Origin of the sequence: Duganella callida, assembly GCF_004614165.1 — a bacterium.
GTDB classification, from domain to species: domain Bacteria; phylum Pseudomonadota; class Gammaproteobacteria; order Burkholderiales; family Burkholderiaceae_D; genus Rugamonas; species Rugamonas callida.
This window is the reverse complement of record NZ_SPVG01000189.1, coordinates 1-42452: the sequence shown is the minus strand read 5'-3', so window position 1 is coordinate 42452 and position 42452 is coordinate 1. Positions and strand designations below refer to the sequence as shown.

At 65.2% G+C, this 42452-nt stretch carries 48 protein-coding genes; 28 read left to right on the top strand and 20 right to left on the bottom strand.

Features of this window, described 5'->3' with window-relative positions:
* Window positions 1-53: 53 nt before the first annotated feature.
* Complete coding sequence (locus E4L98_RS19120) at window positions 54-827, bottom strand: DeoR/GlpR family DNA-binding transcription regulator (RefSeq protein ID WP_135203135.1); 774 nt, start codon at window positions 825-827, stop codon at window positions 54-56.
* Window positions 828-1081: 254 nt separating this feature from the next.
* Between E4L98_RS19120 and E4L98_RS19115 the strand changes: the two genes are divergently transcribed.
* Window positions 1082-1687 (top strand): PEP-CTERM sorting domain-containing protein, encoded by a 606-nt coding sequence (locus E4L98_RS19115; protein ID WP_229257466.1) that lies wholly within the window; start codon window positions 1082-1084, stop codon window positions 1685-1687.
* 1 nt (window position 1688) lies between these two features.
* On the opposite strand, the gene E4L98_RS19110 is transcribed toward E4L98_RS19115, so the two are convergent.
* The 4 genes from E4L98_RS19110 to E4L98_RS19095 all read right to left on the bottom strand — a co-directional run bounded on the left by E4L98_RS19110 (window position 1689) and on the right by E4L98_RS19095 (window position 3804).
* Window positions 1689-2198 (bottom strand): M48 family metallopeptidase, encoded by a 510-nt coding sequence (locus E4L98_RS19110; RefSeq protein ID WP_135203134.1) that lies wholly within the window; start codon window positions 2196-2198, stop codon window positions 1689-1691.
* A 160-nt stretch (window positions 2199-2358) separates the two neighbouring features.
* Window positions 2359-2733, bottom strand: coding sequence for a heme-copper oxidase family protein (locus tag E4L98_RS19105; protein ID WP_135203133.1), 375 nt, complete (start codon window positions 2731-2733; stop codon window positions 2359-2361).
* Window positions 2730-3212, bottom strand: a complete 483-nt coding sequence (locus tag E4L98_RS19100; RefSeq protein WP_135203132.1) for a hypothetical protein — start codon at window positions 3210-3212, stop codon at window positions 2730-2732. The genes E4L98_RS19105 and E4L98_RS19100 overlap by 4 nt, the downstream gene beginning before the upstream one ends.
* 55 nt (window positions 3213-3267) lie before the next feature.
* On the bottom strand, window positions 3268-3804 hold the full coding sequence (locus E4L98_RS19095; protein ID WP_167761381.1) for a TetR/AcrR family transcriptional regulator: 537 nt from the start codon (window positions 3802-3804) through the stop codon (window positions 3268-3270).
* A 198-nt stretch (window positions 3805-4002) separates the two neighbouring features.
* Between E4L98_RS19095 and modA the strand changes: the two genes are divergently transcribed.
* The 4 genes from modA to E4L98_RS19075 are packed head-to-tail and all read left to right on the top strand — an operon-like array spanning window position 4003 to window position 6922.
* Complete coding sequence (gene modA / locus E4L98_RS19090) at window positions 4003-4752, top strand: molybdate ABC transporter substrate-binding protein (protein ID WP_135203130.1); 750 nt, start codon at window positions 4003-4005, stop codon at window positions 4750-4752.
* A gap of 3 nt (window positions 4753-4755) precedes the next feature.
* Window positions 4756-5442 (top strand): molybdate ABC transporter permease subunit, encoded by a 687-nt coding sequence (modB, locus tag E4L98_RS19085; protein ID WP_135203129.1) that lies wholly within the window; start codon window positions 4756-4758, stop codon window positions 5440-5442.
* Window positions 5443-5444: 2 nt separating this feature from the next.
* Window positions 5445-6128 carry an ABC transporter ATP-binding protein gene (locus E4L98_RS19080; RefSeq protein WP_135203128.1) on the top strand — a complete coding sequence of 228 codons (684 nt, stop codon included), beginning with the start codon at window positions 5445-5447 and terminating at the stop codon, window positions 6126-6128.
* A 2-nt stretch (window positions 6129-6130) separates the two neighbouring features.
* Window positions 6131-6922: a TOBE domain-containing protein gene (locus E4L98_RS19075; RefSeq protein ID WP_135203140.1), complete on the top strand. Its 792-nt coding sequence runs from the start codon at window positions 6131-6133 to the stop codon at window positions 6920-6922.
* On the opposite strand, the gene E4L98_RS19070 is transcribed toward E4L98_RS19075, so the two are convergent.
* Complete coding sequence (locus tag E4L98_RS19070; protein WP_135203127.1) at window positions 6919-7758, bottom strand: oxidoreductase; 840 nt, start codon at window positions 7756-7758, stop codon at window positions 6919-6921. The two genes, E4L98_RS19075 and E4L98_RS19070, sit on opposite strands and share 4 nt — an antisense overlap.
* A 133-nt stretch (window positions 7759-7891) precedes the next feature.
* On the opposite strand from E4L98_RS19070, the gene E4L98_RS19065 reads away from it, so the two are divergent.
* On the top strand, window positions 7892-8809 hold the full coding sequence (locus E4L98_RS19065) for an AraC family transcriptional regulator (RefSeq protein ID WP_307722134.1): 918 nt from the start codon (window positions 7892-7894) through the stop codon (window positions 8807-8809).
* Here the strand turns inward: E4L98_RS19065 and E4L98_RS19060 are convergent.
* Window positions 8806-9600 (bottom strand): AraC family transcriptional regulator, encoded by a 795-nt coding sequence (locus tag E4L98_RS19060; protein ID WP_135203125.1) that lies wholly within the window; start codon window positions 9598-9600, stop codon window positions 8806-8808. The two genes, E4L98_RS19065 and E4L98_RS19060, sit on opposite strands and share 4 nt — an antisense overlap.
* Window positions 9601-9697: 97 nt before the next feature.
* On the opposite strand from E4L98_RS19060, the gene E4L98_RS19055 reads away from it, so the two are divergent.
* Complete coding sequence (locus E4L98_RS19055; RefSeq protein ID WP_135203124.1) at window positions 9698-10498, top strand: inositol monophosphatase family protein; 801 nt, start codon at window positions 9698-9700, stop codon at window positions 10496-10498.
* Here E4L98_RS19055 and E4L98_RS19050 read toward each other — a convergent pair whose 3' ends face one another.
* From E4L98_RS19050 to E4L98_RS19040, 3 genes are all read right to left on the bottom strand, one after another.
* Complete coding sequence (locus tag E4L98_RS19050; RefSeq protein ID WP_135203123.1) at window positions 10499-10822, bottom strand: KGG domain-containing protein; 324 nt, start codon at window positions 10820-10822, stop codon at window positions 10499-10501.
* 99 nt (window positions 10823-10921) lie between these two features.
* A complete protein-coding gene (locus E4L98_RS19045) occupies window positions 10922-11137 on the bottom strand; it encodes a hypothetical protein (protein ID WP_135203122.1) in 216 nt (71 codons plus the stop codon).
* Window positions 11138-11212: 75 nt separating this feature from the next.
* Complete coding sequence (locus E4L98_RS19040; protein ID WP_135203121.1) at window positions 11213-12232, bottom strand: NADP-dependent oxidoreductase; 1020 nt, start codon at window positions 12230-12232, stop codon at window positions 11213-11215.
* Between the two features lie 183 nt (window positions 12233-12415).
* On the opposite strand from E4L98_RS19040, the gene E4L98_RS19035 reads away from it, so the two are divergent.
* The 12 genes from E4L98_RS19035 (at window position 12416) to E4L98_RS18980 (ending at window position 24080) form a co-directional block, all read left to right on the top strand.
* Window positions 12416-13234: an AraC family transcriptional regulator gene (locus tag E4L98_RS19035; protein WP_167761379.1), complete on the top strand. Its 819-nt coding sequence runs from the start codon at window positions 12416-12418 to the stop codon at window positions 13232-13234.
* Between the two features lie 23 nt (window positions 13235-13257).
* Window positions 13258-13821 (top strand): gluconate 2-dehydrogenase subunit 3 family protein, encoded by a 564-nt coding sequence (locus tag E4L98_RS19030; RefSeq protein ID WP_135203119.1) that lies wholly within the window; start codon window positions 13258-13260, stop codon window positions 13819-13821.
* A 1-nt stretch (window position 13822) separates the two neighbouring features.
* The gene (locus E4L98_RS19025) at window positions 13823-15562 is read left to right on the top strand and encodes a GMC oxidoreductase (protein WP_135203118.1); all 1740 of its coding nucleotides are present in this window, start codon (window positions 13823-13825) and stop codon (window positions 15560-15562) included.
* 9 nt (window positions 15563-15571) lie between these two features.
* The gene (locus tag E4L98_RS19020; protein WP_205746778.1) at window positions 15572-16420 is read left to right on the top strand and encodes a sugar phosphate isomerase/epimerase family protein; all 849 of its coding nucleotides are present in this window, start codon (window positions 15572-15574) and stop codon (window positions 16418-16420) included.
* A gap of 8 nt (window positions 16421-16428) precedes the next feature.
* Window positions 16429-17919 (top strand): sugar ABC transporter ATP-binding protein, encoded by a 1491-nt coding sequence (locus E4L98_RS19015; RefSeq protein ID WP_135203116.1) that lies wholly within the window; start codon window positions 16429-16431, stop codon window positions 17917-17919.
* Entirely contained in the window at window positions 17897-18898 is a 1002-nt protein-coding gene (locus E4L98_RS19010; RefSeq protein WP_135203115.1) for an ABC transporter permease, read from the top strand. Before E4L98_RS19015 ends, E4L98_RS19010 begins: the two co-directional genes overlap by 23 nt.
* A gap of 33 nt (window positions 18899-18931) precedes the next feature.
* A complete protein-coding gene (locus tag E4L98_RS19005; RefSeq protein ID WP_371857256.1) occupies window positions 18932-19873 on the top strand; it encodes a substrate-binding domain-containing protein in 942 nt (313 codons plus the stop codon).
* Window positions 19874-19885: 12 nt separating this feature from the next.
* Complete coding sequence (locus E4L98_RS19000) at window positions 19886-20941, top strand: sugar phosphate isomerase/epimerase family protein (protein ID WP_135203113.1); 1056 nt, start codon at window positions 19886-19888, stop codon at window positions 20939-20941.
* Between the two features lies 1 nt (window position 20942).
* Window positions 20943-22097, top strand: a complete 1155-nt coding sequence (locus tag E4L98_RS18995) for a Gfo/Idh/MocA family protein (protein ID WP_229257465.1) — start codon at window positions 20943-20945, stop codon at window positions 22095-22097.
* Between the two features lie 81 nt (window positions 22098-22178).
* On the top strand, window positions 22179-23048 hold the full coding sequence (gene purU / locus E4L98_RS18990) for a formyltetrahydrofolate deformylase (RefSeq protein ID WP_135203112.1): 870 nt from the start codon (window positions 22179-22181) through the stop codon (window positions 23046-23048).
* 9 nt (window positions 23049-23057) lie between these two features.
* Window positions 23058-23600, top strand: coding sequence for a YaeQ family protein (locus tag E4L98_RS18985; protein WP_135203111.1), 543 nt, complete (start codon window positions 23058-23060; stop codon window positions 23598-23600).
* A gap of 18 nt (window positions 23601-23618) precedes the next feature.
* A complete protein-coding gene (locus tag E4L98_RS18980) occupies window positions 23619-24080 on the top strand; it encodes a YcnI family copper-binding membrane protein (protein ID WP_135203110.1) in 462 nt (153 codons plus the stop codon).
* Between the two features lie 20 nt (window positions 24081-24100).
* Here the strand turns inward: E4L98_RS18980 and E4L98_RS18975 are convergent, their stop codons facing one another.
* Window positions 24101-25366 carry a Xaa-Pro dipeptidase gene (locus E4L98_RS18975; protein ID WP_229257463.1) on the bottom strand — a complete coding sequence of 422 codons (1266 nt, stop codon included), beginning with the start codon at window positions 25364-25366 and terminating at the stop codon, window positions 24101-24103.
* 96 nt (window positions 25367-25462) lie between these two features.
* On the opposite strand from E4L98_RS18975, the gene E4L98_RS30815 reads away from it, so the two are divergent.
* The 3 genes from E4L98_RS30815 to E4L98_RS30805 are packed head-to-tail and all read left to right on the top strand — an operon-like array spanning window position 25463 to window position 26445.
* Window positions 25463-25603, top strand: coding sequence for a hypothetical protein (locus tag E4L98_RS30815; RefSeq protein WP_229257462.1), 141 nt, complete (start codon window positions 25463-25465; stop codon window positions 25601-25603).
* Window positions 25604-25636: 33 nt separating this feature from the next.
* Window positions 25637-25867, top strand: a complete 231-nt coding sequence (locus E4L98_RS30810) for an Rpn family recombination-promoting nuclease/putative transposase (protein WP_307722133.1) — start codon at window positions 25637-25639, stop codon at window positions 25865-25867.
* Between the two features lie 8 nt (window positions 25868-25875).
* Window positions 25876-26445 (top strand): hypothetical protein, encoded by a 570-nt coding sequence (locus tag E4L98_RS30805; protein WP_229257460.1) that lies wholly within the window; start codon window positions 25876-25878, stop codon window positions 26443-26445.
* Between the two features lie 3 nt (window positions 26446-26448).
* On the opposite strand, the gene E4L98_RS18965 is transcribed toward E4L98_RS30805, so the two are convergent.
* The gene (locus tag E4L98_RS18965; RefSeq protein ID WP_135203109.1) at window positions 26449-27894 is read right to left on the bottom strand and encodes an NAD-dependent succinate-semialdehyde dehydrogenase; all 1446 of its coding nucleotides are present in this window, start codon (window positions 27892-27894) and stop codon (window positions 26449-26451) included.
* Window positions 27895-27994: 100 nt separating this feature from the next.
* Window positions 27995-28768, bottom strand: a complete 774-nt coding sequence (locus E4L98_RS18960; protein WP_135203108.1) for a head GIN domain-containing protein — start codon at window positions 28766-28768, stop codon at window positions 27995-27997.
* 142 nt (window positions 28769-28910) lie between these two features.
* Here E4L98_RS18960 and E4L98_RS18955 point away from each other — a divergent pair, with 142 nt between their 5' ends.
* Both E4L98_RS18955 and E4L98_RS18950 read left to right on the top strand, forming a co-directional pair.
* Entirely contained in the window at window positions 28911-29555 is a 645-nt protein-coding gene (locus tag E4L98_RS18955) for a class I SAM-dependent rRNA methyltransferase (protein ID WP_135203107.1), read from the top strand.
* Window positions 29556-29621: 66 nt separating this feature from the next.
* Window positions 29622-30740, top strand: coding sequence for a type IV pilus twitching motility protein PilT (locus tag E4L98_RS18950; RefSeq protein ID WP_135203106.1), 1119 nt, complete (start codon window positions 29622-29624; stop codon window positions 30738-30740).
* Window positions 30741-30801: 61 nt separating this feature from the next.
* Here E4L98_RS18950 and E4L98_RS18945 read toward each other — a convergent pair whose 3' ends face one another.
* Genes E4L98_RS18945 through E4L98_RS18930 form a run of 5 tightly spaced genes read right to left on the bottom strand, consistent with a single transcriptional unit; the run spans window position 30802 to window position 33979 of the window.
* Window positions 30802-31839 carry a c-type cytochrome gene (locus tag E4L98_RS18945; protein ID WP_371857255.1) on the bottom strand — a complete coding sequence of 346 codons (1038 nt, stop codon included), beginning with the start codon at window positions 31837-31839 and terminating at the stop codon, window positions 30802-30804.
* Window positions 31836-32075 carry a hypothetical protein gene (locus E4L98_RS30800; protein ID WP_229257459.1) on the bottom strand — a complete coding sequence of 80 codons (240 nt, stop codon included), beginning with the start codon at window positions 32073-32075 and terminating at the stop codon, window positions 31836-31838. The genes E4L98_RS18945 and E4L98_RS30800 overlap by 4 nt, the downstream gene beginning before the upstream one ends.
* Window positions 32072-32788 (bottom strand): c-type cytochrome, encoded by a 717-nt coding sequence (locus E4L98_RS18940; protein ID WP_135203104.1) that lies wholly within the window; start codon window positions 32786-32788, stop codon window positions 32072-32074. Before E4L98_RS18940 ends, E4L98_RS30800 begins: the two co-directional genes overlap by 4 nt.
* A gap of 38 nt (window positions 32789-32826) precedes the next feature.
* Complete coding sequence (locus E4L98_RS18935) at window positions 32827-33489, bottom strand: 3'-5' exonuclease (RefSeq protein WP_229257458.1); 663 nt, start codon at window positions 33487-33489, stop codon at window positions 32827-32829.
* 13 nt (window positions 33490-33502) lie between these two features.
* A complete protein-coding gene (locus E4L98_RS18930) occupies window positions 33503-33979 on the bottom strand; it encodes a ProQ/FINO family protein (protein ID WP_135203103.1) in 477 nt (158 codons plus the stop codon).
* Window positions 33980-34367: 388 nt separating this feature from the next.
* Between E4L98_RS18930 and rpoD the strand changes: the two genes are divergently transcribed.
* Window positions 34368-36908 carry an RNA polymerase sigma factor RpoD gene (gene rpoD / locus E4L98_RS18925; RefSeq protein WP_135203102.1) on the top strand — a complete coding sequence of 847 codons (2541 nt, stop codon included), beginning with the start codon at window positions 34368-34370 and terminating at the stop codon, window positions 36906-36908.
* Window positions 36909-36952: 44 nt separating this feature from the next.
* Here the strand turns inward: rpoD and E4L98_RS18920 are convergent, their stop codons facing one another.
* Window positions 36953-37648: a DUF899 family protein gene (locus E4L98_RS18920; RefSeq protein WP_135203101.1), complete on the bottom strand. Its 696-nt coding sequence runs from the start codon at window positions 37646-37648 to the stop codon at window positions 36953-36955.
* Window positions 37649-37741: 93 nt separating this feature from the next.
* Here E4L98_RS18920 and E4L98_RS18915 point away from each other — a divergent pair, with 93 nt between their 5' ends.
* Both E4L98_RS18915 and E4L98_RS31085 read left to right on the top strand, forming a co-directional pair.
* Window positions 37742-38116, top strand: a complete 375-nt coding sequence (locus tag E4L98_RS18915; RefSeq protein WP_135203100.1) for a GFA family protein — start codon at window positions 37742-37744, stop codon at window positions 38114-38116.
* A 291-nt stretch (window positions 38117-38407) separates the two neighbouring features.
* On the top strand, window positions 38408-38536 hold the full coding sequence (locus E4L98_RS31085; RefSeq protein ID WP_267874921.1) for a hypothetical protein: 129 nt from the start codon (window positions 38408-38410) through the stop codon (window positions 38534-38536).
* 14 nt (window positions 38537-38550) lie between these two features.
* On the opposite strand, the gene ppc is transcribed toward E4L98_RS31085, so the two are convergent.
* Window positions 38551-41379 (bottom strand): phosphoenolpyruvate carboxylase, encoded by a 2829-nt coding sequence (gene ppc, locus E4L98_RS18910; protein ID WP_135203099.1) that lies wholly within the window; start codon window positions 41377-41379, stop codon window positions 38551-38553.
* A gap of 231 nt (window positions 41380-41610) precedes the next feature.
* Between ppc and hemC the strand changes: the two genes are divergently transcribed.
* A partial coding sequence (hemC, locus tag E4L98_RS18905) for a hydroxymethylbilane synthase (protein ID WP_229257457.1) occupies window positions 41611-42452 on the top strand: 842 nt, incomplete at its 3' end.

Genomic DNA, 42452 nt, shown 5'->3' with positions numbered 1-42452 from the left:
CGTAAGCGCGCTTACGGCAGAGCTCGTGTGCGATTGGCAGAACTGACCCCGGATTATTCGGCGATGAGCAGGGGGATGCCGCGCTCGGACAGCGCGCTGCGCATGGGCGCGGGCAGGCTGGCGTCGCTGATGATGGTGGCTATGCGTTCCAGCCCGCAGATGCGGTGCAGACAGGTGCGGCCGAACTTGGAGCCGTCGGCCAGTACGATCACCTGCCGCGCCTGCGCGCACATGCGGGCATTGAGGCGCGCTTCCGCTTCGTCGTGGGTGGAGAGGCCGAAGGCGGCGTCGATGCCGTCGGCGCCAAGAAACAGCTTGTCGAAAATATAGCTGCCCAGGCTGGCCTCGGCGTGCGCTCCCTGCAACGATTGCGAGGCCTGGCGCAGCGTGCCGCCGGCCAGTATCAATTCCAGTTCCGCCACCGCCGCCAGTTCGCCGGCGATCGGCAGGCTGTTGGTGTAGACGCTCAGCGGCGCCAGCCCGCTGGCGGCCAGGCGCCGTGCCAGTTGCAGCGTGGTGCTGCCGGCGTCCAGTATCAGTTTGTCGCCCGGTTGTATCAGCGTCACGGCGATGGCGGCGATGTCGTGCTTGCGTTCGCGGTGCACCGCGTGGCGCGCCGCCAGCGGCGCTTCGGCCGGCATCTCGGCGGAGGGACGGGCGCCGCCGTGATGGCGCTGCAGCAGCCCCGCATCCGCCAGCGTGCGCAAATCGCCGCGTATCGTCACCGCCGAGACGCCGAAGCGCCGCGCCAGGCGGCTGACATGCACCTTGTCCTGCAATTGCAGCGTGTGCAGGATTTGTTCGCGGCGGCCTTCTGCATTCAGCACGGGAGACTCCTTTTTGATCGCTGAAGTAATGGTAACGTTAACTCACTCTGAATGCCAGTGCCGTGGCGGGCACTGCTGTAGCGCCGGCGCGACGTTGTCATGGAGCATGATGTATCGCGGCCTCTCTGCGCGCATGCGGACAGCGCACCGATAGAAATAATAAATTGAAAAGACTTGTGTCAGTTCGACATGATTCATGGTTTAATTGCAATACGGGCTGGGGAGCCCGATGACAAAACCAGAAGGAGAATGCCTTGAAAACCTCGAACCTGTTGCAAGCCTCCGTCGCCGCCGCATTGCTGTCCGCCGCTTCCGTCCAGGCGGCCACGATCGACTTCGACGCCGCCTCGGTCAGCAGCCAGATGACGCACGTGAACCTGCTGGCCAGCTATGCCGCCGGTTTTTATACGGAAGACGGCTTCGTGCTGCAAAGCTCGGCATCGGTTCCCAATTCGCTGCTGGCGGCCGACGTCACCTACAACGCCGGTTCGTACGCGATGGCGGCCTCGCCGCTGGCAACCACCACGCTGATGACCAGCAACGCCAGCGCCTTCAGCATCAGCTCGATCGATCTGCTGCGCCGCCCGGCCATTCTCAACTGGACCGTGACCTTTACCGGTGTGAAAAGCGATGCCTCGGTGGTGACGCAGTCGTTCACCATCACCAACAACCACTGGAATACCTTCAACTTCAATGCCGGCTTCACCAACCTGGCGTCGCTGTCGTGGGATGAGGGCCTGACCCGCCTGTACGCCTTCGACAACATCAACGTCAGCGCGGTGCCGGAGCCGGCCAGCTATGCCATGCTGATCGGCGGCCTGGGGCTGCTCGGCCTGGCGCGGCGCCGTCAGCGCTCCTGATTCAGGACCACAGCCTGCGGCCTTCGGTGTCCAGTTGCGTCAGGTAGAGCCGAAGGTCGAATTCGTACTGGTGGTAATTGGGTTCCATGTAGGTGCACAGCTTGTAGAACGCCTTGTCGTGCTGCTTTTCCTTGACGTGGGCCAGCTCGTGCACCGCGATCATGCGCAGGAATTCCAGCGGCACTTCCTTGAAGATGGTGGCCACGCGGATTTCGTGCTTGGCCTTCAGCTTGCCGCCTTGCACGCGCGATATCGCGGTATGCAGCCCCAGCGCGTGGTTGATCACGTGGATCTTGCTGTCGTACGCGACCTTGTTGATCGGTTCGGCGTTGCGCAGGTATTCATTTTTCAATTCCTGCACGTAGTCGTACAGCGCGCGGTCGGTGCGCAGGTCGTGCGGCTTGCCGTAGCGCTTGAGCAGCACCTCGCCCAGGCGGTTCTGGGCGATCAGTTGTGCCACTTGCTGCTGGGTTTGTTCGGAATAGGCGCTCAGGTATTTCAGGTCGGACATGGGGGAAGGGCGGTGAAAGCGAGGCGTGAATGTACCACATCCGCCGCCCGGACTGCCGATGTGGCCATCTCGCCATGATCGCCGCCAGCCGGGCCGTGAGCGGACGCGCGCGCAAGCTGACGCAGGATATTGAAACACATGGGTGTTGCCTGTCGATGTATTATTTTTGACTACTGCCGGCGTAGCGCCAGACGTTGACCACGAAGCACAGGACGCCGAGCACGACGATCACCGACGAAATGCCCAGCAGCGGCGCCACGGCCGCATGGCCGGTAACGAACAGGGCCAGCGCGAGCATCTGCACCGGCAGGGCGATGTTGTAGCCCCAGAACTGCACGCGCGCCAGCTTGTTGGCCGCGGCGTGGGGATAAACGGTATAAAACAATCCGAACAGCGCCAGGCTGACCCAGCCCAGCAGGTTGACGTGCGCGTGTACCGGGCGCAGCGCGAAATTCTCGCTGGCGGCCATCACCATACCCATGCCGACGCCGAGCAGCAGATACAGCGAGGCGATACGGAAGTACGATTTATTCATGCCGGCACCTGCTGTGCCGAAGCGGCGAAGGCGCGGAAGTTGGCCGGGGTGGCGAAGGCCAGGTACTGGGCCTGCATATCGTCGGTCAGCACTTCGATCATGGTGGTGTTTTCGATCCATAGTTCGATCACGTCGAAGAAGTTGTCGCCGCGTGTGCAGCGCAGCGCGCGCCAGCCTTCGCGCTCGCCCAGCGCCAATACCTGGTCCGCGCGCATGGCGGTGGCCACGGCCAGGTGGAAGGCGCTGTAGTGGCCGGCGTCATTGGCGTCGCCCGGCTGGAAGCTGGCGCTGCCGGTCCCCGGCGCGATCACGCGGTCATACGGATAGGTTTCGATGATGGTGCCGCGCGCGTCGCCGGCGATGGCCATCCAGGAATCCGGGAAGGACGGGAAAGGCGCGGCGAAACCGCCCCATATTTCCGCGATGACGCGGGCGACGTGTTCGGGATGCCGGCTCGGCATCGATGCGTGGAAGATCATGGTTACCTCTGGAGTAGTTCGCAGGAAAACGTCCTGCACGTTGGACGCGATCGTCCTAATCCCGCGGACCGCGCTGCTTGCGGCGCGCGTTGTCCAGCAATGCGGCGATGGCTTCGGCAGCGGCCTGGCCGGCCTCCGCGCCATCCAGATTCCAGTAATCCTTGAAGGTGGCCCAGGCGGTGGCCGAATACAGCAGCTGGATCGCCGCGCCCAGGCGGTCGCGCTCGGCGTCGGGCAGCGGTCCGACTTCGTGGTCGATCAGGGCGCGGAACGCCGCCTGGCGCTCGGCCGCGGTCTGCATGCGCGCGCTGCGTCCCTGCGGCGAGGCCAGCATGCCGCGGATCAGCGGCTCCCGCTGGTCGAAGCGCGGAAAATCGGTGGCCAGCCGCGCCCGCAGTTCCTCCAGGTTGGCGGGGAAGCTGTCGCGCTGGATGGCCTTGGGTGCCCACGCCCAGAACGCTTCCAGCAAGGCGTCCTTGTTCGGGTAATAGCGGTAGACCGTGCTTTCGCCGACGTCGGCCTCGCGCGCGATTTCGGTAAAGCTCAGCTGGGCCAGGCCGTCATTTTCGAGCCGGCGCGCAACGGCCGCCATGATGGCTTCCCGCGTTTTGGCTTTATTGCGGTCCCGCAGCGGCACCGGATTTGATGTTTTCATGTCCATGACAGCAATACTCTCAGATGGTGGTTTGGCTGTCAAGTGAATGTGGCACCTCCACTTTTGCTGCCCTTAGCTGAAACGCCGCCAGCGCTATATAATCTGGTTTATTGCGACTGGTTAAAAGGAAGATACATGCGTACGTTGAAAGCGTGTCTGGCCGTGGTACTGGCCGCCGTGGGCGGAGCGGCTTCGGCCACCGATATCACGGTGTCGGCGGCGGCCAGCCTGACCAATGCCTTCAAGGAGATCGGCGCGGCGTTTGAAAAAGAACACGCCGGCGACAAGGTACTGTTCAACTTCGCCGCTTCCGATCCGCTGGTGCAGCAGATCAGCAGGGGCGCTCCGGTGGACGTGTTCGCCTCAGCCGACCAGGAGGCGATGGACAAGGCCGACGGCCTGAAACTGCTGGCGCCCGGCTCGCGCAGGAATTTCGCCAGCAACAGCCTGGTGCTGATCGCGCCGCAGAACGGCAAGGTGGCGCTCAAGGCCGTGGGCGACGTGGCCAATGCCGACGTGGCGCGCATCACCATCGGCAATCCGGCCAGCGTGCCGGTCGGCCGCTACACCAGGGCCGCGCTGGAGCGCGCCAGACTGTGGACCGCGGTGGCACCGAAACTGATCCTGGGCACCTCGGTGCGCCAGTGCCTGGACTACGTGGCGCGCGGCGAAGTCGACGCCGGCTTCGTCTACGCCACCGATGCGGCCATTGTGAAAGACAAGGTGACGCTGGTGGCCACGGTACCGACCGAAGCGCCGGTGACCTACCCGATCGCGGTGATTGCCCACGGCCCGCAGGCGGCGCAGGGCAAGAAGTTCGCCGATTACGTGCAGTCGCCGGCCGGCCAGGCCATCCTGGCGAAGTACGGCTTCGGCCGTCCGTAAGCGATGGAGGCGTTTTCTGCCGAACCTGGCTGGGTGGCGTTGCGCTTGTCGTTGAAGGTGGCCGTCTGGGCCACCGCGCTGGATCTGGTGTGCGGTGTGGCACTGGGCTATCTGCTGGCGCGCAAGCGCTTCTGGGGCCGCGAATTGCTCGACGCGGTGCTGACCCTGCCGATGGTGATGCCGCCCACCGTGCTGGGCTATTATCTGCTGGTGATCATCGGCCGCAATGGTGTGATCGGCGCCTGGCTGCAGCGGCATTTCGGCCTGAACCTGATCTTCACCTGGCAGGCGGCGGTGATCGCGGCGGCGGTGGTGGCATTTCCGCTGGTGCTCAAGGGCGCGCGCGCGGCGTTTGAAAGCGTCGATACGCAACTGGAGCAGGCGGCGCGGGTGCTGGGCGTGTCGTCGTTCGGCGTGTTCCTGCGCGTGACCCTGCCGCTGGCCTGGCGCGGCGTGCTGGGCGGCACCTTGCTGGCGTTCGCGCGCTCGATGGGGGAATTCGGCGCCACGCTGATGGTGGCCGGCAGCATCCCCGGCAAGACCCAGACGCTGTCGATCGCCGTGTACGAGGCGGTGCAGGCCGGCCAGGACGATCACGCCAATCTGCTGGTGATCATCACTTCCGTGGTGTGCATCGTCGTGCTGGTGGCGGCGAACAAGCTGACGCCCAACCGCAATCCACAGGCATGAGCATGCAATTCAAACTAGACATCGGCAAGACCCTGCGCTCCGGCGAGCGCGTGTTCCAGCTGCGGGCGCGCTTCGAATCGGCCAGCCACCGCGTGGTGGTGTTCGGTGCGTCCGGCGCCGGCAAGAGCCAGATGATGAAGGCGGTGGCTGGCCTGATGACGCCCGACCAGGGCCGCATCGAGCTGGCCGGCCGCGTGCTGTTCGACAGCGGCGCCGGCATCGATCTGCCGCCGCAGCAGCGGCAGGTGGCCTATCTGTTCCAGGATTACGCCCTGTTTCCGCATCTGAACGTGCGCCAGAACATCGGCTTCGGTCTGCAGCGCGGCTGGTTCAATCCGGCCGCGCGCGTAGACGGCGAGCAGATCCGCTACTGGATGGAAGCGTTCGAGCTCGATCATGTGGCGCACCAGTATCCGCACCAGTTGTCGGGCGGCCAGCGGCAGCGCGTGGCGCTGGCGCGCGCACTGGCGCCGCAGCCGGCGGCCTTGCTGCTGGATGAACCGTTCGCGGCGCTCGACGCCGGCTTGCGCGGCCGCATGCGCGCCGAGCTGGACGCGCTGCAGCGCCGCCTCGACATCCCGATGCTGATGATCACCCACGATCCCGAAGACGCGCGCGCTTTCGGCGACCACGTGCTGCGCATGGAAAATGGTAGCATCGCGCGGATAGAGGAGAGCGTGGCATGAGCATGGAATTGCAGGGCAATGTATGGCTGACCATCGATGGCCGGAAGCTGGGCGGTCAGGACCGCGTGGCGCTGCTGGCGGCGGTGGGCAGCGAGGGCTCGATCACGGCCGCCGCCAAGGCGGTCGGCATGAGTTACAAGGGCGCCTGGGACGCCATCGAGGCCATGAACAATCTGGCCGGCGAGCCGCTGGTCGAGCGCGCGGCGGGCGGCAAGGGCGGCGGCGGCACGCGCCTGACCCGACGCGGCAGCCAGCTGGTCGAAAATTTCCGCAAGATCGATGAGGAGCACCAGCGCTTTGTGGCGCACCTGAGCAGCCAGTCGCATGCGCTGGCCGACGACTTTTTACTGATACAAAGAATGAAGATGAAAACCAGCGCGCGCAATCAGCTCAGCGGCAAGATCGTGGCGGTGAAGCAGGGCGTGGTGAATGACGAGGTGGTGCTGGAAATCGTCGGCGGCCAGCAGATCGTCGCCACCATCACCCGCGACAGCAACGCCAGCCTGGGACTGGCCGCGGGCGTGAAGGCGTTCGCGCTGATCAAGGCATCGTCGGTGATTGTGGCGACCGAGCTGGGCGACGTCAAGCTGTCGGCGCGCAACCGCCTGAACGGCACCGTCACCCGCGTGGTGCCGGGCGCGGTGAACACCGAAGTCAGCATCGAGTTGCCCGGCGGCGGCGTGATTGCCGCCATCGTCACCAGGGACAGCGGCGACGCGCTGGCGCTGGCGGAAGGCAAGCAGGCTTGCGCCATCTTCAAGGCGTCCAGCGTGATCGTCGGTACGCCGGCTTAATTTTCCGGCGATACATCAGTTGAGCGTGTCAGCGCCTCCAGCGCGCTGATTTCCTCGCCGAATTCCGCCAGCCGGCCGCGCACCAGTTGCAGCGCGTCGCTGCCAAGCAGCAGATGCGCCGGCGGATTGTCCATGCCCACCAGTGTCAGTATCGCTTGCGCGGCCTTGACCGGGTCGCCGGGCTGCTTGCCGCTGCGCGCCGCGCGGGTGGCGCGGATGGGATTGAACAGTGCATCGTAATCGGCGATGCTGCGTTCCGACCGCACCATCGAACGGCCAGCCCAGTCCGTGCGGAACGAACCGGGCGCCACGGCGGTGACGTGTACGCCGAACTGACCGATTTCCTTGCCCAGCGCTCCCGAGATGCCTTCCAGCGCGAACTTGCTGCCGGCGTAATAGGTGATGCCGGGCAGGGTAATGTGGCCGCCCATCGAGGTGATGTTGACGATGTGGCCGCGCCGGCGCGCGCGGAAGGCCGGCAGAAACGCCTTCATCACGGCCACCGCGCCGAACACGTTGACGTCGAACTGGCGGCGCAGTTCTGCCAGCGGCGATTCTTCCATGATGCCTTCGTGGCCGTAGCCGGCGTTGTTGACCAGCACGTCAACCGGGCCGACGCTGGTTTCCGCCTGCGCCACCACGCCGGGAATGGCGTCGAAATCGGTCACGTCCAGCACGAAGGCGTGGGCGCGTTCGGGATGCAGGGAAACAAAGGCGGCGCGCGCCTCCTCGTTGCGCACGGTGCCGATGACGGTGTGGCCGGCGGCCAGTGCCGCTTCCGACAGGGCGCGGCCGAAACCGCTGCTGACGCCGGTAATGAAAAATGTTTTATTCATGACAGTTCCTTTCTCTGATGCCACCATGGTAGTGGCCGCGGGCGCACGCGGCCATGCCGGAAGCTCTGCATCATTTGCCTGATTCTCTGAGCGGCCGCCATGACGGACTGGACAGGATTACAATCCGTACATGATGAAACGCATGATTCAATTGATGGAGCGCCTGGCGCCGGTCGAGGGCTATAACTTCGTTGCCCTGCCGGATGTGCGGTTTTTGCGCTCCAACCGTCCGCTGAGCCGCACGGCGGTGCTGTACGAGCCCGGTATCGTGATCGTCTGCCAGGGCCGCAAGCGCGGTTTCCTGGGCGAACGCGAGTTCGTCTACGACGCTCGGCATTGTCTGGCCGTCTCGGTGCCGGTGCCGTTTTCAATGGAGACCGAGGCCAGCGCGGAAGAACCCCTATTGGCGATGTACCTGCGCCTGGATTTCCAGTTGACCGCCGATCTGCTGCTGGAGCTGGAAGCGCAGGGCCAGACCGTGCGGGCCGAGCCGCGCGGCCTGCTGTCCACGCCCATGGATGCGCGGCTGACCGCCTCGGTGCTGCGGCTGCTGGAAGCGCTGGCCGATCCGCTCGATGGCGCGCTGCTGGGGCCGGCGCTGATCCGCGAAGTGTATTACCGCGTGCTGACCAGCGAGCAGGGCGCCTCCATGCGCGCGGCCCTGATGCAGCAAGGCCGCTTCGCCACCATTTCGCGCGCGCTGCGCAAGATCCACGCCGCGTACAGCGAAGACCTCGATGTCGGTCTGCTGGCCAGCGAGGCGAACATGAGCGTGGCCACCTTCCACCATCATTTCAAGGCGGTGACGGCCACCTCGCCGATCCAGTACCTGAAATCGACGCGCTTGCACCAGGCGCGGCTGTTGATGCTGCGCCACGATATCTCGGTGGCGGCGGCCAGCGCGCAGGTCGGCTACGAAAGCGCCTCGCAATTCAGCCGCGAGTTCAAGCGCCTGTTCGGGCGCAGCCCGGTGGAAGAGATCGAGCGCATGCGCAAGACCTTCGTCAAACCGGATCCGCGGCCGTCGGCCGTATACGTCTCGGCGCACTAGCCGCCGAATTCGGCAAAACGCGCCGGCGTGGTGCCGAGGATGCGGCGGAACAGCGCGATGAAGCTGCTGACGCTGTCGTAGCCGAGGCTGATCGCCACCGTGGTGACCGAGGCGCCGCCGTTCAGCAGCGCCATGCCCTTCTGCAGCCGCGCCACCTGGCGCCAGGCCACCACCGACATGCCGGTCTCGTTGCGGAAATGGCGCGTCAGGCTGCGGCGCGACCAGCCCAGCTGCACGGCCCAGGCGTCGAGATCGGTGTCGTCGGCCGGGTCTTCGGCGATGGCGGCGGCCATGGCGGCCAGGCGCGGATGGCGCGGCATGGTCAGGTGCAGCGGATCGGCGTCGGCCGCGCGCATTTCGTCGAGGAACACATTCATCAGGCGGCGACCGGCGGCGTCGGTCGGGGTGCCTTCCGGCCAGCGGCACATGCGTTCCAGCAGGCTGCGCGCCAGGTCCGACACCGTGAGCACTTGCGCCCGTTCGGGGAAGCCGACGCACAGCGCCGGCGCGATGTGGATGGTGAAGCCGGCCAGTCCCGGCTTCAGGCTGCTGCCGTGGGCGGCGGCCAGATGCACCACATCCGGCGGTATCCAGGCCATCCGGCCGGGCGGCAGCACTTGCCGGTTGCCGTCGGCCTCGACCGTGATGACGCCCTGCACCGGGATGTACATCTGGCCCTCGGGATGGAAATGCGGATGCTTGTTGATGCCGACGCCGCCATCCGTGTGCTGTGCCGCGACGTAAATCGGCGTGGCGTCGTCGAGGCGCTTGTCGCTGTGATGGTTGCCCATGTTGTGGCCCGATTGCGTTATCAGTTGTCCCTTGCCAGTTAGCCGGCCGGTGGCCGCTCTGGCAATCTACGGTTTTCAGTTATAGCAAGGAATGACCATGACTGCAATCGATACCGAGGAGGTGCTGGCCCTGCTGCGCGATGTCGGCGCCGGTCTGTGCGTCACCTACTGGCGCGGCGAGCCGGTGGTGGAAGCGGACGACATGATGGCCGCGTTTCAGCGCATCAGCGGCGCTGCCAATGCAGAGTTGCGGAACGAATTGTCGGTAATGTATCCCTCCATTGCGTGGGATGATGACGAATTGGACGAGACAATATTGCAAGGCGGCGAATATTGGGTGTGCGACGCCATCGATGGCGCCGTGCAGTTCTTGCGCGCCATCCCGAACTGGGCCATGTCGCTGACGCTGATGCGCGAAGGCGTGCCGGTGTTCAGCGCCGTCTTCGACGCCATGCATGACGAGATGTTCCATGCCGTCTGGGGCCGCGGCGCCTACCACAACGGTGCGCGCATGCGGGTCAATGCGCGCGCCGATCACTACCATGCCATCGTCGCCAGCGGCCAGCCGCCGTTCGCCAGTCGCAACCGGCTGGCGACGCAACTGGCCGGCGCCTCGCTGAGCGCCATGCTGCGCGACGTGGCCGCCGCACGCAACCTGGGGCCGACCTCGCTGCAACTGGCCTACGTCGCGTGCGGCCGGCTCGATGCCTTCTGGCAGTACGGCGAGGATGGCCGCAACTGCATCGGCGGCGCGCTGCTGATACGCGAGGCGGGCGGCGTGGTCACCCAGGCCGACGGCACGCCGTACCGGCTGCATTCCGGCAGCATCGCCGCCGCGCCGCCGGCCGTGCATGCATCCATGCTGCGCCGGCTGTGCGACGTGGCGGAAGTCTGGTAGCTAGCCTTGTTGGTTGCCGCCCTTGGAAGCCTGCTCGGACCGCGTGGCCGCATTCTTCTCGGCGGCGGCGCGCGCGGCCGACTGGCGGCTTTCTCCTCCCTTGCGGCCGATGGCGGCCATGTGCTCGCGGTCGCGACTGACGACTTCGCCGCCTTTCTGGCCGGCGCGGCGCGCTTCCTCGGAATCGAATTCATGCGCCGTACCTTTCTGGTGGGCGGCCTGTCCGCCCTTGCTGGCGATGGCGCGCTGGGTGGCTTCGTCCATGGCGGCGAAGCCGCGCTTGGCAGTGCCCTTGGTCTTGCTGTGTTCGTTATTACTGGCCATAGTGCCTCCTGTTCAGTGGATCGTCGGGATTGCGGCAGCGGGCTGGCTGCTCTGTATGGTTAGAGGCACAAGGTTGACGAAAGTTCCACGGATGGCGGCTTATGCGGACAGGCTGGGCATCATCTTGAGCGGGCGGCCGCCGCTCATCATTTGCTGGCTCAGCGTGCCGGTTTCGGCGATCAGGCCGCGCGCCAGCTGCAGGTTGAGCGCGCACAGGCTGCGCATGGCGTCCAGCGTGTGGGCGCCCAGCAGGATGTAAAGGTCGAGCAGATTTTCCGTGTAGGCACGGATGGAGGGGAAAAGTAGGGGGTACATGGTGGCCTCGGCGTGGTGGCGGTATAGCATAGACCGCCGAGGCCCGCGGGAAGTTCCCGCGCGATGGCGCGCAATTTACGGCGCCGCCACCTGCAGCACCAGCTTGCCGAAGTTTTTGCCTTCAAACAGCATGTTGAGCGCGGTGGGGAAGTTTTCCAGGCCATGCACCACGTCTTCCTTGCTCTTGATTTTGCCTTCGGCCATCCAGCGGCCCAGCTGGGCGATGCCCAGGTGATAGCGGTCGGCATAATCGAACACCACGATGCCCTCCATGCGCGCGCGGTTGACCAGCAGCGACAGGTAATTCGACGGCCCCTGCACCGGCGTGGTGTTGTTGTACTGCGAGATGGCGCCGCAGATGACGATGCGCGCCTTCAGGTTGATGCGGGTCAGTACGGTGTCGAGAATGTCGCCGCCGACGTTGTCGAAGTACACGTCCACGCCCTGCGGGCAGTGCTGCCGGAGGCCGTCCCTGACCGATTCATTCTTGTAATCGATACAGGCGTCGAAGCCCAGCTCCCTGACGACGAAATCGCATTTCTCCTTGCCGCCGGCGATGCCGACCACGCGGCAGCCCAGCTGCTTCGCCACCTGGCCCACGGTCTGGCCCACCGCGCCGGCCGCGCCCGACACCACCACCGTTTCGCCGGCCTTGGGCTGGCCCGATTCGGTCAGGCCGAAGTAGGCGGTCATGCCCGGCATGCCCAGTGTGTTCAGGTAAGTGGTCAGCGGCGCCAGCTTCGGGTCGATCTTGTGGAAGCTGGCGCTCTTGTCGTCGGCCGGGCCGGTCCAGTAGCGCTGCACGCCGGTGCCGCCGGAGACGTAATCGCCCGCCGCGAACTTCGGCGACCTCGATTCCGCCACCACGCCGACGCCGCCGGCGCGCATCACCTCGCCGATGGCCACCGGGCGGATGTAGGATTTGCCTTCGTTCATCCAGCCGCGCATGGCCGGATCGAGCGACAGGTACAGCACCTGGACGCGGATTTCACCATCGGCCAGCGGGCGCAGCGGCTCTTCGGTCTGTTGCCAGTCGCTGTCCTTGACCATGCCCACCGGCCGCGCGGCCAGACGGAATTGCAGATTGGTTTCCATAGTCTCCTCCTTGTAATCCTCATCATACCTAAAAAAGTACGTCCGTGCGCTTTATTCACGCTTGCCGATTTTGTTATAAATTTTTCCGATTTTTTAATACTTAGGCATTGTTGCTGGTGCTACCATCATCGCCTGACTAGCGAATGGCGGAATGCGATGAGCACCAGGGTGATCGGGATGGGGATGGCAGTGGCATGCGCCGACCCGGAAGCGGAAAATGGCCAAAATTCGAAGGGGCAGGCCGCCTCCGCCGCCGATTGCGCCGAGTTTTTCCAGCGCCACGGCATTTCCACCCCCAGCGTGCTGTTCGACGATCTGCAGGATACCTATTATTTCGCCAAGAACCGCGCCGGCCAGTTTGTCTGGGGCAACCGGCTGCTGCAGCAGCAGCACGGCGTCGCCAGCGTGATCGGCCGCTCCGACCATGACTTTTTCCGCCACGATATCGCCGACCGCATCCGCGCCGACGACCTGGAGGTGATGGACAGCGGCGTGGCCGTCAAGAACAAGCTGGAAGTCATCGACGGCAACAACGGCGCGCTGACCTGGCTGTTCACCACCAAGGCGCCACTGCGCGACCGCCATGGCGAGATCGTCGGCGTGGAAGGCTTCAGCCGCGACGCCGAGCGCTCGCAGGAGGCGATGGCGCCGTTCCACGTGTTCAAGAGCTGCATCGAATACCTGCAGGCGCATCTGACCGAGGACATCAGCATCGAACACCTGGCCAGCCTGTCGTGCATGTCGCTGTCCACCTTCGAGCGCAAGTTCAAGCAGCATTTTTCGCTGACGCCCAAGCAGTACATCCTGCGCATGAAGATCCACGAAGCCTGCCGTCTGCTGCCAAGCTCGCAGAGCATCGCGCGCGTGGCGCTGGCCACCGGGTTCGGCGGACAGAGCTATTTCACCAAAATTTTCCGCAGCGTGGTCGGCATCACGCCCAAACAGTATCAGCTGTCCCTGATCGCCTCCGGGCGGGTGGGGACGGTCCGAAGGAGCAGTTGAACGCATCGATTCCTGGAGGAGACATGTTGCATACCGAACGAGAGGCACACGGCCGCAGAGCCGCTCTCATCAAACTGGCCGCGCTGACTGGCGTGGCAATCTCCGGCGACGCCCTGGCGGCGCTGGCGCAGGCCAGCGACCCGTCGATGGCGCCCGGCCTGCTGAATGGCGACGCGCTGGCGCTGACCGGCGTGCTGGTCGATCACATCATTCCGGCCACCGACACGCCCGGCGCGCTGGCGGTCGGCGCGCACCGCACCATCAGCCATCTGCTGCTGGCCTGCGGCACCGAAGCGCAGCAGCGTGACTTCCTCGCCGGGCTGGCGCGTCTCGATGCGCAGGCGGGCCAGCGCTTCGCCGCCCTGCCGGCCAGCCGGCAGGTGGCGCTGCTGCATGCGCTGGACGACGGCAAGGCGCCGTTCGGCGCGCAGGATCAGCGGTTTTTCCGCCAGCTCAAGTCCTACACCCTGTTCGCGTATTACACCTCGGAAGCCGGCGCCACGCGCGAACTGGCCTATCTGCCGGTGCCCGGCGGGTTCAAGGGCAATGTCCCGGTCCGTGACACCACCCGCACCTGGGCCATCTGACATGAGCCAGATTTCGTCCTTCTACATCAAGCAGAGCGCCGAGGTGTTCGACGCCATCGTGGTCGGCTCCGGCATCACCGGCGGCTGGGCCGCCAAGGAATTGTGCGAGCGCGGCCTGCGCACGCTGATGGTCGAACGCGGCCGCCCGGTCGAGCACCGCAGCGACTACATCGGCGAAGGCGTCGACGACTGGACCTTGCCGAACCGCGGCCTGGTCGATGAAAAGCTGCAGCGGGAGCAGTTCTTCGAGCAGCGCAAGTGCTATGCCTTCGACGACCACACCAAGCACTTCTTCAACAATGACCGCGACATGCCGTACAGCACGCCGGACGGCCGCCCGTTCAGCTGGATACGCGGCAACCAGCTGGGCGGCAAGTCGCTGATGTGGGCGCGCCAGTCCTACCGCTGGAGCGACCTCGATTTCGGCGCCAACGCCAGGGATGGCCACGGCGTCGACTGGCCGATCCGCTACACCGACCTGGCGCCGTGGTACAGCCACGTCGAAAAGCATGTCGGCATCAGCGGCGCGCGCGAGAACCTGGCGGTGCTGCCGGACAGCGAATTCCTGCCGCCGTTCGAATTCAACACGGTCGAAGCGGCCATGAAGAAGAAATTCGACGCCGCCTTCGCGCCGGCGCGCATGATCATGGGCCGCTGCGCCCACCTGACCCAGCCGACGGCGGCGCAACTGGAGCTGGGCCGTGGCAGTTGCCAGGCGCGCAGCATGTGCCAGCGCGGCTGTTCCTTCGGAGCATATTTCTCGACCCAGAGTTCGACCCTGCCGGCAGCGGCGGCCACCGGAAGGCTGAGCATCGCCACCAATGCCATCGTGCACAGCGTGCTGTACGACCCGAAGACCAACCGCGCCACCGGCGTGCGCGTGATCGATGCGGAGACCATGGAAACGCGCGAGTTCCATGCGAAAGTGGTGTTCCTGTGCGCTTCGACCCTGGGCAGCACGCAGGTGTTGCTGAACTCGACTTCCGAAGCGTTCCCGACCGGGCTGGGCAACTCGTCCGGCGTGCTGGGCCACTACCTGATGGACCACCTGTTCGCCGCCGGCGCCTACGGCCGGGTCGAAGGCTACGAGAACGATTATTACTCGGGCCGCCGGCCGACCGCGCCGTACATTCCGCGTTTCCGCAACGTGGTGGACCAGCATCCCAAGTTCCTGCGCGGCTATGCGCTGTCGGGCGGCGCCTCGCGCGAGGGCTGGCACGAGCGGGGTTCCAGGCCCGGCTTCGGCAAGGACTACAAGGCCATGATACGCAAGCCAGGGCCGTGGCACTTCGGCCTGTCCGGCCAGGGCGAGATGCTGCCGCGCTACGAAAACATGGTCAGCCTGCATCCGACCAAAAAGGACAAATGGGGCATGCCGCAGTTGCACATCGACTGTACCTATTCGGACAACGATCACAGGATGCGCGAAGACATGGCCGATACCGCCGCCAACATCCTGGAATCGCTGGGCGTCAAGGACGTCAGGAAATCCATCAAGCCGCTGGACGAATGGGCGCCGGGCCTGTCCATCCATGAAATGGGCACGGCGCGCATGGGACGCGACCCGCGCACCTCCATGCTGAACGGCCACAACCAGTCGCACGACGTGCCCAATCTGTTCGTGACCGATGGCGCCAGCATGTGCTCCGGCGCCTGGCAAAACCCGTCGCTGACTTTCATGGCGATCACCGCCCGCGCCTGCGCCTACGCAGTCGATCAACTCAAGCTTGGCACTATTTAAGGAATGACGATGAACGCAACCAAACGCAATGCCCTGGCACTGGCCCTGATGCTGGCCGCGACGGCCTCCCAGGCGGCCACCAGCCCGCGCCTGGCGGTGCAGCTGTGGTCGGTAAAGGATGAAATCAAGCAGGACTTCGAGGGCACGCTGACCAAGCTGGCGGGGCTGGGCTTTCAGGGCGTGGAGTTTGCCGGCGAGTTCGGCAAATACCAGTCGGACCCGGTCGGTCTGGCCGTTTTCATGAAGAAAACCGGCCTGCAGTGCGCGGGCGCGCACATGCACGTGGATAAGCTGGATGCCGCCAATTTCAAGGCCACCACCGATTTCTACCGCACGCTGGGCTGCAATCGCCTGATCATCTCCATGGACAAGCGCGGCGCCAGCAAGGAAGGATCGGCCGATCTGGCGAAGGAGCTGAGCGCCGTCTCGGCCAAACTGGCCGGGCAGGGAATGCAGCTCGGCTATCACAACCACGAGCAGGAAATGCTGGGCCAGAAAGACCAGACCAACTGGGACCTGCTGGCGAAGAATACGCCGAACAACTTCATCCTGCAGCAGGACGTGGGCTGGACCACCTACGCTGGCCAGGATCCGGTGTATTACGTCGATAAATATCCTGGCCGCACCGTGACCACGCACTTCAAGGCCAAGTTCGCCAAGGGCGCGAGCGGCACGCCCATCATCGGCCAGGACCGCACCGACTGGGTCGGCCTGACCAAGGCGGTACGCAAGGTCGGCGGCACAGAGTGGATCATCATCGAGCAGGAGGAATATCCGAACGGCATGGGGCAGCTGGAAACGGTGGCGGCATCGATGCGCGGCTTGCAGGCGGTGCTGGCCAAGACGCCGGCGCAATAAGGACGTTCATGAGTTTGTCCGTACGTTTTCAACACATCGTCAAGGAATTCGGCCCGGTGCGCGTGCTGCACGGGGTCGACTTCGCGCTGGAGGCGGGCCGCGTGTATGGCCTGCTGGGCGAGAACGGCGCCGGCAAGTCGACCCTGATGAAAATCCTGGCCGGCTACGAGGCGCCCAGCGGCGGCCAGTTGCTGGTCGATGGCGTCGAACGGCATTTTGCCGACGCGCGCCAGGCCGAGGCGCTGGGCATCGCGCTGATCCACCAGGAATTCAATCTGGCCGAGCATCTGACGATCGCGCAGAATATTTTCCTCGGCCATGAGATCAGCCGCGGCGGGCTGCTGGACGCCAAGGCCATGCGCGCCGCCGCCGCGGCCTGTTTGCAGCAGGTGGGGCTGGACATCAGCCCCGACACCCGCGTGGCCGACCTGATCGTGGCCGAAAAGCAGCTGGTGGAAATCGCCAAGGCGCTGAGCCGCAAGGCCCGGCTGTTGATCATGGACGAGCCGACCGCCAGCCTGTCGGCCGGCGAAACGCGCAAGCTGTTCGCGCTGATGGCGCGGCTACAGGCGGAAGGCGTGACCATCATCTACATTTCGCACAAGCTGGATGAAATGGAGGCGCATACCGATGAAGTGGTGGTGATGCGCGACGGCCGCTTCGTCAGCCGCGCCGTGACGGCCGATATCGACCGCCACCAGATGGCCAACCTGATGGTGGGGCGCGAAGTGTCCGACATGTTCCAGCCCAAGCAGCTGCCGGCACCTGATGCGCCGGTGCTGCTGAAGGTGGACGGGCTGAGCGCGCCGGGCTGGGTGCGGGATCTGAGCTTCGCGGTGCGCGCCGGCGAAATCCTCGGCTTCGGCGGCCTGGTCGGCGCCGGCCGCACCGAGGCGTTCGAGGCGCTGCTCGGCTTGCGCGCGCGTTCCTCGGCGCGGATCGAGATCGGCGGTATGCCGGTGGACATCCGCAACCCGCGCCAGGCCATGCGGCATGGCCTGACCTATCTGAGCGAGGACCGCAAGGGCAAGGGTCTGCATGTCAACCTGGGGCTGCGCGAGAACCTCACCATGATGACGCTGGAACGCGATGCCCGCCCCTGGCTGGACCTGAAGGGCGGCCGTGTCGCGCTCGAACAGGCGATCGCCAGATTCGGCATCCGCCTGCGCGACATCGACTGCAAAGCCGGCTCGCTGTCGGGCGGCAATCAGCAAAAGCTGGCGCTGGCCAAATACCTGCACAGCGACCCGCGCGTGGTGGTGCTGGACGAGCCGACGCGCGGTGTCGACGTCGGCGCCAAGCGCGATATCTACCATTTGATCCACCGCCTGGCGGCCGAGGGCAGGGCGGTGATCGTCATCTCCTCCGAACTGATCGAACTGATCGGCCTGTGCCATCGCGTGGCGGTGCTGCGCGGCGGCCAGCTGCAGGCCGTGCTGGACCACGACCATCTCACTGAAGAAGAATTGATTTCCCATGCCACCGATACTCACCACTAAACTTCCGCTCGCTGTACCGCTGCTGACGCGCCTGCGTGGCTATGGCCCGGTGCTGGCGCTGATCCTGCTGTGCATCGCCGGCGGCCTGCTGAATCCCGACTTCGCCACCATCGACAACCTGATGAACGTGCTGACGCGCACCGCCTTCATCGGCATCATCGCGGTCGGCATGACCTTCGTGATCGTCTCCGGCGGCATCGACCTGTCGGTCGGCTCGATGGCGGCGCTGATCGCCGGCGCCATGATCGTGCTGATGAACGCGGCGGCCGGCGCCGCCCAGCCGCTCGGCCCCATGGCGACGGTGTTGCTGGGCGTGGCGCTGGCGCTGCTGCTCGGCGGCGTGCTGGGCGGCGCACATGGCGTGCTGGTCACACGCGGCCGCATCGAACCGTTCATCGTCACGCTGGGAACGCTGGGCATTTTCCGCGCCACGCTGACCTGGCTGTCCGACGGCGGCGCGCTGACGCTGGAAAGCGGCGTGGCCGATGTCTACAGCCCGGTCTACTACCAGAGCGTGCTGGGCGTGCCCATCCCGGTGTGGATCTTCCTGCTGGTGGCGGCCGGCGGCGCGGTGATCCTCAACCGCACCGCCTTCGGTGCGCATGTGCAGGCCATCGGCTCCAACGAGCAGGTGGCGCGCTACGCGGCGATCCGGGTCGACCGCGTCAAGGTCTGGACTTATCTGCTGCTGGGTGTCTGCGTGGCGATCGCCACCATCCTGTACGTGCCGCGCCTGGGCTCGGCCACGCCGACCACCGGCATCCTGTGGGAGCTGGAGGCGATTGCCGCCGTGGTGGTCGGCGGCACTTCGCTGAAGGGCGGTTCGGGCCGCATCCTCGGCACCGTGGTGGGTGCAATCCTGCTGTCCGTGATCGGCAACATCGTCAACCTGACCAGCATCATCAGCGTGCACCTGAATGCCGCCGTGCAGGGCGTGGTGATCATCGCCGTCGCGTTCATGCAGCGCGGCCGCCGCTAACTCTTTCTACACAAAGGAAACAACATGATTTCGATGAAACGTCTTGCCGGCGCCTGTCTGCTGGCGCTGGTCGCCGGCGGCGCCGTCGCGGCCGAAAAGGTCACGCTGGGCGTGGCGATTCCGACCGCGACGCACGGCTTCACCGGCGGCATCGTCTGGTGGGCCAACCAGGCCAAGAAGGAGCTGGAAGCCGCGAATCCCACGCTGAAGGTCATCATCAAGACGGCGGCCAGCACGCCGGAACAGGCCAACCAGTTGCAGGACATGCTGGTGGTGAACAAGATCAATACGCTGGTGATCTTTCCGCTGGAATCGGCTTCGCTGACGCAGCCGGTGGCGCAGCTGAAGAACAAGGGCGTGTATGTCACCGTGGTGGACCGCGGCCTGACCAACCCGTCCGCGCAGAATGCCTACGTGGCGGGCGATAACACCGCTTTCGGCAAGCTGCCGGCCGAGTACCTGGGCAAGAAGCTGGGCGGCAAGGGCAATATCGTGGTGTTGCGCGGCATGCCGAGCACGCTCGACAACGAGCGCATCGAAGCCTTCAACGCCGCGCTGAAAGCTTATCCCGGCATCAAGGTGCTGGACACCAAGTACGGCAACTGGAATCGCGACGACGCCTTCAAGGTCATGCAGGATTATCTGACCCGTTTCAAGCAGATCGACGCGGTGTGGGCGGCCGATGACGACATGGCGATCGGCGTGGTGAAAGCCATCGAGCAAGCCAAGCGTACCGATATCAAGGAAGTGTTCGGCGGCGCCGGTTCCAAGGGCGCGGTCAAGAAGATCATCGATGGCGACAAGCTGGTGCAGGCAGATGTTTCGTACTCGCCGAAGTTCATTTACGACGCCATCAAGATGACCGCCACCGCGCGCCTGAAAGGCGAAGCGCTGCCGGCCAAGACCATCATCCCGTCGACGCTGATCACGCGCGACAACGCCAAGCAATTCTATTTCGCCGATTCGCCTTACTGACAGGAGCCGAGCATGAAAACCATCAAGGGGCCGGCCATCTTCCTGGCGCAGTTCATGGGCAATGACGTCCCGTTCGACAACCTGGCCAACCTGGCCGGCTGGGCCGCGGGGCTGGGCTACCAGGGCATCCAGCTGCCGTGCGACAAGCGGTTGTTCGACCTCGAACTGGCGGCCGACAGTCAGGCGTATTGCGACGATATCAGCGGTCTGCTGGCATCGCACGGCTTGCAGATATCCGAGCTGTCAACCCATCTGCAGGGACAGCTGGTGGCGGTGCATCCGGCCTACGATGCGCTGTTCGACGGCTTCGCCGCGGCGCAGGTGCGGGGCAATCCGGCGGCGCGCCAGGCTTGGGCGACCGACCAGCTGCAACGCGCCGCGCGCGCCTCGCGCCGGCTGGGGCTGACCGCGCACGCCAGCTTTTCCGGCGCGCTGGCCTGGCCTTATCTGTATCCGTGGCCGCAGCGTCCGGCCGGGCTGGTGGAGGAAGCGTTTGCGGAACTGGGACGGCGCTGGCTGCCCATCCTGAACGCCTTCGAGGATGCCGGCGTCGACCTGTGCTACGAGCTGCATCCGGGCGAGGACCTGTACGATGGCGTCACCTTCGAACGTTTTCTCGACGCGGTGGGCGGCCACCAGCGCGCCAGCATTCTGTACGATCCCAGCCACTTCGTGCTGCAGCAGCTGGATTACCTGGCCTTCATCGACATTTACCATGAGCGCATCAAGGCGTTTCACGTCAAGGATGCCGAGTTCAGGCCGGACGGGCGGCAGGGCGTCTACGGCGGTTATCAGGGCTGGACGCAGCGGGCAGGGCGCTTCCGCTCGCTGGGTGACGGGCAGATCGATTTCAAGGCCATCTTCTCGAAAATGGCGCAATACGATTACCCCGGCTGGGCGGTGCTCGAATGGGAGTGCGCGCTCAAGCATCCCGAAGACGGCGCGCGCGAAGGCGCGGACTTCATCCGCAGCCACATCATCCGCGTGGCCGAGCGGGCCTTTGACGATTTCGCCGGCAGCGGCGCCGACCTGCGCCAGGTGCGCGCACTGATGGGACTGGAGAACTGAGATGGCGGTAGCACGACGACTAAGGCTGGGCATGGTGGGCGGTGGCGAGGGAGCCTTCATCGGCGCCGTGCACCGCATCGCCGGCCGGCTGGACGATTGCTATGAACTGGTCGCGGCCAGCCTGTCCGGCAATGCGCAGCGCGCGGCGGCCAGCGCCGCCGGTCTGCGGCTGGACCCGGCGCGCAGCTATGCGGACTACCAGGCCATGGCACGCGTGGAGGCGGCGCGGGCGGACGGCATCGACGCGGTGGCCATCGTCACCCCGAATTATCTGCACGCGCCGATGGCGACCGCCTTTCTGGAAGCCGGCATCCACGTCATCTGCGACAAGCCGCTGGCGATATCGCTGGCCGAGGGTGAGGCGCTGGCGGCCCTGGCGCGCCGGCAAAACAAGGTGTTCGCGTTGACCCACGTCTACGCGGGCTATCCGATGGTGCGCCACGCGCGCGCCATGGTCGCCGCCGGCGAGATCGGCGAAGTGCGGCTGGTGCAGGTGGAGTACGCGCAGGACTGGTTGGCCGAGGCCGCCAATCAGAGCGAAGAATTCCAGCGCAACAACTGGCACAACGATCCGCGGCGCGCCGGTCCGAACGGCTGTCTGGGTGATATCGGCAGCCACGCCCATCATCTGGCCGGCTATGTCAGCGGCATCCAGCCGGATCAGGTGCTGGCCGAGCTGCACGCGTTCACCCCCAATCGCGTGCTGGACGATCATGTGCAGGTGATGCTGCGCTATCCGAACGGCGCACGCGGCATGTTGTGGAGCAGCCAGATGGCGACCGGCTGCGAAAACGGCCTGCGCCTGCGTGTGTTCGGCACCAAGGCCAGCCTCAGCTTCGATCAGGAAAACCCGAACGAACTGTGGCTGACGCCGCAGGGCGGTTGCGCGCAGCGCCTGACGCGCGGCCGGGTGCGCAGCGCGGCGGCCGTGTCGGCCACGCGGGTGCCGTCCGGTCATCCGGAAGGCTATCTGGAAGCGTTCGCGCAGCTGTATCGTGATGCGGCGGCGCAGATCCACGCGCTCGACGCGGGGCAGACGGTGCCGCAATCGGCGCGCGACATGCCGGACGTGGACGACGGCGTCGCCGGCCTGCGCTTCATGCAAGCGGTGATGGAAAGCCACCGCCAGGGCTCGCGCTGGCTGAAGTTTGCTTAGGGAAACGCTGCTCGATTTTTTGTCAACCCTGGCCAGCCGTGAGACAATAGACATCTTTTGTCCCACTTCCTCACGGCAGTCATGAGCAATCCCGAGTACATTCTGACCCTCTCTTGCCTGGACCAGCGCGGCATCGTTCATCGCGTATCGGGCTTTTTGGCGGACCATGGTTGCAACATCATCGATTCCGCCCAGTTCGGCGACAGCGAATCGCAGCTGTTCTTCATGCGCGTGCACTTCGCGCGTGAAGACAGCACGATCAACGACGATCTGTTGCGCGCCGACTTCGGCCTGCTGGCGGAAGACATGCAGCTGAGCTGGGAAATGCGCGACGCCCATTACAAGCCGCGCGTGATGCTGATGGTGTCCAGGATCGGCCACTGCCTGAACGATTTGCTGTTCCGCTACAAGAGCGGCCTGCTGCCGGTGGAGATCCCGGCCATCGTGTCGAATCACATGGACTTCTACCAGCTGGCGGCCAGCTACAATATCCCGTTCCACCACCTGCCGCTGGCCACCGGCGCACCGCTGGAAGACAAGCTGGCGCAGGAAGCCAAAATTATCGAGCTGATCAAAACCCACAAGATCGACCTGGTGGTGCTGGCGCGTTACATGCAAATCCTGTCGCCGGGCCTGTGCGAAGCGCTGAAGGGCAAGGCGATCAATATCCACCATTCCTTCCTGCCGAGCTTCAAGGGCGCCAAGCCGTATGCGCAGGCGCATCACCGCGGCGTCAAGCTGATCGGCGCCACCGCGCACTTCGTCACCGGCGATCTGGATGAAGGTCCGATCATCGAGCAGGACGTCGAGCGCGTCGACCATTCGATGGATGCCGAGACGCTGTCGGCAATCGGCCGCGACGTCGAGTGCGTGGTGCTGGCGCGGGCGGTGAAATGGTTTGTCGAGCACCGTGTGCTGCAGAACGGTCACAAGACCGTCGTATTTAAATAAGAGTTACAGATGGCCCTCAAAGCAACAATTTATAAAGCAGAACTGTCGATTGCGGACATGGACCGCAATTACTACGAAACCCACCAGCTGACGATGGCGCGCCATCCGTCCGAGACCGACGAACGCATGATGGTGCGCCTGATCGCGTTCGCCATCCACGCCAACGAGGCGCTGACCTTCACCAAGGGCTTGTTCGACGTCGAAGAACCGGACCTGTGGCAAAAGGACCTGACCGGCGCGATCGAACTGTCGATCGAAGTCGGCCAGCCGGACGAGAAAGTGATCCTGAAAGCCTGCGGCCGTTCGGAACACGTGTACGTCTACAGCTATTCCGCCACCAGTCACATCTGGTGGAAAGGCCTGGCCAACAAGGTCGAGCGCTGCAAGAACCTGACCGTGGTCGACCTGCCGGCCGAGGCCACCGAGCAACTGGGCAAGATGGCCCAGCGCACCATGCAGCTGCAGTGCACGATCCAGGACGGCCAGATCTGGCTGACCGACGGCAGCACCACGGTGGAAGTCGGCCGCGAAGTATTAAAATCCGAGCGTTGACCTGATCAGGAGTCACCGATGAAGAAATTGTTTCCGCTGTTGTGGTTGACAGCCGCCGCCGCCCAGGCCCACGTGACGCTGGACCAGAGCACCGGCAATGCGGGCAGCTACCAGAAGCTGGCCTTCCGCGTCGGCCACGGCTGTGACGGCAAGGCCACCACCGGCCTCACCATCACGCTGCCGGAAGGCGCCGGTCACGCCAAGCCCATGCCCAAGCCGGGCTGGAAAATCGCCATCACCGACAGCGGTGCCCTGCATGAAATCAGCTGGAGCGGCGGCGAGCTGCCGGACGCCTATTTCGACGAATTCGTGATCCAGACCAAGCTGCCGGACCAGCCGGGCAAGCTGTATTTCCGCGTCGTCCAGCAATGCGGCAACATCAGCGTGGCCTGGGACCAGATCGCCGGCGACAATATGAAAGCCCCGGCGCCGGCGCTCGACGTCTTGCCCGCCGCAGCCAACAGCCACAGCCACCACTAAGCTCGGGGTCAGAGCCGACTTTATTTCACGACGGCGCCGCCTTTCATCACCCACTGGACTTGCTCCAGGGTTTTGACGTCCTTCAGCGGCTGGCCGTCGACGGCGATGAGGTCGGCATATTTGCCGGCCTCGATGCTGCCGATCTTGTCGCTCCAGCCCAGCAGGTCGGCGCCATTGACGGTGGCGGTGCGGATCGCCTGCGCCGGCGTCATGCCCAGTTTGACGAGGACGCTGAATTCGCGCGCGTTCAGGCCGTGCGGGTAGACGGCGGCGTCGGTGCCGAATGCGATCGGTACGCCGGCCTTGATGGCCTTGCCGATGTTCGCGCGCGCCGCCGGCAGCACCACTTTGGCTTTTTCCAGCAGCGGCTTGGGCAGCTTGATGGCGTCGGCGTTTTCGATCAGCCAGTCGCCCAGGTAGAGGGTCGGCACCAGGTAGGTGCGATGTTCCTTCATCAGTTTGATGCCTTCGTCGTCGATGTACGAGCCGTGTTCGATCGAGTCGATACCGGCCAGCACCGAGAGCTTGATGCCGTCGCCGCCATGCGCGTGGGCGGCGGCTTTGCGGCCCAGACGGTGCGCGTCGCCGATGATGGCTTTCAGTTCGTCCAGCGTGTATTGCGAGGCGCGCGGGTCGTCGCCGAACGACAGTACGCCGCCGGTGGCGCAGATCTTGATCACGTCGGCACCGTATTTGATGTTGCGGCGGGTGACTTTCAACGCTTCGGCGACCCCGTCGGCCACGCCCAGCGAGACGGCCTTGTATTCGGGGGCGTGCAGGGTGTCGTCGCAGTGGCCGCCGGTGATGCCCAGCGGCGGTCCGGAGGCGAGGATGCGCGGGCCGGGCACGTCGCCGTCATTGATGGCGTCGCGCAAGCCGATGTCAGCATAGCCGTCGGCGCCGACGTCACGCACGGTGGTGAAACCGGCCTGCAAGGTCACGCGGGCGTTCCGGGCGCCGGTCAGCGTCACGCGCGGGATGGATTTGGCGACAATGCCGTAGCCGGCGTCCTGCGGGTCGTTGGTCAGGTGGGTGTGCGCGTCGATCAGGCCGGGCAGCAGGGTTTTGTCGCCGAGGTCGATGACCTGGGCGCCGGCCGGAATCGCCAGTTTGCTGCCGGCTGCGGTGATGCGCTCGCCGCTGATCAGCACCACGGCGTTGTCGATCAAAGTACCGTTGCGCACGTCGACCATGTGAGCGGCCTTGACGGCGATGGTGGCGGGCACGTCGGCGGCAGCGGCGGCAGCGCCGGCGCACAGCAGGATGGATGAGACGATCGCTTTCAAGAACTTCTCCCTGAGGTGATATTTTATTGAGGAGCGCCAAACCGAGCTCGGTCCCTAGCGTACTCGGCAATGCAAGCCAAGGCTAGAATTTTCTGCATGGCTACCCGCAGCGATGTGCTTTACAAGCAGTTGTTCTCGCATCCGGAAATCGTGCGCGATCTGGTGGCTGGTTTTTTGTCGGCGGAATGGGCGCAATCGTTGCAGGTGGAAGCGTTCGAGCGTGTCAATGCCAGCTAGGCCAGCGACCACGGCAAAGCGCGCCATGAGGATGTGGTGTGGCGTGCGCGGATAGGCGGTGAGTGGGTGTATGTTTATATCCTGCTGGAGTTTCAGTCACGCCCTGACAAATGGATGGCGCTGCGTATGCAGGTGTACGTTGGCCTGCTATATCAGGATCTGCTGGCGCAGCATAAATTGAGCAAGTACGGCAAGCTGCCGCCGGTGTTGCCGATCGTGCTGTATCACGGCCGCCGCGCCTGGCGGGCGGCCAGCGCGAGTTAGGCGATCTGATGCTGGCGCCGCCCGAGGGGCTGGAGCATTATCAGCCACGACAGCGATACCTTCTGATCGATCAACATCACGATGGCGTACGCGGCAATATAGTCGGCTTGTTGTTCAGTCTCCTGCACGCGCGAACCAGGGAGGCGTTCGATGCCGCCGCCGCTGCGTTTGCTGATCGCATAAGACGGCCTGATCTGGACCCGGCTCGGGCCAGCCTGATACGCTGGTGCCGCTTCATCATGCAGGATGATTTCCACAGTGCCGACATGGACCTAGAGGAGGATGCGACCATGAAATCAGAGAGAAAATTCAAGCCCAGTGAGGTATTTACCGACGAGTTTTTTGAGCGCATGCTCAAGCCGAACGAGGATGCCATGAAGGCTGGGCTGCAACAGGGGCGACAGGAAGGCGAACGGCTGGCGCTGGAAGAAGTGTTGCGCGACGTGCTGGCCCAGGCCGGCCTGACTGGCGAGGTGACGACCCAAATCGCGCAAGCCGACAACAGCCAGCTCCGCGCCTGGATCAAGTCGTTAATCGCTGGCGCCAGCCCCCGGCAGTTATTTGCCGGGAGCCATTGACGCTTATACGCCCAGCAGCGAGACCGACTTGGTGTTGAGGTAGGCTTCCAGCGCTTCCGGACCGCCTTCCGAACCGTAGCCGGAATCCTTGACGCCGCCGAACGGCATTTCGGCGCTCGGTGTCGCAGGCTGGTTCAGCCACAGCATGCCGACTTCGACGTTGTGCATCAGCTGATGCGCGTTCTTGATCGAACGGGTGAACGCGTACCCGGCCAGGCCGAACGGCAGACGGTTGGCTTCGGCAATTGCCTCGTCCAGCGTATCGAAGCCACGCACCGCCGCGATCGGGCCGAACGGCTCGTCATTGAACACTTCCGCATTCAGCGGCACGTCGGCCAGGATGGTCGGGGCGAAGAAGTTGCCCTCGCTGCCGACGCGCTCGCCGCCGGTGGCGACCTTGGCGCCCTTGGCGCGCGCGTCATCGACGAACTTGCTCATGGCGGCGACGCGGCGCGGGTTGGCCAGCGGCCCCAGGGTGGTGCCTTCGACCAGGCCGTTGCCCAGTTGCAGACTTTCCGCGTGCTGCACCAGCGCGCGCGTGAACTCCTCCTTGATGCCGTTGTGGACCAGGAAGCGGGTCGGCGAGATGCACACCTGGCCGGCGTTGCGGAACTTGGCGCCGCCGGTGGCTTCCACCGCCAGCTTGACGTCGGCGTCGTCGGCGATGATCACCGGCGCATGGCCGCCCAGCTCCATGGTCACACGCTTCATGTGCGCGCCGGCCAGCGCGGCCAGTTGCTTGCCGACCGGGGTCGAGCCGGTGAAGGTGACCTTGCGGATCACCGGGTGCGGAATCAGATAGCTGGAGATCTCGGCCGGATCGCCGAACACCAGGCCGACCGCGCCGGCCGGCACGCCGGCGTCGACGAAGCACTGGAACAGCGCGGCAGGGGAGGCCGGGGTTTCTTCCGGCGCCTTGCACAGGAAGGAGCAGCCGGTGGCCAGCGCGGCGGCCAGCTTGCGCACCACCTGGTTGATCGGGAAGTTCCACGGCGTGAAGGCGGCGACCGGACCGACCGGTTCCTTCAGCACCAGTTGCTGCGCCGCCGGATTACGCGACGGCACGATACGGCCGTACACGCGCATGCCTTCGGCCGCGAACCAGTCGATGATGTCGGCGCCGGCCATGGCTTCGGCGCGGGCCTGGGCCAGCGGCTTGCCCTGTTCCTGGGTCAGCAGGCGGGCGATGTGGTCGGCGCGTTCGCGCAGCAGCGCGGCGGCGCGGCGCATCACGGCGGCGCGCTCGAACGCCGGCACCTTGCGCCACGCTTCGAAACCTTTTTGCGCCGCGGCCAGCGCGCGGTCGAGGTCGGCGGTGCTGGCGTGCGCCACGGTGCCGATCGGCTTGCCGGTGGCCGGATTCAGCACCGGGATGGTCTTGCCGCCGGTGGCTTCGGTCCATTCGTTGGCGATCAACAGGCGGACGTCTGGGTAGCTGGTGGTGGTCATTCGGGGAATCTCCGGTTCATGTAAAGAATGTTGCCGCGCCTGGGCGGCGCGCGATCACCCTCTACTTTGCCAGAAATTCGCCGGTTCCGTGCGAAAGAGCTCAGTTTGGCGCGCCACCCAGGCGCTTGATGGTGCCCGAGCCCATGATGCTTTTGCTGATCTGCGGGTCGCCGTAGTAGTTGACGTCGCCCGAGCCGGCCACGCTCAGGTTCAGCGATTTTTGCGCCCACACGGTGGCCTGGCCGGAGCCGCCGATGCTGACCACGGCGTCGCGCGCCTGCAGCTGGCCGACCTGCACCCGGCCCGAGCCGCCGATCGACACCTGCAGGCGCTCGGTGTTGCCGGCCGCCTTCAGGCTGCCGCTGCCGCCCAGGGCGATGGCCACGGCCTCGCTCTGCACCTGGCCGACGCTGATCGAGCCGGAGCCGCCGACATCGATTTTCAGGTTTTCGCCCTGCAGCTTGTCGGCGGTGACGGTGCCGGAGCCGCCGATCGACAGCTTGTTCAGCGAGCGCGCCTGCACCACGATTTTCATGTTGCGGGTATCCAGATGCAGGTTGTTGCGCAGCGGGTGGATGCGCAGGGTGCCGTTTTCCACCACGGTTTCGATCAGCGGCTGGATGTTGTCGTCGGTTTCGATGGTGATGCTTTCGGTATTGCCGGTGCGGATGTCGACGTCGCCGCTGACGCCGATCGACAACCCGCTGAAATGGCCGACCTCGCGCGTCTGCTTGACAATCTTGCCGCTGCCCTGCACGCGCTCGCCGCCGCCCATCCAGCTCAACGGGCCGGCCTGCACGATGACGAACGGCGCGGCGGCGGCCAGCAGGCCGGTGGCGAGGAACAGGGTGGAAACGATGCGGCGGCTGGTCATGATGCTCTCCTGATGGGTTGTCTATGCTGGCATCTTACCCAGCGCGTTGGCCAGCACCCAGCCGCGTGCGACGGATTGCAGCCTGGGCGGCCCAGAATGCGCTGAGCCGGGAACAGGCGGTGCATCCTGTATCATGACGGCTATGCTGACCATTACCATCAAACAAGGCAAGGAAAAGCGCCTGCTGTCCGGCGACATCCTGATTTATGCCACCATGATCGAGCGCGTCGACGGCCGCCCGAACGAAAAGAACAAGCCCGGCACGACCGCCGTGGTGCAGACCTCGTCGCGCCAGTTCCTGGCCCGCGCGGCCTGGAATCCGCTGTCCGAGGTCCGCGCCCGCGTCTGGAGCTTTAAGCAGGACGAGCCGGTCGATCACGCGCTGATGAAGCGGCGCGTGCGCGCCGCCATCGAGAAACGCGCCGCCAGCCTGCGGGCGGCCGGCCCCAATGACATCGTGCCGCTGATCCGTGGCGACGAGGATGGCTTGCCGGGCCTGCTGGTCGACAGCTGGGGCGGCAAGGCCGGCTACCTGATCTGCCAGTTCCAGTCGGCCGCCGTCGATGCCTGGAAAGTACCGATCGTGCAGGCGCTGCTGGCCGACTTCGGCTGCCCCAACGTCTATGAACGCAGCGACGAACTGATACGCAAATCCGAAGGCTTGCCGTTCTTTTACCGCGCCCTGGCCGGCGCCGAACCGCCCGAGCATGTGCTGGTGACCGAGGGCCGCGAACGCTACAGTATGGATTTACGCAACGGCTTCCGCTATCCCAAGCTGATGGACTGAAAAAAGTTTCGACCTTGCAAGTTTTCCTCTTATAATCGGCCAGACCCACCGGAGATCCGAGCAGAGATGGAACACTATCAATCGTCGCAAATTCGCACCCTGAGCTACATCGAGAACGAAGATCATCCGGTCTTCGGCACCCTGGTCGAACAGATCCTGCACCTGCTCAACTCCAAGCTGATTTTCAGCGATATCCTGATCCACCAGAACTCGCCGCTGATGCTGCGCCAGCCGAAGGGGCTGGTGGCGGTCACCGACTCGCCGATCACGCGCGAGGAATTGCAGGAATTCTTCGAGGTGGTCGAACCGAACTGGGCCGAGCGTATCCAGGACCGCGCCTTCGACCGCGCGGTCGATCTGCACACGGCGCGCATCCGCGCCAACTGCTTCAGCTTCCAGGGCCGCAAGCGGCTCGGCTGCGTGGTGCGCCGCTTTCCCAAGGAACCGATGCCGCTGGCCAAGCTGGGCCTGAATCAGCACGAGCAGCATTTCGCCCGCCTGACCAACGGCCTGGTGCTGATCATCGGCGACACCTGCCAGGGCAAGTCGACCACCATCGCCTCGATGCTGGACGAGATCAACAAGCACCGCTCCGGCCACATCATCACGATCGAAGATCCGGTCGAGACCCTGATTCCGCAGCGCCAGTGCGTGATCACCCAGCGCGAGGTCGGCTTCGACGGCGACGTCGAAAGCTTTTACCTGGGCGCGCTCGACGCGCTGCGCGAGCGGCCGGACGTGATCGTCATTGGCGAAATCCGCGACGCGCAGACGGCGCAGGAAGCGCTGGCGCTGGCCGAATCCGGTCCGCTGGTGCTGGCCTCGCTGCACGCGCGTTCGACCGAGCTGGGCCTGCAGAAAATGCTGCGCCTGCTCGGCAACGCCGAGCCGCAGGCCCAGGCGCTGGCGCATGCGCTGCGCGGCGTGCTGTGCCAGGCGCTGCTGCCGGCCACCCAGGGCGAACGCTATTACCTGGCCACCGAGTGCCTGACCAACAACCCGGAAGTCACCAGCATGATCGCGGCCGGCCAGGTGTCGGCGCTGCGCGAGTGGATGGAAACCAGACCGGGGGCGGGCTGCCACACCATGAACACCTCGCTGCGCGCACTGCTGGCCGAAAACAAGATCGGTCTCGACGACGCGCGTAACGCTTCCACCAACCGCATCGGCCTGGGCGACCGCTGAGCGGCGCCCGGCCCAAGCCCATCGCCCATCAATCGCGCATCAATCGTGCATCAATCGCGCCTTAATCGAGTGGAATCGCGCGGTAGCGGTTCACCTCGGCGCCGCTGACCGGCGGCGCATTGTTGCCCCAGGCGCTGCGCAGGTAGGACACGACCTGGGCGGTTTCCGTATCGTTCAGCAGGTGCCCGAACGGCGGCATGCTGTAAGGACGCGGGTTGCCGGCCGTGCCCGGCGCGAAGCCGCCGTTCAGCACGATGCGGATGGGATTGACCGCGCTGTCCATGGTCAGCGCGCGGTTGCCGACCAGCGGCGGATAGCCGGGCGGCTGACCGGCGCCGTCGGCGCCGTGGCAGTCGGCGCAATGGTGTTCATACAGCCTGGCTCCCGCCTCCAGGAACGCCACCGCTTCGGTATTTTTCGAACGCTCGAAGTCCTTGCCGGCATCGTCGGCCGGCAGCGATTTCAAATACACCGCCATCGCCTGGATGTCGCTGTCGTTCAGGTATTGCAGGCTGTTTTTCACCACTTCCGCCATCGGCCCGAACACGGTGGCGCGCGGCGACACGCCGGTCTTCAGCAGGGCCGCGATGTGTTCCGGCTGCCAGTCGCCCAGGCCCGCCTCGGCACCGGCGTTCAGCGAAGGCGCGTACCAGCCCTGGGCCGGGATCATGCCGCCCGACAGGCCTTCGCCTTCCGAGGCGCCCAGCGGATTGCGTGCGCTGTGGCAGGCGCTGCAATGACCCAGCCCCTGCACCAGGTAGGCGCCGCGATTCCATTCCGCCGACTGCCTGGCTTCCGGCTTGAATACTTCGGGGTAGAAGTACAGCACACGCCATGCCGCCAGCGCGATTTGCAGGTTGTAGGGGAAGCGCAGTTGATGCGGCTGGTTGGGCTGGTTCACCGCCGGCACGCTCTGGAAGTAGGCGTACAGCGCGTCGCTGTCGTCGCGGCTGATGTGGGTGTAATTGTTGTAGGGGAAAGCCGGGTAGAGCAGGCGGCCATCCCGGGCCTTGCCGTGGTGCAGGGCACGCCAGAAATCGTCCGCGCTCCAGGCGCCGATGCCGGTCGCGCGGTCGGAGGTGATGTTGGGTGCGATCACGGCGCCGAACGGCGTCTGCAGCGCGCGGCCGCCGGCGTAGGGCTGGCCACCGCGCGTGGTGTGGCAGGCCAGGCAGTCGCCGGCGGCGCCAGTTGCGCGGTGGCGCCGGTGGCGCCGGTGGCGAGGCCGGGATCGCCATTGCCCCACAGTTGGTGGGCCAGCAAACCGGCGATGATGATCAGGGCCGCCAGCAAAGTCAGCAGCAGTGGGCGGAAGGTGTCGGCCAGGCGTTTCATTGGCTCGCCTCCATGCTGCCGCAACGCAGCGGCGACGCTTGCGGCAGGCTGGCCGCCGGTCGGGCGGCGGCGTCGGGCGGCTGGCGCGCCAGCCACGCGGACAACGAGGCGATGTCGTTCTCGCTCAGGCGCGCGGCGATGTCGGCCATGCAGTCGGGCGCGGCGGCGCGGCGCGACCTGTTTTTCCAGTTGCCGAACTGGGCGTTGATGTAGTCGCTCGGCAGCCCGAGCAGGCCGGGAATGGCGGGCTCGACACCGGTGAGCGCGCTGCCGTGGCAGGCCACGCAGGCCGGGACTTTTTTGGCGGGATCGCCCTGCCTGATCAGCGCTTCGCCGCGCGTGAGCTGGGCGTCGGTGGCGCGGTCGGCGCTGCCGGCCGAGGCGGCGGCGTACGGCGGATGCTGGGCGGCGAAGTAATCGGCGATCTCGCGCAGATAGGCGTCGGGCAGGTGCTCGACCATGTAGCTCATCAGCGGGTAATGGCGGCGGCCGTCGCGGAAATTGCGCAGCTGGTTGTACAGGTAGCCGGCCGGCTTGCCGGCGATGCGCGGGAAGTAGGCGTCACCGCGTTCCTTCACGCTGTGGCAGGCCAGGCAGGCGGCGATGCGCTGTTCCAGCGTGTCGGGCAGGGCCGCCGCCGGCGCCAGGATCGGCGTGGCCAGGCCGGCCAGCAGCAGCGTTGCGCTCAGTCTCAAGGCGGATACTGTCCTCATACCTCTCCTTATGCAGACGGCGCAGGGCGGCCGCGTGACTAGGATATACCGGTTTTGGCTGACTTCGGCAACTTCACCGGTTTGAGGGAGGGCAATTTATTGCCGAGGTCCAGCCAGCGACGATACACGCGCAGCGCCACCTGAGCGTCGTCGGCCGCGTACAGCAGCTGCTTTTCGTTCAGGCGCGGCAGCGCCCAGTTGGTGGTGGAGATTTTCTTGGATTTCTGCAGCGCCTGGCCGAAATATTTCGCCACGGCGCTGCGCGCGCCGAGGTCGTTGCGCTGGCCAGGCGTGCGCAGCACCACGCCCATGTCGACCACGCCGGCGGCGCGGATGTCGAGCTTGGCGTGCAGGCGTTTGACGTCGTCGCTGAGGCCGAAGCCGACCTTCAGCGGCGCGGTCGGCTCCAGGATGGCGCGCAGCACCGCCAGCGTGTGCTCGTCGGTGCGGGCGCCGATCTGGAACAGGTAGGCCCGGGTATCGGTGGCGAACTGGATCAGGTGCGGCCCGGTCGACACTTCGCCCTTGGTGAAGGTGGGCTTGGATTCGGTGTCGAAGCCGATGGCGTCGCAGGCCAGCAGGGCGTCGCGCGCGGCGACGGCTTGGTCCGGCGTCGCCACCAGCTGCACGTCGGCGATGGTTATGCCGGGATAGGGCGGCAGGTCATCCTCTGCCGCGGTGCCGGCCGTCGATGGCTCCAACGATGGATCCAACTCAGCCCTTGCGCGAGAACTTGGCCGCCAGCTGGTTCAGCTTGTCGGCGCGCACGCGCGCGGCTTCCTCGGCGGCCTTGGCGTCGCGCTCGGCTTTCTTGCGCTCGGCTTCCTTCTTGTAGCGTTCCTTCAGGACCTCGGTGGCGTGGGCGCGGTGGGTGTCGGTCACTTCGGCGCCCGGGGTGCCGTCCAGGTTGTGGCGCACCTTGGCTTTTTCCATGACTTTCAGGTAGCGCAGCGAACCGGTGTGGATGCCCAGCGCGGTGCGCATGGTTTTGCGGTCGAGCTCGGGCATGACGGCCAGCAGCTGCTTGTCGATGCCGATCGACAGGGGCAGGAAGTCGCGGAAGGCCGGGAATTGGGTTTGCAGCTGTTTCAGCAGGGCGCGCGGGGTGGGCGCGGCAGTTGGGGCGGCGGCAGCGGTGGCTGGCTCGACGGCCTCAGGCTGGGTGGTGGTGCTAGTGTTCATCGACTTCATAGGTTAAGCAAGAGCCGTAAGAATATCATGCTGACCACAGGATTGCAGTGCCTTTTCGACCACTGTGTCGAAATGCTCATGCTTGCGGGAGAGGCCGGACGTGCGTGCACGGGCCGAATTGTGTATAATAGCCGACGCACTACAGTAGCACGGTGTAGTACAGGATGCGATTCAGATGGTTTGACAGGGGGCGGATGCCCTTCTTATTTGCCCTCTCCTCGTTCTTCCCTGAAAACAGAAACAAGCCCGTGGCTGGAAGCGGGCTTTTTTTATTCCGCAGATAATCGTCAGCTAAATTACAACATTTTCGCCCCTTGCGCACCTTCAGCGGTCGGCGCGGGGCCAGCTTTTTTGTAATTTCTGCCGAATACGCATAGTGAGATTTTTAATGACAAAAACGCCGAAAACTTTAACGTTGTCCGTCAAGAAGCCAACCCGTGCCAGCGCCGCGCCGCTGGTGGTGCCGAAGACGACTTTATCTTATGTGATCGATAATGCACAAGAGGCAGCGAGCAAAGTTACGGTAGTCAAAAAGAAAACCCGCCTGGCCGCCACGGCGGAGGCGGTGGACAGCCTGGACGTCGCGCTGGAACAGCCGGCGCCGGTCGTGGCCGACACGGCTGAGGCCGCCGTCGAGGCGCCAGTGGCCGACGCGGCCGACGCGCCGGCGGTCAAGGTGGTGGTCAAGGCCAGCCGCAAGGCAGCGCTGGCGCAAGCCGCCGCAGCGGAAGCCGACGCGCCGGCCGTGGCCGTGAAAGCCGCGCCGAAATCGAAAGTGGTCAAGGCCAAGGTCGAGCTGGCGCCCGCCGTCGTCCCGGGCACCGCCGCGCCGGCCGTCAACCAGGTCACCGACGCGGCCACGCTGGCTTCGATCGACACCTCGGGCTACCAGCTGCCGGGCGTGAAAGTGCCGGGCCGCCGCGGCCGCAAGCCGTCCGAATTCATGCCGGAGAACGACGAGATCGCCGCGCTGAACGCGGTCGAGCGCGCCGAGATGAAGGCGGCCAGCAAGGCGCGCGAACGCCGCGCCAAGGGCGATATCCTGGGTGGCGTCGACCCGAAAGCCTCGGCCGAGGAACTGGAAAAACGCCGCGTCCAGATCAAGAACCTGATCAACAAGGGCCGCGAGCGCGGCTTCCTGACCTACGCCGAGATCAACGACCAGCTGCCGGAAAACATCATCGATCCGGAAGCGATCGAAGGCATCATCGCCACCTTCAACGACATGGGCATCGCCATCTACGAGCGTGCGCCCGATGCGGAAGCGCTGCTGCTGAGCGATAACGTCGCCACCGTGACCTCGGACGACGAGGTGGAGGCGGCCGCCGCCACCGCGCTGTCGACCGTGGATTCCGACTTCGGCCGCACCACCGACCCGGTGCGCATGTACATGCGTGAAATGGGCGCGGTGGCGCTGCTGACGCGCGAAGGCGAGATCGAAATCGCCAAGCGTATCGAAGAAGGTCTGAAGGACATGATCCAGGCCATCTCGGCCTGCCCGACCACCATCGCGGAAATCCTGGCGCTGGCCGGCCGCATCGAGTCGGACGAGATGAAGGTGGACGACGTGGTCGACGGCTTTGTCGATCCGAACGACATGGTCGCCGCGCCGGTGGTGGCGGCGGGGTCGGACGACGAAGACGAGGAAGACGAGGTCGAGGAAGAAGAGGAAGATGATGCCGGCGGCGGCGCCGCCGCGGGTTACTCGACCGAGCAGCTGGCGCAGATGAAGGTGGCGGCGCTGGAAAAGTTCGCCACCATCGAAAGCCATTTCGAGAAAATGCGCAAGGCGGCCGGCGGCTACGGCTCCAAGGTGTACGTGGCCTCGCAGGAAGCCATCTCGGCCGAACTGCTGGGCATCCGCTTCACCGCCAAGGTGGTGGAAAAGCTGTGCGACACGCTGCGCGGCCAGATGGAAGAAGTGCGCCACATCGAGCGCGCCGTGCTGGAGCTGTGCGTCAACCGCTGCGGCATGCCGCGCGCCCACTTCATCAAGGTCTTCCCGGGCAATGAAACCGATCTGGACTGGGTGGACGGCGAAGTCGATGCCGGCTACCCGTACAGCGTGGTGCTGGGCCGTAACGTGCCGGCCGTGAAGGAACTGCAGCGCAAGATGATCGACCTGCAGGCGCGCGTGGCGCTGCCGCTGGCCGACCTGCGCAAGATCAACAAGCAGATGGCGGCCGGCGAGAAGCGCGCGCGCCAGGCCAAGCGGGAAATGACGGTGGCCAACCTGCGTCTGGTGATCTCGATCGCGAAGAAGTACATCAACCGCGGCCTGCAGTTCCTCGACCTGATCCAGGAAGGTAACATCGGTCTGCTGAAGGCGGTCGACAAGTTCGAATACCGCCGCGGCTACAAGTTCTCGACCTATGCGACCTGGTGGATCCGTCAGGCCATCACCCGCTCGATCGCCGACATGGCGCGCACCATCCGCGTGCCGGTGCACATGATCGAGACCATCAACAAGATGAACCGCATCTCGCGCCAGATCATGCAGGAAACCGGCAGCGAGCCGGACCTGGCGACCCTGGCGGTGAAGATGGAGATGCCGGAATCGAAGGTGCGCGAGATCATGAAGATCGCCAAGGAGCCGATTTCGATGGAAACGCCGATGGGCGAGGACGGCGATTCGCAGCTGGGCGACTTCATCGAAGACAACACCACGCTGGCGCCGCTGGACGCCGCGCTGCACGCCTCGATGCGCAACGTCATCAAGGAAGTGCTGGATTCGCTGACCCCGCGCGAAGCCAAGGTGCTGCGCATGCGCTACGGCGTGGAAATGTCGAACGACCACACGCTGGAAGAGGTGGGCAAGCAGTTCGACGTGACCCGCGAGCGTATCCGCCAGATCGAAGCCAAGGCCATGAGCAAGCTGCGCCAGCCGTCGCGCTCGGACAAGCTGAAGACGTTCCTGACGCAGAACTAAGCGTCATCCAAAAAAAAAGGGAGGCCGGGCGCCTCCCTTTTCTTTTATCCGTACTCGAGTTTGGGGTACCAGTCGGCACCGCGCCCGGCCGGGGTCAGATCGAGGATATTCCACAGCGGCGTGGGATCGGGCGCGCCGCGCGCATCCTGGCCGGGATCTTCCGTGCCGCCCAGTTCGCTGGCCCAGAAATGCCGGACCTGGGCCGCCTGCCGGGTCCAGACGTCGAGCGCGGGCCACTCGCTGCCGTCGGGCGCCAGGCCGCGGTAGTCGTGCGGGAAGTCGTCGCCGATGCACTGGTAGAAGCGCAGATGGCGCCAGCCGCGCTCGCGCGCGAACGCCAGCTGGCGCGATACCGGCGAGCGGCCGATCACGGCCACGGCCACGCGCTGCATCAGGTCTTTCGATGGCGTGTCGAGCGCGCCGAGGAAGGCGGTGCACATCGGGCAGGGCCGTTCGCGCTGCGGACCGTACATCCAGAAATAGGTGATCAGCGTGTCGTGCGGGCCGAACATGTCGGCCAGCTTGACGGTCTCGCCATTCTCATCGCAGAAATCGTAATCGGGGACCACCCCGCCGGGCGGCAGGGCGCGCCGTTGCGCGGCCACGCGTTCGATGTGACGGCGCAGCTCGATTTCCTCGGCCAGCAACGCGACGCGCGCCTGGCGGTATTCTGCGCTATCGTTGGGATAGGGACGGTTTTGCCTGGCGGCCAGCTCGGCGGCAGGTGTCAGCGATGTCATGGTGGCCCTCTTCAGCAGAGTGGGATGGGCCAATTACAGCGCTGCCGCCGAAACCCGTCTATGCGTCAACACACAGAATAGGGGGAAATTGATATGGATGAGTATCTAAGGGGAAGCTGCCTGTGCGGCGGCATCCGCTATCGGGCCGCGCTGCCGGCGTCGCATGCCAGCCACTGCTATTGCACCATGTGCCAGAAGCAGCACGGTGCGGCGGCCGGCAGTTATGCCAATCTGGCGAGTGCCGGCTTTGTGGTGGAGCAGGGTGCCGCGCTGGTGACGGAATATGCGTCGTCCACCCACGGACGGCGCGGGTTTTGCCGCGTCTGCGGTTCGACCCTGTTCTGGCGCAGCGAAGAATCGCCGGACCGCATCGCCATCACGCTGGGGACGATGGAGCCAGAATATGCCGGCGCGGTCGAGAAGGAATGGTATCCCGAGAACAAGCCGGCCTGGCTGCCGCGCCGTTAGGCATTACAGCATGTACGGACCGTGCGAGTAGTGCTTGCCCAGGGTTTCCAGGGCGCGGCGCACCAGTTGCTTCCAGCTGCGGCGGGTGGCGGGAACGGCGGTCAGGGTAGCGGTCGTCATGATGAGTCCTCTTGCGGTGCATGTTTTCGATGGACACATCTTACCCAAACCACAGATATAAATATAATTTTAAGTTCGGATAGGAGGCATTCGAAATATGAATATCAAAAGCGTTGCACCCGAGAACTAGATATAGGCATGGTGCATATCTCGGCCGCAAGGGTGAGAGCTGTGACGCCTGCCAAATCAGAAGCGAATGCGGCGGACGGCGCCCGCGCGGACGCCGCCCGGCCGCCGGCGCGCCGTCACCCGGATACGGCCGGCTGGCACCGCATCATCGCGGCTTCCGGCCGCACCTGAGTGCTTGACGCGGCTTAGCCGGTGTTGCGCAGGCCGGCCGCGACGCCGTTGATCGACAGGTGGATGCCGCGGTGCACGCGCTCATCCGCCTTGCTTTCCGCCGACAGGGCGCGGTGACGCTTGATCAGCTCGACCTGCAGGTGGTTCAGCGGGTCGAGGTAGGCGAAGCGGTTCTGGATCGAACGCGCCAGCAGCGGGTTGCCGGCCAGGCGTTCGTTGGCGCCGGTGATGCGCTCCAGGATGCTGATCGTGTTCGCGTGCTCTTCGGTGATGCGCTTGAAGATGCGCTCGCGCAGTTCCTTGTCCTGCACCAGCTCGGCGTAACGCGAGGCGATCGCCAGGTCGGTCTTGGCCAGCACCATGTCCATGTTGGACAGCAGCGTGGCGAACAGCGGCCAGTGCTGGTACATGGCTTGCAGACGGCCGAGGCGCTCGTTCTGGTCGCCGTCGGCAATCCAGCCGCCGATGGCGCTGGCGAAACCGTACCAGCCCGGCAGCAGCAGACGGCACTGGCCCCACGAGAAGCCCCATGGAATCGCGCGCAGGTCTTCGATGCGCTTGGTCGATTTGCGCGAGGCCGGGCGCGAACCGAGGTTCAGCTCGGCGATCTCGGCGATCGGCGTGGCGGTGAAGAAGTAGTCGGTGAAGCCCGGGGTCTCGTACACCAGGTTGCGGTATGCCTTGTAGGCGCGGTCGGAGATTTCGGCCATGATGGTTTCGAACTCGCGCAGCTGCTGCTGGTGCGCGGCATCGTCCGACTGCGGCAGCAGGCTGGCTTCCAGCGTGGCGGCCACCAGCAGTTCCAGGTTGCGCCGGCCGATGTCCTTGTTGGAGAACTTGGAGGCGATGATTTCGCCCTGTTCGGTCAGGCGGATCTGGCCGTTGACGGTGCCGTGCGGCTGCGCCAGGATGGCTTCGTAGGACGGACCGCCGCCGCGGCCGACGGTGCCGCCGCGGCCGTGGAACAGGCGCAGCTTGACGCCGGCTTTCTCGAACACTTTCACCAGGCTGGTCTCGGCCTTGTACAGTTCCCAGTTGGAGGTCAGGAAACCGCCATCCTTGTTGGAGTCGGAATAGCCGAGCATGACTTCCTGGATCTGGCCCTGTTTGCCGATCAGTTGCTTCACCAGTGGAATCGCCATCACGGCTTCCATGATGCCGGCCGCGCGCTGCAGGTCGGGGATGGTCTCGAACAGCGGGATCACCATCAGGTCCAGTTCGGGTTCGGCGTCCCCCGCGGCGATGCGCAGCAGGCCCAGCTCTTTCTGCAGCAGCAGCACTTCCAGCAGGTCGGACACGGTCTCGGTGTGCGAGATGATGTAGTTGCGGATGGCGCGGGCGCCGTAGCGGGCGCGGATCTCGCGCGCGGCGCGCAGCACGCCCAATTCGGACACGGTCTCCGGCGAATAGCTGATGTACGGCGAATTCAGCAGGCGCGGCTGCGCCAGTTCGCTCAGCAGCAGCTCGACCTTGGCTTCCTCGTCCAGCGCGTCGTAGTCGCTCTGCACGCCCGACTTGGCGAACAGCTCGGCCAGCACGCGTTCGTGGATGTCCGACGACTGCCGCATGTCCAGCGAGGCCAGGTGGAAGCCGAAGATGTCGGCCGCGCGCTTCAGCGTGGACAGGCGCGGCTGTACCAGCGCGCCGCCGTGGTTGGCGTTGAGCGAATCGACCAGCACTTGCAGATCGGCCGAGAATTCCCTGGCGTCGGCGTACGGTTCGGCGTGGCCGACCTCTTTGCGCAAGATGTTGGTGGCGCCCAGCGCGCGCGCGGTGCTGGCCAGGCGCGCGTAGATGCCGATCAGGGCGCGGCGGTAGGGCTCGTCGGCGCGGTGGTCGGAATTGTCGGGCGACTGGTCGGCCAGCGCTTGCAGCGCCGGCGAACAGGCCACCATCAGGGTCGAGACCGACAGTTCGGCGCCCAGCGTGTGCGCTTCTTCCAGGTAGAAGTCGAGGATGGTGGTGGCCTGGCGCGTCAGCGCGTGCGACATGGTGCCGCCGTTGACGTTGGGGTTGCCGTCGCGGTCGCCGCCGATCCAGCTGCCCATCTGCACGTACGGTGCGCTGATCTGCGGACGCTCGCCGTAGTGGTGGGCGATGTCGTCCTCGATGTCATCGTACAAGCCCGGCAGTTCGCGCAGGAAGGTGATGCGGTAATAGGACAGGGCGTTTTCGATCTCGTCGGCCACGGTCAGCTTGGTGTAGCGCAGCATGCGGGTCTGCCACAGGGTGGCGATGCGCGCGCGCAGCAGATGCATATTGGCGGCCTGTTCCTTCGGCGTCAGCGGCAGGTCGCGCTCGGCCAGCAGGCGCGCGATGTCGTGCTCGGCGTCGAGGATGGATTTGCGCTGCACCTCGGTCGGGTGGGCGGTCAGCACCGGCGAGATCAGGGCGTCCTGGAAGAAGGCGGCCACGGTGTCCTGCGGCACGCCGGCTTCCTTCAGCTTGCACAGCGCGTAGTTGACGCTGCCCTGCTGCGGCTTCGAGCCGCCCAGCAGGTGGGCGCGGCGACGGCGGATGTGGTGCTGGTCCTCGGCGATGTTGGCCAGGTGCGAGAAATAGGAAAAGGCGCGGACCACGGAAATCGTCTGTTCCTTGGTCAGGATCTTCAGCATGCCGTCCAGCTCTTTGGCAGCGCCGGCGTCGGCTTCGCGGCGGAAGCGCACGGCGGTCTGCCGGATGGTTTCGACCACGGCGTAGACTTCCTCGCCTTCCTGGTCGCGCAGTACGTCGCCAAGCAGGCGACCTAACAAGCGTATGTCTTCTTTCAAGGGTGCGTCCTTGTCGACGCCCGGTTGTTCAGCAGCAGGTTCTTGGTTCAATGCACTAGATGGATTTGCCATGTGTTCAGCCACAAAGAGATAAATGTCGGTGCATGGGCTTGTGGCCCGGTTCTGCGAGAAGGTGAGCGTGCTAAAATTTGTGATCTTAAACACGCGCGTGTTACTGGCTTGCGCCGGTCAGCGTCAGCTACAGCGAAAGAACTGGTTTTGAAAACATCCGAATTGGGTTTGGTGACACCTGAAAATTCCCCGTCCAGATTGGTGATCGCGTCGCGCGAGAGCCGTCTTGCCATGTGGCAGGCCGAGTATGTGCGTGACCGCTTGACATTATTATATCCGCAGTGCGATGTCAAAATTGTCGGAATGACGACGCGTGGCGATCAAATTCTGGATCGCACCCTGTCCAAGGTGGGCGGCAAGGGCTTGTTCGTGAAAGAACTGGAAGTGGCGATGGCCGAGGGCCGCGCCGACCTGGCCGTGCATTGTCTGAAGGATATGCCGATGGAGTTGCCGCAGGGTTTCGCCATGGCGGCGGTGCTGGAGCGCGAGGATGCGCGCGACGCGTTCGTGTCCAACGATTACGCGTCGCTCGACGAATTGCCGGCCGGCGCGGTGGTCGGTACCAGCAGTCTGCGCCGCCAGGCGCTGATCGCGGCGCGCTATCCGCAGCTGGTGATCAAGCCGCTGCGCGGCAATCTCGATACGCGCCTGGGCAAGCTGGACCGCGGCGAGTACGCGGCCATCATCCTGGCCGCGGCCGGGCTCAAGCGCCTGGGTCTGGCCAGCCGCATCCGCTCGGTGCTGGACGCCGACATCAGCCTGCCGGCGCCGGGTCAGGGCACGCTGGCGATCGAGATTCCCGAGCGCGATGATGGGCTGGATCTGGCCTCGCTGCTGGCGCCGCTGCATCACGTGCCGAGCGCGCTGGTGTCGGTGGCCGAGCGCAAGGTGTCGCAGGTGTTCGGCGGCAGCTGCCAGGTGCCGCTGGCGTCGTACGCCACCATCACCGGCGACCAGATGCGCCTGCGCGCCATGGTGGCGACGCCGGACGGCCAGCGCATGATCAGCGCCGAGGCCAGCGGCCCGGCCGACAGCGCCGAGGCGCTGGGCCTGCAGGTGGCCGAGCTGCTGCG

What these genes read in the sequence shown, in the direction of transcription:
- E4L98_RS19005 (WP_371857256.1), top strand. Translation starts at nt 18,932, where the DNA reads ATGAAACGTCTTGCCGGCGCCTGTCTGCTGGCGCTGGTCGCCGGCGGC.
- E4L98_RS19000 (WP_135203113.1), top strand. Translation starts at nt 19,886, where the DNA reads ATGAAAACCATCAAGGGGCCGGCCATCTTCCTGGCGCAGTTCATGGGC.
- E4L98_RS19010 (WP_135203115.1), top strand. Translation starts at nt 17,897, where the DNA reads ATGCCACCGATACTCACCACTAAACTTCCGCTCGCTGTACCGCTGCTG.
- E4L98_RS18980 (WP_135203110.1), top strand. Translation starts at nt 23,619, where the DNA reads ATGAAGAAATTGTTTCCGCTGTTGTGGTTGACAGCCGCCGCCGCCCAG.
- ppc (WP_135203099.1), bottom strand. Translation starts at nt 41,379, where the DNA reads ATGGCAAATCCATCTAGTGCATTGAACCAAGAACCTGCTGCTGAACAA.
- E4L98_RS30800 (WP_229257459.1), bottom strand. Translation starts at nt 32,075, where the DNA reads ATGAAACGCCTGGCCGACACCTTCCGCCCACTGCTGCTGACTTTGCTG.
- E4L98_RS18960 (WP_135203108.1), bottom strand. Translation starts at nt 28,768, where the DNA reads ATGACCAGCCGCCGCATCGTTTCCACCCTGTTCCTCGCCACCGGCCTG.
- E4L98_RS30815 (WP_229257462.1), top strand. Translation starts at nt 25,463, where the DNA reads ATGGCTACCCGCAGCGATGTGCTTTACAAGCAGTTGTTCTCGCATCCG.
- rpoD (WP_135203102.1), top strand. Translation starts at nt 34,368, where the DNA reads ATGACAAAAACGCCGAAAACTTTAACGTTGTCCGTCAAGAAGCCAACC.
- E4L98_RS19030 (WP_135203119.1), top strand. Translation starts at nt 13,258, where the DNA reads ATGTTGCATACCGAACGAGAGGCACACGGCCGCAGAGCCGCTCTCATC.
- E4L98_RS18950 (WP_135203106.1), top strand. Translation starts at nt 29,622, where the DNA reads ATGGAACACTATCAATCGTCGCAAATTCGCACCCTGAGCTACATCGAG.
- E4L98_RS19015 (WP_135203116.1), top strand. Translation starts at nt 16,429, where the DNA reads ATGAGTTTGTCCGTACGTTTTCAACACATCGTCAAGGAATTCGGCCCG.
- E4L98_RS19105 (WP_135203133.1), bottom strand. Translation starts at nt 2,733, where the DNA reads ATGAATAAATCGTACTTCCGTATCGCCTCGCTGTATCTGCTGCTCGGC.
- E4L98_RS19050 (WP_135203123.1), bottom strand. Translation starts at nt 10,822, where the DNA reads ATGGCCAGTAATAACGAACACAGCAAGACCAAGGGCACTGCCAAGCGC.
- E4L98_RS18985 (WP_135203111.1), top strand. Translation starts at nt 23,058, where the DNA reads ATGGCCCTCAAAGCAACAATTTATAAAGCAGAACTGTCGATTGCGGAC.
- E4L98_RS18995 (WP_229257465.1), top strand. Translation starts at nt 20,943, where the DNA reads ATGGCGGTAGCACGACGACTAAGGCTGGGCATGGTGGGCGGTGGCGAG.
- E4L98_RS19095 (WP_167761381.1), bottom strand. Translation starts at nt 3,804, where the DNA reads ATGGCGGCCGTTGCGCGCCGGCTCGAAAATGACGGCCTGGCCCAGCTG.
- E4L98_RS19100 (WP_135203132.1), bottom strand. Translation starts at nt 3,212, where the DNA reads ATGATCTTCCACGCATCGATGCCGAGCCGGCATCCCGAACACGTCGCC.
- E4L98_RS19045 (WP_135203122.1), bottom strand. Translation starts at nt 11,137, where the DNA reads ATGTACCCCCTACTTTTCCCCTCCATCCGTGCCTACACGGAAAATCTG.
- E4L98_RS18940 (WP_135203104.1), bottom strand. Translation starts at nt 32,788, where the DNA reads ATGAGGACAGTATCCGCCTTGAGACTGAGCGCAACGCTGCTGCTGGCC.
- E4L98_RS18915 (WP_135203100.1), top strand. Translation starts at nt 37,742, where the DNA reads ATGGATGAGTATCTAAGGGGAAGCTGCCTGTGCGGCGGCATCCGCTAT.
- E4L98_RS19035 (WP_167761379.1), top strand. Translation starts at nt 12,416, where the DNA reads ATGGCAGTGGCATGCGCCGACCCGGAAGCGGAAAATGGCCAAAATTCG.
- E4L98_RS19040 (WP_135203121.1), bottom strand. Translation starts at nt 12,232, where the DNA reads ATGGAAACCAATCTGCAATTCCGTCTGGCCGCGCGGCCGGTGGGCATG.
- E4L98_RS18955 (WP_135203107.1), top strand. Translation starts at nt 28,911, where the DNA reads ATGCTGACCATTACCATCAAACAAGGCAAGGAAAAGCGCCTGCTGTCC.
- E4L98_RS19025 (WP_135203118.1), top strand. Translation starts at nt 13,823, where the DNA reads ATGAGCCAGATTTCGTCCTTCTACATCAAGCAGAGCGCCGAGGTGTTC.
- E4L98_RS18965 (WP_135203109.1), bottom strand. Translation starts at nt 27,894, where the DNA reads ATGACCACCACCAGCTACCCAGACGTCCGCCTGTTGATCGCCAACGAA.
- E4L98_RS30805 (WP_229257460.1), top strand. Translation starts at nt 25,876, where the DNA reads ATGCTGGCGCCGCCCGAGGGGCTGGAGCATTATCAGCCACGACAGCGA.
- modB (WP_135203129.1), top strand. Translation starts at nt 4,756, where the DNA reads ATGGAGGCGTTTTCTGCCGAACCTGGCTGGGTGGCGTTGCGCTTGTCG.
- E4L98_RS19070 (WP_135203127.1), bottom strand. Translation starts at nt 7,758, where the DNA reads ATGAATAAAACATTTTTCATTACCGGCGTCAGCAGCGGTTTCGGCCGC.
- purU (WP_135203112.1), top strand. Translation starts at nt 22,179, where the DNA reads ATGAGCAATCCCGAGTACATTCTGACCCTCTCTTGCCTGGACCAGCGC.
- E4L98_RS19060 (WP_135203125.1), bottom strand. Translation starts at nt 9,600, where the DNA reads ATGGGCAACCATCACAGCGACAAGCGCCTCGACGACGCCACGCCGATT.
- E4L98_RS18930 (WP_135203103.1), bottom strand. Translation starts at nt 33,979, where the DNA reads ATGAAGTCGATGAACACTAGCACCACCACCCAGCCTGAGGCCGTCGAG.
- E4L98_RS19075 (WP_135203140.1), top strand. Translation starts at nt 6,131, where the DNA reads ATGGAATTGCAGGGCAATGTATGGCTGACCATCGATGGCCGGAAGCTG.
- modA (WP_135203130.1), top strand. Translation starts at nt 4,003, where the DNA reads ATGCGTACGTTGAAAGCGTGTCTGGCCGTGGTACTGGCCGCCGTGGGC.
- E4L98_RS19065 (WP_307722134.1), top strand. Translation starts at nt 7,892, where the DNA reads ATGAAACGCATGATTCAATTGATGGAGCGCCTGGCGCCGGTCGAGGGC.
- E4L98_RS19020 (WP_205746778.1), top strand. Translation starts at nt 15,572, where the DNA reads ATGAACGCAACCAAACGCAATGCCCTGGCACTGGCCCTGATGCTGGCC.
- E4L98_RS19110 (WP_135203134.1), bottom strand. Translation starts at nt 2,198, where the DNA reads ATGTCCGACCTGAAATACCTGAGCGCCTATTCCGAACAAACCCAGCAG.
- E4L98_RS18920 (WP_135203101.1), bottom strand. Translation starts at nt 37,648, where the DNA reads ATGACATCGCTGACACCTGCCGCCGAGCTGGCCGCCAGGCAAAACCGT.
- E4L98_RS19055 (WP_135203124.1), top strand. Translation starts at nt 9,698, where the DNA reads ATGACTGCAATCGATACCGAGGAGGTGCTGGCCCTGCTGCGCGATGTC.
- E4L98_RS19080 (WP_135203128.1), top strand. Translation starts at nt 5,445, where the DNA reads ATGCAATTCAAACTAGACATCGGCAAGACCCTGCGCTCCGGCGAGCGC.